51 protein-coding genes, 1 tRNA gene and 1 riboswitch are annotated in these 56,618 nt (G+C 72.7%); of the genes, 27 read left to right on the plus strand and 25 right to left on the minus strand.

All coding sequences use genetic code 11. The features are described 5' to 3' along the window. Together nadA and DEI92_RS15000 are read right to left on the minus strand one after the other, a co-directional pair. A partial coding sequence (nadA, locus tag DEI92_RS14995) for a quinolinate synthase NadA (protein WP_111014078.1) occupies nt 1–1,282 on the minus strand: 1,282 nt, incomplete at its 3' end. Continuing rightward, nucleotides 1,282–1,995 (minus strand): NUDIX domain-containing protein, encoded by a 714-nt coding sequence (locus DEI92_RS15000; RefSeq protein WP_111014079.1) that lies wholly within the window; start codon nt 1,993–1,995, stop codon nt 1,282–1,284. The genes nadA and DEI92_RS15000, both read right to left, overlap by 1 nt. Before the next feature lie 165 nt (nt 1,996–2,160). Here DEI92_RS15000 and DEI92_RS15005 point away from each other — a divergent pair, with 165 nt between their 5' ends. The 4 genes from DEI92_RS15005 (at nt 2,161) to DEI92_RS15020 (ending at nt 6,600) form a co-directional block, all read left to right on the plus strand. Further along, the gene (locus tag DEI92_RS15005; RefSeq protein WP_258370229.1) at nt 2,161–2,442 is read left to right on the plus strand and encodes an acylphosphatase; all 282 of its coding nucleotides are present in this window, start codon (nt 2,161–2,163) and stop codon (nt 2,440–2,442) included. Nucleotides 2,443–2,465: 23 nt separating this feature from the next. Continuing rightward, complete coding sequence (locus tag DEI92_RS15010; RefSeq protein ID WP_220037511.1) at nt 2,466–3,623, plus strand: MFS transporter; 1,158 nt, start codon at nt 2,466–2,468, stop codon at nt 3,621–3,623. An 80-nt stretch (nt 3,624–3,703) separates the two neighbouring features. Next, nucleotides 3,704–5,200 (plus strand): DHA2 family efflux MFS transporter permease subunit, encoded by a 1,497-nt coding sequence (locus DEI92_RS15015; protein ID WP_111014081.1) that lies wholly within the window; start codon nt 3,704–3,706, stop codon nt 5,198–5,200. Nucleotides 5,201–5,352: 152 nt separating this feature from the next. Further along, nucleotides 5,353–6,600, plus strand: a complete 1,248-nt coding sequence (locus DEI92_RS15020) for an FAD-binding protein (protein ID WP_111014082.1) — start codon at nt 5,353–5,355, stop codon at nt 6,598–6,600. A gap of 908 nt (nt 6,601–7,508) precedes the next feature. Here the strand turns inward: DEI92_RS15020 and DEI92_RS15025 are convergent. The 8 genes from DEI92_RS15025 to DEI92_RS15060 form a co-directional block, all read right to left on the minus strand. After that, nucleotides 7,509–8,021 carry a 2'-5' RNA ligase family protein gene (locus DEI92_RS15025; protein ID WP_111014083.1) on the minus strand — a complete coding sequence of 171 codons (513 nt, stop codon included), beginning with the start codon at nt 8,019–8,021 and terminating at the stop codon, nt 7,509–7,511. Nucleotides 8,022–8,035: 14 nt separating this feature from the next. Further along, nucleotides 8,036–8,938 carry an alpha/beta fold hydrolase gene (locus DEI92_RS15030; protein ID WP_111014084.1) on the minus strand — a complete coding sequence of 301 codons (903 nt, stop codon included), beginning with the start codon at nt 8,936–8,938 and terminating at the stop codon, nt 8,036–8,038. A 21-nt stretch (nt 8,939–8,959) separates the two neighbouring features. Then, the gene (locus tag DEI92_RS15035) at nt 8,960–9,994 is read right to left on the minus strand and encodes a glycoside hydrolase family 16 protein (RefSeq protein ID WP_111014085.1); all 1,035 of its coding nucleotides are present in this window, start codon (nt 9,992–9,994) and stop codon (nt 8,960–8,962) included. Nucleotides 9,995–10,087: 93 nt separating this feature from the next. Beyond that, entirely contained in the window at nt 10,088–11,920 is a 1,833-nt protein-coding gene (locus DEI92_RS15040; protein ID WP_111014086.1) for a hypothetical protein, read from the minus strand. After that, nucleotides 11,917–13,905, minus strand: coding sequence for a glycosyltransferase family 2 protein (locus tag DEI92_RS16605; protein ID WP_220037512.1), 1,989 nt, complete (start codon nt 13,903–13,905; stop codon nt 11,917–11,919). The genes DEI92_RS15040 and DEI92_RS16605 overlap by 4 nt, the downstream gene beginning before the upstream one ends. Further along, nucleotides 13,902–15,287, minus strand: coding sequence for a lipopolysaccharide biosynthesis protein (locus DEI92_RS15050; protein ID WP_111014087.1), 1,386 nt, complete (start codon nt 15,285–15,287; stop codon nt 13,902–13,904). The genes DEI92_RS16605 and DEI92_RS15050 overlap by 4 nt, the downstream gene beginning before the upstream one ends. After that, nucleotides 15,284–16,342, minus strand: a complete 1,059-nt coding sequence (locus DEI92_RS15055) for a glycosyltransferase family 2 protein (RefSeq protein WP_181434968.1) — start codon at nt 16,340–16,342, stop codon at nt 15,284–15,286. The genes DEI92_RS15050 and DEI92_RS15055 overlap by 4 nt, the downstream gene beginning before the upstream one ends. Continuing rightward, on the minus strand, nt 16,339–17,196 hold the full coding sequence (locus tag DEI92_RS15060; RefSeq protein ID WP_111011649.1) for a glycosyltransferase family 2 protein: 858 nt from the start codon (nt 17,194–17,196) through the stop codon (nt 16,339–16,341). Before DEI92_RS15060 ends, DEI92_RS15055 begins: the two co-directional genes overlap by 4 nt. Before the next feature lie 535 nt (nt 17,197–17,731). On the opposite strand from DEI92_RS15060, the gene DEI92_RS16610 reads away from it, so the two are divergent. Continuing rightward, nucleotides 17,732–17,896, plus strand: a complete 165-nt coding sequence (locus tag DEI92_RS16610; protein WP_181434970.1) for a hypothetical protein — start codon at nt 17,732–17,734, stop codon at nt 17,894–17,896. A 1,401-nt stretch (nt 17,897–19,297) separates the two neighbouring features. Here the strand turns inward: DEI92_RS16610 and DEI92_RS15065 are convergent. Then, the gene (locus DEI92_RS15065; protein WP_111011648.1) at nt 19,298–19,531 is read right to left on the minus strand and encodes a hypothetical protein; all 234 of its coding nucleotides are present in this window, start codon (nt 19,529–19,531) and stop codon (nt 19,298–19,300) included. A 304-nt stretch (nt 19,532–19,835) separates the two neighbouring features. Between DEI92_RS15065 and DEI92_RS15070 the strand changes: the two genes are divergently transcribed. From DEI92_RS15070 to DEI92_RS15080, 3 genes are all read left to right on the plus strand, one after another. Next, nucleotides 19,836–20,789: a MetQ/NlpA family ABC transporter substrate-binding protein gene (locus tag DEI92_RS15070; protein ID WP_111014089.1), complete on the plus strand. Its 954-nt coding sequence runs from the start codon at nt 19,836–19,838 to the stop codon at nt 20,787–20,789. Nucleotides 20,790–20,888: 99 nt separating this feature from the next. Then, on the plus strand, nt 20,889–21,977 hold the full coding sequence (locus DEI92_RS15075) for a methionine ABC transporter ATP-binding protein (RefSeq protein WP_111014090.1): 1,089 nt from the start codon (nt 20,889–20,891) through the stop codon (nt 21,975–21,977). After that, on the plus strand, nt 21,974–22,645 hold the full coding sequence (locus DEI92_RS15080) for a methionine ABC transporter permease (RefSeq protein ID WP_111011605.1): 672 nt from the start codon (nt 21,974–21,976) through the stop codon (nt 22,643–22,645). Before DEI92_RS15075 ends, DEI92_RS15080 begins: the two co-directional genes overlap by 4 nt. 164 nt (nt 22,646–22,809) lie before the next feature. On the opposite strand, the gene DEI92_RS15085 is transcribed toward DEI92_RS15080, so the two are convergent. Continuing rightward, a complete protein-coding gene (locus DEI92_RS15085; RefSeq protein WP_258368790.1) occupies nt 22,810–23,550 on the minus strand; it encodes an endonuclease/exonuclease/phosphatase family protein in 741 nt (246 codons plus the stop codon). Nucleotides 23,551–23,755: 205 nt separating this feature from the next. Between DEI92_RS15085 and DEI92_RS15090 the strand changes: the two genes are divergently transcribed. Continuing rightward, nucleotides 23,756–23,938 (plus strand): hypothetical protein, encoded by a 183-nt coding sequence (locus DEI92_RS15090; protein WP_111011606.1) that lies wholly within the window; start codon nt 23,756–23,758, stop codon nt 23,936–23,938. Between the two features lie 108 nt (nt 23,939–24,046). Here the strand turns inward: DEI92_RS15090 and DEI92_RS15095 are convergent, their stop codons facing one another. Continuing rightward, nucleotides 24,047–25,477: an MFS transporter gene (locus DEI92_RS15095; RefSeq protein WP_111014091.1), complete on the minus strand. Its 1,431-nt coding sequence runs from the start codon at nt 25,475–25,477 to the stop codon at nt 24,047–24,049. Between the two features lie 116 nt (nt 25,478–25,593). On the opposite strand from DEI92_RS15095, the gene DEI92_RS15100 reads away from it, so the two are divergent. After that, nucleotides 25,594–26,838 (plus strand): mannosyltransferase family protein, encoded by a 1,245-nt coding sequence (locus tag DEI92_RS15100; RefSeq protein ID WP_111014092.1) that lies wholly within the window; start codon nt 25,594–25,596, stop codon nt 26,836–26,838. Nucleotides 26,839–26,929: 91 nt separating this feature from the next. Then, complete coding sequence (locus DEI92_RS15105) at nt 26,930–27,262, plus strand: hypothetical protein (protein ID WP_146244130.1); 333 nt, start codon at nt 26,930–26,932, stop codon at nt 27,260–27,262. Nucleotides 27,263–28,175: 913 nt separating this feature from the next. On the opposite strand, the gene DEI92_RS15110 is transcribed toward DEI92_RS15105, so the two are convergent. From DEI92_RS15110 to DEI92_RS15120, 3 genes are all read right to left on the minus strand, one after another. Further along, on the minus strand, nt 28,176–28,826 hold the full coding sequence (locus tag DEI92_RS15110; protein WP_111014094.1) for a hypothetical protein: 651 nt from the start codon (nt 28,824–28,826) through the stop codon (nt 28,176–28,178). A 260-nt stretch (nt 28,827–29,086) separates the two neighbouring features. After that, nucleotides 29,087–30,244, minus strand: a complete 1,158-nt coding sequence (locus DEI92_RS15115; protein WP_258370230.1) for an LLM class flavin-dependent oxidoreductase — start codon at nt 30,242–30,244, stop codon at nt 29,087–29,089. 71 nt (nt 30,245–30,315) lie between these two features. Further along, nucleotides 30,316–31,083, minus strand: a complete 768-nt coding sequence (locus DEI92_RS15120; RefSeq protein ID WP_111014096.1) for an NRDE family protein — start codon at nt 31,081–31,083, stop codon at nt 30,316–30,318. 241 nt (nt 31,084–31,324) lie between these two features. On the opposite strand from DEI92_RS15120, the gene DEI92_RS15125 reads away from it, so the two are divergent. From DEI92_RS15125 to DEI92_RS15165, 9 genes are all read left to right on the plus strand, one after another. Further along, nucleotides 31,325–32,725 carry a phosphopantothenate--cysteine ligase family flavoprotein gene (locus tag DEI92_RS15125; RefSeq protein ID WP_258370231.1) on the plus strand — a complete coding sequence of 467 codons (1,401 nt, stop codon included), beginning with the start codon at nt 31,325–31,327 and terminating at the stop codon, nt 32,723–32,725. Nucleotides 32,726–32,891: 166 nt separating this feature from the next. Continuing rightward, nucleotides 32,892–33,287, plus strand: coding sequence for a hypothetical protein (locus tag DEI92_RS15130; RefSeq protein WP_111011614.1), 396 nt, complete (start codon nt 32,892–32,894; stop codon nt 33,285–33,287). Next, on the plus strand, nt 33,284–34,039 hold the full coding sequence (locus DEI92_RS15135; protein ID WP_111014098.1) for a DUF2071 domain-containing protein: 756 nt from the start codon (nt 33,284–33,286) through the stop codon (nt 34,037–34,039). The genes DEI92_RS15130 and DEI92_RS15135 overlap by 4 nt, the downstream gene beginning before the upstream one ends. Continuing rightward, nucleotides 34,036–34,479 (plus strand): DUF1810 domain-containing protein, encoded by a 444-nt coding sequence (locus DEI92_RS15140; RefSeq protein ID WP_111011616.1) that lies wholly within the window; start codon nt 34,036–34,038, stop codon nt 34,477–34,479. The genes DEI92_RS15135 and DEI92_RS15140 overlap by 4 nt, the downstream gene beginning before the upstream one ends. A 68-nt stretch (nt 34,480–34,547) precedes the next feature. Continuing rightward, nucleotides 34,548–35,189 (plus strand): GntR family transcriptional regulator, encoded by a 642-nt coding sequence (locus tag DEI92_RS15145; protein ID WP_111014099.1) that lies wholly within the window; start codon nt 34,548–34,550, stop codon nt 35,187–35,189. A 98-nt stretch (nt 35,190–35,287) separates the two neighbouring features. Next, entirely contained in the window at nt 35,288–37,033 is a 1,746-nt protein-coding gene (locus DEI92_RS15150) for an MFS transporter (RefSeq protein ID WP_258370232.1), read from the plus strand. Next, the gene (locus DEI92_RS15155; RefSeq protein ID WP_111014101.1) at nt 37,030–37,662 is read left to right on the plus strand and encodes a MarR family winged helix-turn-helix transcriptional regulator; all 633 of its coding nucleotides are present in this window, start codon (nt 37,030–37,032) and stop codon (nt 37,660–37,662) included. The genes DEI92_RS15150 and DEI92_RS15155 overlap by 4 nt, the downstream gene beginning before the upstream one ends. A gap of 127 nt (nt 37,663–37,789) precedes the next feature. Next, nucleotides 37,790–39,040, plus strand: a complete 1,251-nt coding sequence (locus DEI92_RS15160) for a low temperature requirement protein A (RefSeq protein ID WP_258370233.1) — start codon at nt 37,790–37,792, stop codon at nt 39,038–39,040. Between the two features lie 180 nt (nt 39,041–39,220). Beyond that, entirely contained in the window at nt 39,221–39,862 is a 642-nt protein-coding gene (locus tag DEI92_RS15165) for an MOSC domain-containing protein (protein ID WP_111014103.1), read from the plus strand. Nucleotides 39,863–39,957: 95 nt separating this feature from the next. Here the strand turns inward: DEI92_RS15165 and DEI92_RS15170 are convergent, their stop codons facing one another. Next, nucleotides 39,958–40,371, minus strand: a complete 414-nt coding sequence (locus DEI92_RS15170; protein ID WP_111011621.1) for an MmcQ/YjbR family DNA-binding protein — start codon at nt 40,369–40,371, stop codon at nt 39,958–39,960. A gap of 524 nt (nt 40,372–40,895) precedes the next feature. On the opposite strand from DEI92_RS15170, the gene DEI92_RS15175 reads away from it, so the two are divergent. Further along, the gene (locus DEI92_RS15175; RefSeq protein WP_111014104.1) at nt 40,896–41,837 is read left to right on the plus strand and encodes a glycyl-tRNA synthetase; all 942 of its coding nucleotides are present in this window, start codon (nt 40,896–40,898) and stop codon (nt 41,835–41,837) included. Between the two features lie 181 nt (nt 41,838–42,018). Here DEI92_RS15175 and epsC read toward each other — a convergent pair whose 3' ends face one another. From epsC to cysK, 3 genes are read right to left on the minus strand one after another with little or no spacing between them, the layout of a single operon-like run. Then, on the minus strand, nt 42,019–42,525 hold the full coding sequence (gene epsC / locus DEI92_RS15180) for a serine O-acetyltransferase EpsC (protein WP_258370234.1): 507 nt from the start codon (nt 42,523–42,525) through the stop codon (nt 42,019–42,021). A 17-nt stretch (nt 42,526–42,542) separates the two neighbouring features. After that, on the minus strand, nt 42,543–42,860 hold the full coding sequence (locus DEI92_RS16615; protein WP_181434972.1) for a hypothetical protein: 318 nt from the start codon (nt 42,858–42,860) through the stop codon (nt 42,543–42,545). Nucleotides 42,861–42,908: 48 nt separating this feature from the next. Further along, nucleotides 42,909–43,847 (minus strand): cysteine synthase A, encoded by a 939-nt coding sequence (gene cysK / locus DEI92_RS15190; protein ID WP_111014105.1) that lies wholly within the window; start codon nt 43,845–43,847, stop codon nt 42,909–42,911. A 175-nt stretch (nt 43,848–44,022) separates the two neighbouring features. Between cysK and DEI92_RS15195 the strand changes: the two genes are divergently transcribed. The 3 genes from DEI92_RS15195 to DEI92_RS15205 all read left to right on the plus strand — a co-directional run bounded on the left by DEI92_RS15195 (nt 44,023) and on the right by DEI92_RS15205 (nt 45,460). Further along, nucleotides 44,023–44,095, plus strand: a tRNA-His gene (locus tag DEI92_RS15195). A gap of 224 nt (nt 44,096–44,319) precedes the next feature. After that, a complete protein-coding gene (locus tag DEI92_RS15200) occupies nt 44,320–45,060 on the plus strand; it encodes a TetR family transcriptional regulator C-terminal domain-containing protein (protein WP_111014106.1) in 741 nt (246 codons plus the stop codon). 55 nt (nt 45,061–45,115) lie between these two features. After that, nucleotides 45,116–45,460, plus strand: a complete 345-nt coding sequence (locus DEI92_RS15205) for a metallopeptidase family protein (protein ID WP_111014107.1) — start codon at nt 45,116–45,118, stop codon at nt 45,458–45,460. Here DEI92_RS15205 and DEI92_RS15210 read toward each other — a convergent pair. The 5 genes from DEI92_RS15210 to DEI92_RS15230 form a co-directional block, all read right to left on the minus strand. Further along, nucleotides 45,415–46,161, minus strand: coding sequence for an ATP-binding protein (locus DEI92_RS15210; protein WP_258370235.1), 747 nt, complete (start codon nt 46,159–46,161; stop codon nt 45,415–45,417). The genes DEI92_RS15205 and DEI92_RS15210 overlap by 46 nt on opposite strands. Further along, nucleotides 46,154–46,945, minus strand: a complete 792-nt coding sequence (locus DEI92_RS15215) for an energy-coupling factor transporter transmembrane protein EcfT (protein ID WP_258370236.1) — start codon at nt 46,943–46,945, stop codon at nt 46,154–46,156. Before DEI92_RS15215 ends, DEI92_RS15210 begins: the two co-directional genes overlap by 8 nt. Continuing rightward, entirely contained in the window at nt 46,942–48,456 is a 1,515-nt protein-coding gene (locus tag DEI92_RS15220) for an ABC transporter ATP-binding protein (RefSeq protein ID WP_111014108.1), read from the minus strand. Before DEI92_RS15220 ends, DEI92_RS15215 begins: the two co-directional genes overlap by 4 nt. Next, entirely contained in the window at nt 48,456–49,223 is a 768-nt protein-coding gene (locus tag DEI92_RS15225; RefSeq protein ID WP_258370237.1) for an ECF transporter S component, read from the minus strand. Before DEI92_RS15225 ends, DEI92_RS15220 begins: the two co-directional genes overlap by 1 nt. Next, a riboswitch (TPP riboswitch) is annotated at nt 49,216–49,325 on the minus strand. It overlaps the preceding gene by 8 nt. Before the next feature lie 82 nt (nt 49,326–49,407). Beyond that, nucleotides 49,408–49,731: a hypothetical protein gene (locus tag DEI92_RS15230; RefSeq protein WP_111011631.1), complete on the minus strand. Its 324-nt coding sequence runs from the start codon at nt 49,729–49,731 to the stop codon at nt 49,408–49,410. 157 nt (nt 49,732–49,888) lie between these two features. On the opposite strand from DEI92_RS15230, the gene glgX reads away from it, so the two are divergent. Genes glgX through treZ form a run of 3 tightly spaced genes read left to right on the plus strand, consistent with a single transcriptional unit; the run spans nt 49,889 to nt 56,375 of the window. Continuing rightward, nucleotides 49,889–52,162 carry a glycogen debranching protein GlgX gene (gene glgX, locus DEI92_RS15235; RefSeq protein WP_111014109.1) on the plus strand — a complete coding sequence of 758 codons (2,274 nt, stop codon included), beginning with the start codon at nt 49,889–49,891 and terminating at the stop codon, nt 52,160–52,162. Next, complete coding sequence (gene treY / locus DEI92_RS15240; protein WP_258370238.1) at nt 52,159–54,591, plus strand: malto-oligosyltrehalose synthase; 2,433 nt, start codon at nt 52,159–52,161, stop codon at nt 54,589–54,591. The genes glgX and treY overlap by 4 nt, the downstream gene beginning before the upstream one ends. Further along, nucleotides 54,588–56,375: a malto-oligosyltrehalose trehalohydrolase gene (treZ, locus tag DEI92_RS15245; protein WP_111014110.1), complete on the plus strand. Its 1,788-nt coding sequence runs from the start codon at nt 54,588–54,590 to the stop codon at nt 56,373–56,375. The genes treY and treZ overlap by 4 nt, the downstream gene beginning before the upstream one ends. Nucleotides 56,376–56,618 lie beyond the last annotated feature (243 nt).

Below are 56,618 nucleotides of genomic sequence, written 5' to 3' on the forward strand. Positions count from 1 at the left end.
GAGCGGGCGCGAGGGGGCGGGGGCGTGCGGCGAGCATGCGCTCGAGCGCGACCCGCGCGTCGGCCGCGATGTCGTCCGGGACGCGGACCTCGTTGAGGACCTCGCCGCGGACCAGCGCCTCGAGCACCCATGCGAGGTAGCCCGGGTGGATCCGGTACATCGTCGAGCACGGGCACACCACGGGGTCGAGGCAGGAGATGTCGTGCTGCGGGAACTCGGCCGCCAGCCGGTTCACCATGTTGATCTCGGTGCCGATCGCGAAGGTCGTGGGCTCCTCGGCCGCGGCGACGACCTTGCGGATGAGGTCGGTGCTGCCGGCGACGTCCGCGGCGTCGACGACCTCCATCGGGCACTCGGGGTGCACGACCACGACGACGTCGGGATCGGCGGCGCGCGCCTGCTCGATCTGCTCGACGGTGAACCGGCGGTGCACGGAACAGAACCCGTGCCACAGGACGACCTGGGCCGCCTGGAGCGTTGCGGCGTCGTTGCCGCCGAGCGGCTTCCGGGGGTTCCACATCGGCATGCGGTCGGTGCTGACCCCCATCGCCTTCGCGGTGTTCCGCCCGAGGTGCTGGTCCGGGAAGAACAGGACGCGCTGGCCGCGCTCGAACGCCCACTCGAGGACGGTCGCGGCGTTCGAGGACGTGCAGACGATGCCGCCGTGACGACCGCAGAACGCCTTGAGGTCCGCCGCCGAGTTCATGTAGGTGACCGGGATCACCGGCACGCGGCCGTCGGCGTCGGGCTCGGTGCCGTACAGGAGTTCGAGCTGCTCCCAGGCCGCCTCGACGCTGTCGATGTCGGCCATGTCCGCCATCGAGCACCCGGCGGCGAGGTTCGGCAGGATGACGTGCTGCTCGGGGCGGGCGAGGACGTCCGCGGTCTCGGCCATGAAGTGGACGCCGCAGAACACGATCGCCTCGGCGTCGGGACGGGTGAGCGCGGCGTTCGCGAGCTGGAAGGAGTCGCCGAGGAAGTCCGCGTGCCGCACGACCTCGTCGCGCTGGTAGAAGTGCCCGAGCACGACGACCCGATCGCCGAGGGTGGCCTTGGCGGCCTCGATCCGGGCGTGCAGCTCGGCCTCCGACGCGCTCCGGTACTCCTCCGGGATCACGCCCTGGCGCGGCGCCGAGGTGGGGATGAGGTCGGACATCGAGGACCCGGGACCGTAGCCGGGCCGGGCATCGAAGGTCCAGGTGGGAGCGGCGAGGTCGGGCGTGCAGGTGCTGCCGGCCGCGCGACCGTTCGAGATGAGGTCGATGGTGGTTGCGATGGACATCAGGTTCCCGTCGGTGGTGCTGGGGGCCGGTCGGATCCGAGGGGCCCGTTGTCGGCGAAGGCGAGGAGGGGGTTGGAGCGGTACAGGCGCGCCGGCCGGTGACGGCCTCCCGAGGACAGCTCGTCGGTCGCGACGATCGCGTCGGACTGGGCCACCTGCCGGCGGAAGTTCGCCGGGTCCAGGCGGCGGCCGAGGATCGCCTCGTGGACGCTGCGGAGCTCGGCGAGCGTGAAGCGGTCGCCGAGGAACGCCTGGGCGATCCGCGAGTAGCCGACCTTGTTCCGGAGGCGCCACAGCGCGTAGTCGACGATGCGGTCGTGGTCGAAGGCGAGTCGTGGCAGGTGCTCGGCGAAGAACCAGCGGACGTTCCAGTCGTCGGGCACACCGGGCGTCTCGTCGCCGCGGACGAGCGCCCAGTAGACGATCGAGACCACCCGGTCCGGCGATCGGTCGACGTCGCCGAAGGCGTACAGCTGCTCGAGGTACCGGGGCTGCACGCGGGTGGTCTCGAACAGCCGGGTGGCCGCGGACTCCTCGAGGCCCTCGTCGACGCCGACCCATCCACCGGGCAGCGCCCAGGACCCCTCGAACGGCTCGGCCACCCGGCGGACCAGGGGCATCGCCAGCGCGAGTTCGCCCGTCTCGGGGTGCCGTCGGAGCGCCACGATGACCGTCGACACGGCGACGCGGATGTCGCGGTCCGGTGTGGTCATCACGATCCTGGTCCATCGGGTTCTGGTCGGAGTGACCCGAACTGATGAGGTCAGTATGACCCCATCCCTCCGCGGACGCGAATCGGCAGAGGTGCGGCCGGATCGTCACCGCGACGAAAACGGGCCGTGACGGCCATGAAACGCGCCGCTCCTACAGTGGGCGGCATGACACCGATCACGAGGATGCACGCCGTCGTGTCCGGATCGGTCCAGGGGGTCGGATTCCGCTACTGGACCGCACGGAAGGCGGACGGGCTCGAGCTCGCCGGGTACGCACGCAACCTGTTCGACGGGACGGTCGAGGTGGAGGCCGAGGGACCGGAGACCGCGGTCGACACGCTCATGGAGCTCCTCCACGTCGGGCCGCCGTCGGCCACCGTCACCGACGTCGCGGTGCGCTCGGTCGTGCCTCACGCCAACGGCGGGTCGTTCGACATCCTGCACTGACGCCGCCGAGTACGGTCGGACGGGTGCCCGGACTCGTCGCCGCCGTCTACGTCTTCACCGCCGTCATGATGGGGACGACCATCCCGACGCCGCTGTACCCGACCTACGAGGCGCACTTCGGGTTCGGCAGCGCCGCGACGACCGTGCTGTTCGCGGTCTACGCCGGTGGCGTGATCCTCGCGCTCGTGCTCGTCGGCCGCCTGTCGGACACGATCGGCCGACGACCGGCGCTCCTCGTCGGCATCGCGCTGTCCCTGCTCTCGGCGGGGCTGTTCACGGTCGGCACCCCCGAGTGGCTCCTGTACGCGGGGCGCGTGCTCTCGGGGTTCTCCGCGGGCATCTTCACGTCCACCGCCACGGTCGCGGTGCTCGAGGCCGCCCCCCGGGGCCGCGAGAAGCTCGCCGGAGCGCTCGCCACCGCGGGGAACATCGGCGGGCTCGGACTCGGCATGCTCATGGCGGGCGTGGTCGCGACCGTCACCCCGTGGCCCCTCCGCGCGCCGTACGTGGTGCACGCCGGACTGCTCGTCATCGCGGGGTTCGCCCTGCTCACGATGCGCGAGACCGCCGGTGAGCGGACGCCGTTCCGGCTGCAACCGCCGCGCGTCCCGTCGGAGACCCGGTCGGTCTTCGGCGCGGCCGCCATCGGGGCGGTCACGGGGTTCGCGGTGTGCGGGCTGTTCTCGTCGATCGCGCCGAACTTCGTCGGCACGGTCATCGGGGTGCACTCGCCCGCGGTCGTCGGGACCGTGACGTTCCTGCTGTTCGGCGCCTCCGCGGCGGCGCAGGTGTCGCTCCGTCCCCTCTCGAACCGGGCACTCGTCCTCGTCGGGACCGTCGGCCTCGTCGTCGGCATGGCGGTGCTCGTCGTCGCTCTGCTCGCCGCGTCGCTGCCCACCCTCATCGCGTCCGCAGTGCTCGCCGGGGCCGGGCAGGGCCTCCTGTTCATGGCGGGCCTCCGGACCGTCACGGGCGCCACGGCGGCAGCGGACCGCACCGCGACGACGACCACGTACTTCGTGGTGGCGTACCTGGCGATCTCCGTCCCCGCCGTCGCGGCGGGGCTGCTCAGCCATGCCGTCGGACTGACCGCGACGGGCGTGGTGTTCGCCGCCGCGGTCGTCGTCGGGACGCTGCTCGGGCTGTTCCGGCTGCGGTCGTTCGACGCGGTCGCGCGCTGAGCGTCGCCACGCTGGCCCCGGGCTCCCTGGACGTCCAGCTGACCCTGTCCGATGTCACAGGAGGCCGCTAGCCTCGGTCCATGGCCGATCCCGACGCCGCCACCCTGATCACCAGCGCTCGTTCCGAGCCAGCCGGGCCGTCGTCGACGTCCCCGGCGACCGCGCGCCTGGTCATCGGACTCCTGCTCGTCTCCGCGTTCGTCGTCATCCTGAACGAGACGATCATGGGCGTGGCCCTCCCGCGGCTCATGACGGACCTGGACATCAGCGCGACGACGGGGCAATGGCTCACCACCGGGTTCATGTTGACCATGGCGGTCGTGATCCCGATCACCGGGTTCCTGCTCGAGCGGTTCCCGACGCGGCCCGTGTTCACATGGGCGATGAGCCTGTTCTCGGCGGGCACCGTGATCGCCCTGCTCGCGCCGGGGTTCCCGGTGTTGCTCGTCGGCCGGGTCGTGCAGGCGAGCGGAACGGCGATCATGATGCCCCTGCTCATGACGACCGTGCTGACTCTCGTCGAGCCGCAGCGCCGTGGCCGCGTGATGGGCAACATCTCGATCGTGATCTCGGTGGCGCCGGCGATCGGGCCCACGATCTCGGGGCTCATCCTGCAGTCGTTCACATGGCGGTCCATGTTCGGTTTCGTCCTCCCGATCGCGCTCGCGGCCCTGGTCATCGGGCTCCTCAAGGTGCGGAACGTCTCCACGCCACGACGCGTCCCACTCGACGTCGGGTCCGTCATCGTGTCCGCGTTCGCCTTCGGCGGGATCGTGTACGGCCTGTCCAGCATCGCGACGATCGGCAGCGGGGGCATCTGGGCTCCCGTCGTCGCGCTCACGGTCGGACTCGTCGCGCTCGTGGGGTTCATCGCGCGGCAACGGTCCCTGCAGCGACGGGACCGCGCGCTGCTCGACCTGCGGACGTTCCGGGTGCGGACGTTCACCATCGCGATCATCGCCATGTGCATCGCGATGATCGCCATGTTCGGCACGCTGATCCTGCTGCCGATCTACCTCGAGACCGTGCTCGGGCTGCCCGTCCTGCAGGTCGGTCTGCTGCTCCTGCCCGGCGGGCTCGTCATGGGTCTGCTCTCGCCGGTGGTCGGGCGGCTGTACGACCAGCACGGCGCGCAGGTGCTCGCGGTGCCGGGCGCAGTCCTCGTGAGCGTCGTGCTGTGGATGTTCACGATGCTCAGTCCGACCACGAGCGTGTGGTTCGTGCTCGCGGCGCACGTGCTCCTCAGCATCGGGCTCGCGCTCACCTTCACGCCGTTGTTCACCGCGGGACTCGGTGGACTCACGCCCGACCTGTACTCGCACGGGTCGGCGCTGCTCGGAACGGCTCAGCAGCTGGCAGGAGCTGCGGGGACCGCCCTCTTCGTCACCCTCATGGCGATCGGCACCGCTGCCGCGGGTGGGGGCGCGAGCTCGGCGGTCTCGGTCGATGCGACCGCAGCCGGCGTCCGGACGGCGTTCCTCGTCGGCGCGATCATCTCGCTGTTCGGCATCGCCGCCTCCGCGATGGTCCGCAAGCCGGAGCTCGCGCCGGGCCTCGTGCCGTCGCCCACGCACTGACCCTCGGTGCGACCGACCGACCGACCGACCGACCGACCGACGCGCTGCGCTGCGACCGACACGCGACCGACACGACCCGTCTGTCCGTCTGACCGACGGGTGCGACGGGTCGGACGGACCGACGCCTCCCGTCGCATGAGAGGGTGACCCCCATGGGCGCGATGACGAGCGAGCTGAACTGGGCGGGCACCTACACGTACACCGCCGAGCGCATCGAACGCCCCACCTCGATCGAGGCCGTGCAGGAACTCGTGTCGGGAGCCGAACGGGTGCGCGGCATCGGCACCCGCCACTCGTTCAACGACGTCGCCGACGGACCGGGCGTGCTCGTGGACGTCACAGCGATCCCCGCCGACCTGGAGATCGCGCCGGACCGCCGGACGGTGACGCTCGGCGCCGGCACGCGGTACGGCGACGTCGCTCCCGCGCTCGACGCCGCGGGTCTCGCGCTCCACAACATGGGCTCGCTGCCGCACATCTCGGTCGGAGGCGCCACCGCCACCGGAACGCACGGCTCCGGCACCCGCCTGGGGTCGTTGTCGTCAGCGGTCGCCGGTCTCGAGTTCGTCGGCGGGGACGGCACGCTGCACCGGATCGTCCGAGGCGACCCGGAGCACGCGGGCGCGGTGCTCCACCTGGGCCTCCTCGGGGTGGTCACCCGGATCACACTGGACGTCGAGCCCACCTACCGGATGCGCCAGGACGCATACGGCGCGATCCCCTGGACGGCGTTCCTCGGGTCCGTGCGCGAGGTCTTCGCCGCCGGGACGAGCGTGTGCTGCTTCACGAACTGGGACGGCACGGTGCGCGAGGTCCTCGTGAAGACGCGGATCCCCGACGGCGCCGACGACGTCGCCGTGCCCGAGGCCATCGTCGGCGCACATCGCCTGCCGCCGCTACCGGGTGACGACCACCGCACGGCCCGCGACGGCACGCCCGGACCATGGTGGGACCGCCTCCCCCACTTCACCGTGGGCACGGTGCCGTCGGTCGGGTCCGAGATCCAGAGCGAGCACTTCGTGCCGCTCGACCGGGCCGCCGAGGCACTCGACGCCGTCCACGCGCTCGGCGACCGCATCCGCCCACACCTCCACGTCGCAGAGCTCCGGACCACCGCTCCTGACGACCTGTGGCTCAGCCCCGGTCAGGGGTCCGGGACGCTGTGCATCGCGTTCACCTGGCGTCGTCACGTCGACGAGGTCGCCGCGCTGCTGCCGGACATCGAGGCCGCGCTCGTCCCGTTCGACGCACGGCCCCACTGGGGCAAGATGTCGTCCCTCGGGCCGGATGCCATCGCGGCGATCTACCCACGGCTCCCCGCGTTCCGGTCCCTCGTCGCCCGGATCGACCCGGAACGGCGGTTCGCGTCCGCGTTCGGCGAGCGCGTCCTCGGGGTCTGACGCGCCTCCCGGCCCGGCCTCGGTGGCCGGGCCGCACCCGTCGTCGCGACGTCACGTGCCGCTCGTCGGCGCCACGCCTCCTGTCCGGTCGCGCCCGCCGCACCTCCGGTCGCGCCGCGCCTCCGGTCCGGTCGCGCCGCGCCTCCGGTCCGGTCGCGCCGCGCCTCCGGTCCAGTCGCGCCGCGCCTCCGGTCCGGTCGCGCCTCCCGTGCCGCGCCTCCCGCCCTGCCGGCACCGCGCCTCCCGTCCGGAGGCGCCGCGCCTCCCGCCCTGCCCAGTCCCGTCCCGTCCCGTCCCGTCCCGTCGCATCCCGACCGTCGATGAATCAGGAAATCGGCGCGAATGGCGAAGCCCCCCTCAACGGCGACGCCGTCTTCCTGCGTTCTCGACACGACAGCGGAGCGAACCGTGCGCAGCGCACGATCGCAGCGAGCGGTCACAGCGAACGGTGGAAACGACCCGGAGGAACGGCACCCGCCTCGGGGCGGCAGCGACCCGTCGACGACGCAGGAAAATGGTGCCGCTGCCGGGACCCGACCCCGAGTGAACGCGGTCTTCCTGCGTTGTCCACGTCGCAGCGGAGCGAACGGGAGGAGCAAACGGGAGAAGCCAACGGACGGAACGGCCGGACGGGGTGGGCGGACGGAACGGACCGGAGCAACAGCAGCTGCCTCGAATCCCGAGCGCCCCGTCGACAACGCAGGAACGCAAGTCCGGAGCGGAGGCCCGACGCCGCCGGAGACGCCCTTTTCCTGCGTTGTCGACACACGCGGTCACACAGCCGGGAGTCCGCGCGGTCACGCGGTCACGCGGTCACGCGGTCACGCGGTCGCGCGGTCACGCGGTCGCGCGGTCACGCGGTCACGCGGTCACGCGGCAGCGCGGTCACGCGGCAGCGCGGTCGCGCCTCACACACCGGTGAGGGGCGTCACCACCCGCTCGTCCCCGTCCCAGAACCGGACGCCGGCGACCGCGCCGAACTCGGGCACAGGGGCCGCCGCGAGCGCGGAGACCGCGGCGGGGAGCGCCTCGGGCGGCAGGCGTCGCGCGATGGTGACGTGTGGCGACCAGGCGTCCGGCAGGCTCGTCGGGAGACCCCCGGGTACGACCTCGTGGACGCGGCGGTGGAACGCGCCGAGTGCCTCGGACACGACGACGGCGCGCACGAGCACGAACCGCCCGCGGGCGGCCGGGAACAGGGTGAGGCCGCCGAACCGCACCTCGGCAGGGTGGGTGGCGGCGACGGCCGGGAGGGACGGCACCGGTTCCAGCGTCGGCCCGGCAACCAGGGTCACGTGCGGCCGGTTCGACGGGCTGTCGTGGAGCGCGAGGCTCGGGAGCCCCGCGTCGACCAGTGCCCGCCATCCGGCACGGAGGGCGCCGTCGGTGGCGTCGTCGAAGACGAGCTCGATGCTGCGCACGGTGCGGGGGCCCCTCAGGCGCCGGTGGCGAGGCGCACGCGGTCGAGGTGTGCGCGGACGGCGGCGGCGACGGCGACGGGGTCCTCACGCTGGACGAAGTGGCCCACGCCGGGGAGCTCGACGAGGTCGCGTCCGCTCGCGAAGGACGCCTCGTTGCCCCGGGCTGCGGGCAGGGTCTCGCACCCGTCGGCCGTGCCGATGAGGAAGGTCGTCGGCACCGTGATCGCCGGCCACGTGTCGAGGAGCGCCTGGGTCGAGGCGTACCGGGGCGAGCCGGGCGCCTCGCCCGCACCGTGTCGGTAGTAGTGCACGACGTCGGCGGCGAACTCGTCCGTGTCGAACGCCCCGAGCATGGCCTGCTCCTCGGTGGGGTCGAGCCGGAGCGAGGGGGACCAGTTGGCCCAGGCCCACCGGACGAGCGCGGTGGGGTCGGTGCGGAAGGCCCGCGCGCCGGCCTCGGTGCAGAGCCAGTACCGGTACCAGGCGACCGCGGCGTCGTCGAGTCGTTCCGCCGCGCTCAGGTGTCCCCGGTCCCCGTACGGCGTGGCGATCGTGACGAGTCCGGTGAGTCGCTCGGGAGCGAGCACGGCGACGGCGTGCGCGGCCCTGGCGCCCCAGTCGTGCCCGACGAGCAGGAACCGGTCGAGTCGGAGCGCGTCGGCCAGGTCGAGGACGTCGGCGGCGAGCGCGGCGACCTGACCGGACCGGGCGTCGGCGGCGTCGTCACGGACCCGGCTCGCACCCACCCCGCGGAGCATCGGCCGGATCGCCCGGACGTCGTCGGGCAGGAGCGCGAGCACACCGTCCCAGGTCGCGGGCGTGTCGGGGAACCCGTGGAGCAGCAGGACCGGGGTGCCGTCGGCCGGTCCGTCGTCGTGGTACTCGAGGTCGGCGACGGGGGTCGACACGATGGGCATGCCCCGAGCCAACCACGATCGTCAGGCTCGGGAATCCACCTGGATCCAGTCGATGACCATCCGTGACGTCGTGGGGGTGGACGCGTCCGGCGGACCGGGCCAGTTCCCGCCGACGGCGAGGCTGAACAGGACGTCCATCGGCTGGTCGAACACCCAGCGCATGGTCGGCGGAGCGGTGGAGCGGGTGATGCGCATCGCAGTGTGACCGTCGATGGCGGTCGTGATGCTGTCGGCGGTGCGCGACACCGAGTACACGTGGAAGCCGTCGCTCAGCGGGGTGCTGTGGTGGACGGTCGTGCTCGACGCGACGTCCTGGGTGTCCGAGGTGGTGCTCGGCGCGTGGACGGTGTGCACCGAGTCCGCGGTGGTGTTCGGCGTCTCGACGATGTCCACCTCACCGGCCGCGGGCCATCCGACGTGGTCGACGTCCGAGCCGAGCAACCAGAACGCGGGCAGGAGCCCCTGGCCGTCGGGCAGCTCGATCCGGGCGGACAGCGTGCCGGTCGTGAACGAGAACTTGCCGGCGGTGGTCAGCCGGGCCGAGGTGTAGGTCGGCGTGGCGGGGGTGCCCCCGACGTGCGCGGTGAGCACGAGGTGCCCGCTGCCGTCGAGCACGCCGTTCGCCGCCTGGTAGGTCTGCAGTTCGCCGTTGCCCCAGCCACCGGCCCCGGTCTGTGCGGTCCAGACGGACGGGTCGGGCGGAGACCCCGCGGTGCCGTCGAAGTCGTCGCGCACGACGCCGGACGGGCTCGGGGTCGAGGACGGTGTCCCGTTCGGGGTCGGCGCGGGCTGGGTCACCGGGTCTCCTCCTCGCGCCCGGACGGCCCAGGCGACGACGAGCGCCACGACGACCACCCCGGCGAGCACGACGATCCACAGCAGGGGGCGACGCCGCCGTGGGACCGGGATCGTGCGCCCGCCGTCCGAGGCACGCGCGAGCGCCGAACCCCCGTGCCGAGCCGTCCCGCCGTGTCGCGTGGTGCGGTCGTGGAGGGGCACCCCGCCGTGCTCGACGACCCGGGCGACGGGGAACGCGTCAGGTGTCGGGGTCGGCACGAGTGTCCTCCCACCGCCGCTCGGTGGCGGGAGCGCCCACGCGGACGGCCGTCGGTGTCGGCAGCGCGGGGTCCGGACGACGCGCGATCGCGGTCACGAGGTCGTCCCCGTCAGCCGGTACAGCACCACGCCGGGCGCCGACACGACGGTGGTCCAGCGCGGGTCCGCAGCGATCTGTCCGCTGAGCCGCTGCAGCGCGCCGTGGGGGTACGTGCCGTTGTACTCGGCCCAGTCGACCATCTGGTCCGTGATGAGCATGTAGACCGGGCGCCCGCCGCCCCGGAGGGCCGTGGTGAGCTTCTGCTCGACGGCCGGGTCCCGGAAGGACTGTCCGGCCCACCCCGCCCAGGTCGTCATGCTCGCGTCGAACTGCGGGTCCACGCGCGCCTGGTCGACGTACTGCTCCGTCATCCGCCCGGGTCCGGCGGCGGCCGGCGCGAGGAGCTGGGACGGCACGGGCGCGGTCTCGAGCAGCTGCGTGCTGACGCTGAGTTCGGCCGGCGTCACGAGGTTGGAGAACCAGGCACCGTAGACCGCCTGCCCGGATGCGAGCGACGCCACGACGACGACGACCGCCGTCCCCGTCAGGGCGAGGCGACCGGCGAGCACGACGCTCCTCGATCGACGGGCGTGGACCGCGCCTCCCGTCCGGATGTCGACGCGGCCCCGGACGCCCGCGCGGATGCACCGGACGAGCACCGGCGCGATGAGGACGGCGCAGCCGGGGACGGAGTACAGGAACACGCGGTAGATGGCCTCGCCGCCGTAGCTCTGCCCGGCGAGGAGCGCGAACGGCGCGAAGGCGACCACCGCCAGCCGGAGGGTGCTCCAGCGGCGGAGCCGTGTGCCGCCGAAGCGGTCGGGACGGAGCCCGGCCAGGACGAGCAACCCGGCCGATCCCCAGACGCCGAGGGACACCGCCCGCGCCGCGAGTGCCGTCACCGTCATGCCGATGCTGCCGGCACCGGTCGACGCGGTCTGCGCGTTCGCGAGCGGGTCGAACGCCTGCCCCGTCGTGTACTCCTGCACGAGGTGCCAGTTGAGCAGCACCATGAGGCCGGCGAGGATCCCGAACGGGATGACGATCGTCCGCGGCCGGACCGTGCCGAGCACGCCGAACGCGGCCGCGACGACGAGCAGCCAGTACGGCGTCAACTGGTGGGACACCGCGATCGCGGCGAACAGGGGCAGGGTCAGCCACCCGAGCACCGGACGCGTGCGGCTGCGGACCAGGAGCGTGACGATGACGATCCCGAGGAGGAACGACACGGCCTGCGGAGACAGGTAGTCCTGGCCGACCCAGTTCGCGACGCCGACGATGAACGCGGCGGTGACGGCGCTCAGTCGCGACGTCCCGAGGGACCGTGCGAGGGCGCCGACGGCGCCGACGAGGGCGATGTCCGCGCCGACCTCGAACCACTGCGCGATCGACACCGGCGAGATCCCCGTGGCGGTCGAGAACCACGCGATCGCCGCGAACACACCGGGCCACCCCGCGTAGATGTCGACCCCCGTGGCGACGTGGCCATGGTGCTGGATCCAGTCGACGACCCCGAGGTGCTTGTAGGTCCAGCTGTAGATCGGCGCGCCGGCCCCGAGGGCGATCGGGAGGCGCATGCACAGCACCGACACGACGGTCGCCACCCACGCGTCGACGACGGAGGCCGACCGGACCGCGAGCACGAACCCGAGGCCGGACAGACCGATCGCGATCGGCACGCCGGGCACGCCGGCGAACAGCAGCCCGAGGGTGGTGTGCGTCGCGGACGGGATCGCGGGGATCGACACCACCGCCACCACGAGTGCCGCCACGACGACGAGCCGGGTCGCCACGACGACGTGCGCGCGCGACCGCGGAACGGTGACGCTGGCGGACCGGAACCCGGTGGCCCGCAGGCCCGCGAGGAGGAGGGTCGGTGTCGTCACGACGAGGCTCCCTCCTCGGCGCGTCCGTGGCGGCGCACGGGACGCAGGCGGCCACGGACGACGGTGGCCCGTTCGGTGAGCCAGCGTTCGAACCGCGGGACCCTCGACCGATGGGCGGTGCGGCGTTCGGGTCGCCGTCCCGCGAGGACCCACCGGTCGAGGCCGCCGGCGGCGGTCAGGAGTGCGATCACGACGAGCGCCCCGTCCACGCCCCAGATGCCCGTGACCGCCATGGCAGCGGTGAGGAGGATCGTGACCGCGATGCCCGTCGCGGGCACCACCACGAGGGTCGTCGAGGGTCGCATGTCGATCCAGGTCCGCAGGGCCGCGCCCGGTCCGACGAGCACGAGGGCGCCGACGGCGATGCCGCGCCACCATTCCGCGGTGTCGGGCACGAGTGCGGTCAGCCCGACGAGGGCGACGAGCGCCGCGACGATGCCCCAGGGGGTGGGGCGTCGGATCGGCATGGTGGAGGCCGTGGCCGGCGCGCCGGCGTCGGTCACCGCGGTGCGCGACGCGGGGTCGAGGACGGTCGCTCCGTCCCACCGCTGCCGGAGGAACCGGGCGGGACCGAGCAGGACGCTCGCGAGTTCGAGCCGGCCGACGCGGCGGACCTCGCGGGCGAGCTCCTCGTGTGTCGGGGTCGCGGCGAGCGCCGTGGGCTCGGTCAGGGCCGTCGCGGCGGCCGAACCGGCGGTGGTCGGAACGGCCGCGGCGGTCGAGCCCATCAACATCGCGGTCACACTGCCGGCGGGAGCGGACCCCACCGTCGGCGGCGGACTCGCGTCCGTGCCGCCGACGGCGTGTTCGGGTCCCTCCGCCAGCCCGCCGGCGCCTTTGCCGACGAGCCGGACGAAGGCCTGGGGCGCACGACGGGCAGCGCGGGCCGCCATGCGGGGCTCGAGGGCCACCTTCGTGAGCCACGCGCCGAGCCCGACGCCGTAGCCCTTCGCCTGCGATCGGAGCGCCGCCAGGTCGGAGCGGTGGCGGTGCCACACGAGCGCGGACGGGTCGACGACGAGCGCCCCGCCGGCGAACAGCACCCGGGTGAACACGTCGAGGTCCTCGCCGCCGCCCGTGCGGGTCCCGGCGCCGAACGCCGTGTCGAACCCGCCGAGCTCCAGAGCGGTGCGCCGACGGAGGGCGAAGTTCGCGCCCGTGCCGAACTCGCCGACCGAGAACGGGAACATCGGCAGGTCGGCGGGCTGCTCGGCGAGCCGGAACTCGCGGCGACGCAGGTTCCGGGACCAGGACACGCGGTCGTCGAAGTACCGCTGCACCGGCGTCCTGAGTTCGCCGCTCGGCACGAGTCCCGACACGCACTCGACGTCCGGCGCGCTCGCGAAGGCGCGGGTGATCGCCGTCAACCAACCCGCATCGACCACGACGTCGTCGTCCGTGAACGCGACGACGTCGCCCGTCGCGTGTCGGAGGCCCGTGTTCCGTGCGCTCGACAGCCCCGGGACCGCCTCGTGCACGAGGCGCACACGCGGGTCCGTGAACTCGTTCGCGATGAGGTCCGCGGTGGCCGTCGTCGCGCTCGCGTTGTCCACCACGACGACGTCGAACGCCGGATGGTCGACCGCGAGCACGCTCCGCAGGGCGTCCCGGAGCTGGTCGGCCCGGTCGCGGGTGCAGATCACGACGGTCACGGTCGCCGCGGTGGTGTCCGGCGCCGAGGACTCGGCGCGTTCCGCGGCACCCCGGTCGAACCGCGCGGCCGCGTCGACGAGCACCGGGATCGCGAGGCCCCCGGCCACGACCGGGACCTCGACGAAGCCGAGCACCGTGTCGCCGCGACGGACGAGGAGCCGGGCACCCCGGTAGCCCTCGGCGCCGTCGAGCCGCAGCACCTCGGTGTCCCGGGCGACGGCGTCGTCGAGCTCGCGGACGTCGAGGTCGCCGACCCAGAGGGCGCCGGCCCACACGGGAGGAACGGGGCTCGTCATGGGACGGTGCAGCACGCGGTCGGTTCCGATGGTCACGCGGCGCCTCCCGCGATCGGGGCGGGCGAGGCGACGGCGCTGTGTCGGCCCGTGCCCGGCGCGCGTCGGGCGCGGAGGAGCCCGACGAACCCGACCGTGGCGAGGCCGACCGTGGTGACGACCATAGCGATGGCCCCGCCGAGCGCGCCCCAGGCGCCGATGCACAGGATCGCGACGGGCACGAGGACGACGGTCGACGACGCGCTCACGACGAGGACCGCGGTGGTGCGGTGCAGCGATCGCTGCATGGACCCCCACACCTCGTACGCCGTCCGCAGCACGGAGCCGATCGCGAGCGTGCTGAGCACCGCCACGCCGCCGGCGGCGACGTAGTAGTGCCCGAGGAGACCGAGGACGAACGGCGCGAGCGCGACGAGGGCGACCACCCCGAGCCCGACGATGGTCACCACGGCGAGCCAGGTGCGGAACGCGAGCGCGCCCGCCTCGCTGCGGTTCGTGGACGCGTGGGTCGCCATGGAGGTGCCGATCGCGATGACGACGAGGTCGAGCACCTGCCCGATCTGGAAGCACAGCGCGAACAGGGCGCCCTGCGCGCTGCCCGCGACGGTCGTCACGAGGAACGGCATGATGAGCACCCCACCGAGGTACAGGCCGTTCGCGACGCCGACCCGGCCCGCGAAGGCCGCGAACCGGCGGAACGGCCGCTCCTCGTCGGTGGACGCGGGAGCGACCTCCGGGCCCGGCTCCGCGGCGTTCCCGACGACCGGGACGAACGTGCGCATCCTCCGGGGGATCAGGATCCCGTAGGCGACGACGAGCGCCCCGGCCGCCGGGAGGACCGCGGCGACGAGCACGGGGTTGCCGACCGCGCCGACCAGTGCGACGAGCACCGGGATGAGCGCGAGCTTGGCGAGGTTGACCGGACCGTTCATCGTCAGATTGAGCCGGGCCCCACCGAGCGAGGTGAGCACCGGGTCCTTGAGGACGAACAGCGTCCACACGACGCTCGAGAGCGTGACGCCGAGCACGACCGACCACGCGGGGGCGGCGGGGTCGACGAACCGGACGACGAGCACGCCCGCGACGACCCCGGCGGCCGTCGCGACGAGCACCGCGGTCAGGACGCCGACGCGGTAGAGCGGTCGGCGCCAGCGACGCAGCCCCGGCAACATGACGAGCAGGGCGTCCCCGATCCCGGACGCCGCGACCTGCGCCGCGGCCGTGAAGATCGAGAAGATCGCGGTGTCGACGCCGAGCTTCCCCGGCGGGATGATCCGCGCCGCGACCACCCAGAACACGAACCCGGAGGCGCTCGTCACGGCGTAGCCGGCGAGGATCCAGATCGAGTCGAGCGTCACGCGACGACCGATGGTCGTGCGTGCCGGCGTCGACACGGCGGGGGTGAGGACCTGGTCGCTCACCCGGACACCACCTCGCCGCGGAGCTGCGAGGCGGACGGGTGTCGCGCCTCCAGACCGACGGACGGGAGGGCCGGAACGGATGACGCGGGTCCGGTCACCATGGGGACGGACGGGAGGACCGTGGCGGCACCGAGCGTCGGCGTCGCCCGTGCCGCGCGGAGGTACCCCGCGATCGTCGCCGCCGCCATGAGGGCGATCGCAGCGATGCGGCGCGCACCACCGCGCCCCACCTGGCCGAGTTCGCGGACGAGGGCGGCGGGCAGCACGTGCGCGGCGTAGGCGGTCTCGCTGGACAGGGCGTCCTCGCGGCCGAGCTTGCGGCCCAGGATCGCCTTCGAGATGCCCTCGTGGTAGCTCCGACTGCGGACGTACGACCACGTGGCGCGGTCGGCGCTCACCCGGTGGTGCACGACGGCTCGGGGGTCGAGCAGGATGCGCGCCTCCGGGTCCTGCTGCCGGAGGCGGATGCAGAGCTCCGTCTCCTCGCCGCCGAGCGGGACCGCGCCGACGCGACCGGTGTCGGTGTCGAAGCCGCCCGCGGCCAGCGCCGGACGACGCCGGAACGCCATGGAGCAGCCGAGGACGTTGCGGACCTCGGCGAGCTCCTCGGGGAGGCCGCGGTGGCTGCAACCGACGATCCAGAGGAGTTCGTCGGGGTACATCGCCGAACGGGCACCCGCGGGCCAGACCGGCTCCGCCCGCCCGCCGACCGCGATCACCTTCGGGTCGGTGAACGGGGCGACGAGATGACGGAGCCAGTCCTCGGCCGCGGTGGCATCGTCGTCGAGGAACGCGACGACGTCTCCGTACGCGACGTGCATGCCGGTGTTCCGAGCACCGGACAGACCCTGGGGACCACGGTTCGCCACGACCGTGAGGTGCGGCCAGCGCGTCTGCGCCATGCGGAGGAGCTCCGGCTCGTGGTCGATGACGACGACGACCTCGGTGGCCTCCGGCTGGAGGAGCGCGGAGTCGACGGCGTCCTGGAGGTCACCCCACCGTCGCTGCGTGTACGCGCAGACGACGACGCTGACGGCGGGGTTCCACACCGTCACGCGACGTCCCGACGCTGACGCGCCGGCACCGCGATCGCGCCCCCGGCGGGGTGCACCGATCTGGTCCTCGCGGCGGTCCGGGCGACGCGGCGAGCGGCCAGGCCGCGCGTGCGCTCGTCGAGGATCGTCTTGAGCACGCGGAAGCCGTCCGACACGGCGTTGAGGTTGCTCTCGCCGTGGATCCGCAGTCGTTCGACGCTCGGGACCTCGACGACGGCCAGGTCGGCGAACGCGATCCGGCAGTTGATGATCGTCTCGATCTCGAACCCGTCGCCCCAGAGCATCCGACCGTCGGCCGCGGGCGCGGCGTCGACGGCGGGCAGGTCGAGGTGCGGGAGCACGGACCGGCGGAACGCGTTGAAGCCGTAGCACAGGTCCGTGTAGTCGGTGCCGAGCAGCAGGTTCGTCAGGACGTTGAGCCCGGCGTTCCCCACGCGACGGACGCCGGTGATGTCCTCGCTGCCACCGCCGAGGCGGAAGCGCGAGCCCTTGGCGACGTCGGCCCCGGCCACCAGCGCCTCGACGAAGCGCGGGATCTCGGTGGGGTCGGCGGAACCGTCGGCGTCGAACATGACGATGACGTCACCCGTCGCCACGGCGAAACCACAGGCGAGGGCGTTGCCCTTGCCGCGCCGGGTCTGGGACACGACGCGGATGTCGGGCATGACGGCCTTCGCGGTCGCGGCGGTGCCGTCGATCGAGTCGCCGTCCACGAGGATGACCTCGTGCACCGGCGGCAGGGTGGGCAGGACGAGCGCCAGGTTCTTCGCCTCGTTCCGTGCCGGGATGACGATGCTGATCGTCGGTTCCGCCGGAATCGGGGCGTTGAGGGGCGCAGGCAAGTTCGGGTTCATGCTGTGTCCACTTTTCGGGTTCGGGTGACGACCGGCCTCGGGAGCCGGTCTGGACCCCTCCGCGATCGACCCGCACCGACGGGTCGGTACGGCCGGCCAGGGAAGGGTCGGCGAGGGCAGCCTTCTGCCCTCGTGGTGCAGCGTGGATCAACGTCGACACGGTCGGCGGTTCGGGTTCGGGTTCTCGGGTGAGCAACCGACCGGCCGGAGCTGATCCTCGCCACCCTCGGGTAAGGGTGGTGGTGAGCAGGAACATACGCTCCCCGCCCCCGAGGGACAAGAGCCCTCTGTCCACCCTGCGCGGTCGGGGTACACGCGGGTCGGCGTCTGCGGCACCGGGCCGGACTCCTGGAGGACGGGCGCGGTCCGGGCTCCTCACGGACGGGGAGCGACCGTTCTCCGGGAACCCCCATGAGCACCCGAGTTGTCCCCCGATCGCCCCCCGATGAGGGGCGAGTCCGGCGGATAGGATCGACAACGGCCGACCTGGTCGAACCATCCGCCCCGCCCAGTTCCACCACGCCCGGAGGACCCGATGGCACGTCGCGACGTCGACCCCCGCGAGCGGTGCGTCTGCGGACACGAGCGGCAGGCCCACGAGCACTACCGGCGCGGGACCGACTGCGCGCTGTGCGGCGCGGCGACCTGTGGCCGGTTCCGTGGCACGGGCGTCATCGTGGTCGCGATCGACGGACCCTGACCTCCGACCCCTCCGGCTTTGTACCCCGTTCGGGGCGCTTCCGAGCTCGTCCTGCACCCCTCGGCAGCGCCCGGAGGACGCGCGTTCTCCGGGAGCCGGGGGACGCGCTCGAGCCGGCCCGGGCCTCCCCGTCGCGTGCCCCGTTCTGGGGTCGTCTCCCTGGGTCCGTTCACATGCTCGTTACCCGGGATGCGGGCCCGCCCGTGGTGCGGCCGCGCGCGGCGTGGGCGCGCGGGGCGTGGGCGCGCGGGGCGCGCGCCCGCGGCGTGGGCCGGCGAAGCGTGGCCAGCCCCCGTCGCTGGTCGACGAATCAGGAGGATCGTGCGGAACCCGCGCCGGTCCTCCCGACCGGGAGGCGCGGTCCTGAATCGTCGACAGGCACCGGTGTGCAGGCGCGCGCCCGCGCGCAGCCGCCCGGACCGGCGCGGGCCGGTGCTCGCCGCGACGGCACCGGCCCGCGCTGACCCCGCCCAGCCCCCGTCGCTGGTCGACAAATCAGGAGGATCGTGCGGAACCCGCGCCGGTCCTCCCGACCGGGAGGCGCGGTCCTGAATCGTCGACAGGCACCGGTGTGCAGGCGCGCACCCGCGCGCAGCCGCCCGGACCGGCGCGGGCCGGTGCTCGCCGCGGCGGCACCGGCCCGCGCCCTCCCCGGCCCGGCCCCCCTCGGTCGACGAATCAGGACCGCCGTCGCTGGTCGACGAATCAGGAGGATCGTGCAGAACCCGCGCCGCGCCTCCCGGCCGGGAGGCCCGGCCCTGAATCGTCGACAGGCACCGGTGTGCAGGCGCGCCCGCGCGCATCCGCCCGAAGCGGCGCTGGAGGGCCCTCGCCGCGACGGCACCGGCCCGCGCCGACCCCGCCCAGCCCCCGTCGCTGGTCGACGAATCAGGAGGATCGTGCGGAACCCGCGCCGGGCCTCCCGGCCCGGAGGCGCGGTCCTGAATCGTCGACAGGCACCGGTGTGCAGGCGCGCACCAGCGCGCACCCACCCCGGACCGGCGCTGGCCGGTGCTCGCCGCGGCGGCACCGGCCCGCGCCGACCCCGGCCCGCGCCTCCTCCGTCGACGAATCAGGAGGATCGTGCGGAACCCGCGCCGCGCCTCCCGACCGGGAGGCCCGGTCCTGAATCGTCGACAGGCACCGGTGTGCAGGCGCGCGCCCGCGAGCAGCCGCCCGGACCGGCGCTGGCCGGTGCTCGCCGCGACGGCACCGGCCCCCGCTGACCCCGGCCCGGCCCCCCTCGGTCGACGAATCAGGAGGATCGTGCGGAACCCGCGCCGCACCTCCCGACCGGGAGGCCCGGTCCTGAGTTGTCGACCGATCCCGGCGGGCGCGGACGGAACACGCCGCGGCCCGCGGCACCGCAGCTGCCCGCTGCGGTCAGGCGGCCCGCTGCGGTCAGGCGGCGGACGCGGTGGCCACGGACGGGACGGACCGCGCGGGGCGGACGTGCGTGAACGCCGCCCAGATCGCGGCGACGTCGGCGGTGCGCTCGAAGTCCTGCGTCGCGTGGTACTCGCGTCGCACGAAGTCGACGAAGGCGGTGGTGGTCGTCGGGTCAGCGGCGCGCGCGGAAGCGGCAGCGACGAGCTGGGTGCGGAACGGTTCCGTGAGGGTGGGGACGAACGGCATCGGTCTTCTCCGGTGTGGGCCCGAGGGACGGGCGGGGCGGTGGGCTGGATCATCGTGCACCGCCGTCGCGGGCCGGCCAAGTCCCCCGTTCGTGGAGCGCTCACCCGAGGGACACCGCCCAACCCGCGCTCGCCCGAGGGACACCGCCCGCCCCGCGCTCGCCCGAGGGACTCCGCCGTAACACGACGGAACGCGAGTGGACCCTCCCCACGGGCGCCTGCACAGTGGAGCCACGTTCTGCCGCAGCACCGGCCGGAACGCAGCAGCACGACGCACCACCGCACACCGAGCACCAGGAGCACCGATGTCCGCCGCACCGACCCTTCCCGACCGCCCCCGCCGCCGACGCCCCCTCGGCTGGATCATCGCCGCGATCGTCGTCGTCGTCGCGATCATCGTCGCGATCGTCGTCGCCGCCACCCGGGGCGGGGACGACACCGCGTCGTCGGGCTCGTCCTCCGCGGCGCCGAGGACCGTCACGATCGGCGTGGCCGACAAGTCCCTGCCCTACTGGGCGACGTACACCAAGCTCGCGAAGTCGCGACTCGACGTGACGGTCAAGCTCGTCAACTTCTCGGACTACAGCCTCCCGAACCCGGCGCTCAAGCAGGGGCAGGTCGACCTCAACCAGTTCCAGCACATCCAGTACCTGGCGAACTACGACGTGACGGCGCACGACACGCTGCAGCCGATCGGCGCGACCGCCGTGTACCCGCTGCCGCTCTACTCGACGACGGTCAGCAAGCCGTCCGGGTTCCGTGACGGCGCGAAGATCGCGATCCCGAACGACGCCATCAACGAGGCCCGGGCGCTGCTCGTGCTGCAGTCCGCCCACCTGTTGGAGCTCCGGGACGGCGGGAGCGCGTTCTCGACGACGGCCGACATCACGTCGCACAAGGTCGACGTCACGACGGTCGACGCCTCGCAAACGGCGAACGCGCTGCAGAACGGCTCGGTGGACGGTGCCGTCGTGAACAACAACTACGCGACCGCTGCTGGCCTGTCGAAGCACGACGCGATCTACCAGGACGACCCGTCGAGCACCTCGGCGGCCCCGTACGTGAACGTGTTCGCGGCGCGCAAGGCGGACGTCCACGACGCGACGTACCTCGCGTTGGCCAAGCTGTTCCACGACAGCGCCGTGCAGAAGGTGTTCCTGAAGGACTACCCGGACGCGGTCGTGCGCTCCACGTCGGCGACCGAACTGCAGCACGAGCTGCGGTCCGTCGAGCAGGACGCGAAGGCCGCACAGGGCTGACCCGTCGGCCCTCCAGCCCACCAGCCGGGAGGCCCGCCCCACCCCGGACGCGCACGGTCACGAGCCGTGCGCGTCCGCCCGTCCCCACCGGAAGGCCCCATGCCCGCGCTCGTCCGCCTCGAGGCCGTCTCGAAACGCTACGCCCGCCGCGACCACGACGACCCCGTGGTCGCAGTCGACGACGTCACCCTCGACGTGGAGGAGGGCGAGGTCCTCGGCATCATCGGCTACTCCGGTGCGGGCAAGTCCACGCTCGTGCGGCTCGTCAACGCGCTCGAGCTGCCGACGTCGGGACGGGTCACCGTCGCCGGTCAGGAGCTCACGAGCCTGCCGGAACGCGACCGGCGTCAGGCCCGACGCCGCATCGGCATGATCTTCCAGCAGTTCAACCTGTTCCGCTCGCGCACGGTCGCGGGCAACGTCGCCTACCCCTTGCGCGTCGCCGGGGTCCCCCGCGAGGAACGGGACCGCCGGGTGGCGGAGCTCCTCGACTTCGTCGGGCTGCTCGACCGCGCGCACGCCTACCCCGAGCAGCTGTCGGGCGGGCAGAAGCAGCGGGTCGGCATCGCCCGGGCGCTCGCCACGAACCCACCGCTGCTCCTCGCCGACGAGGCCACGAGCGCGCTCGATCCCGAGACCACCACCGAGGTCCTGTCGTTGCTCCGCCGCGTGAACCGCGAGCTCGGGGTGACGATCATGGTCATCACCCACGAGATGGACGCAGTCCGGCAGATCGCCGATCGCGTCGCCGTCATGGAGCGCGGCCGCGTCGTCGAGGTCGGCGACGTGTACGACGTCTTCTCGGCGCCGGGCACCGAGGCCGCGCGTCGATTCGTCCGATCGGCGCTGCACGACCGGCCCTCCGCGGCGACCCTCACCCGGCTCCGCGACCGCCACCCCGGCCGGCTCGTGACCGTGCGGATCACGGACGAGCACGGCCTCCAGGCGCGGATCGACGCGGTGTTCGCCGCGGCCGGCGTCGGAGCGGAGCTCGTGTACGGCGGTGTCAGCGAGATCCGCGAGCGCCGCATCGGCGCGCTCACCTACGAGCTCTCCGGCGCGGACGCCGCGGTCGATGGCGCACTCGCGGCACTCCGGCAGGCAGGGGTCACCGCGGACGAGGAACGACCGACCGCCCCGACACCGGACATCGCCGACGGCCCGACAACGGAGGAGGCCCGCTCATGACCACCGGACTGCAGGGGTTCCTGACGACGATCGACGTGTACCTGTCCTCGATCCGGGACACCCTGGTCATGTCGCTCGTCTCGTTGGTCGTCGCGGGCGTCATCGGGCTCGCGCTCGGCCTGGCCCTGTACGCCACTCGACCGGGCAACCTGCTCGGACACCGCGGCGTCTTCACGGTCCTCAACGTCGTCGTGAACATCGTCCGGCCGATCCCGTTCGTGATCTTCCTGGCCGCCGTCGCACCGTTGTCCCGAGGCGTCGTCGACACCACGATCGGGGTGCCCGCGGTGACGTTCGCGATCTCCCTCGCGGCGGCGTTCGCCGTGGCCCGGATCGTCGAGCAGAGCCTCGTGTCCCTCGACCCGGGCGTCGTCGAGGCCGCGCGGTCGGCCGGCGCGCACCCGCTGGCGATCGTGCTGACGGTGCTCATCCCCGAGGGACTCGGGCCGCTCGTGCTCGGCTACACCTTCATCTTCGTCGGCATCGTCGACATGACCGCGCAGGGCGCCCTGGTCGGTGGGGGCGGCCTCGGCGAGTACGCGATCACCTACGGGTCGCAGCGCTACGACTGGTGGATCGTGTACATCTCGGTCGCGACGATCGTCGTCATCGTGCAGCTCGGCCAGTTCGTCGGGAACCGGTTGGCGCGGGCGACGCTCCGGCGCTGACGGCGGACGGGAAGGCCGGGACCGGTCCGCACCGCGCCTCCCGGCCCGGCATCGACGGACGGGAGGTCCGGGACCGGCCCGCACCACGCCTCCCGTCCGGCGCGACGGACGGGAGGGCCGGGAGCGGCCCGCACCACGCCTCCCGGCCCGGCGGGTGGCGCGGGTCAGGCCGCCGGCTCGGCGACCGACGACGGAGCGCCGCTGATCGCGGGGGCCTCGTAGTGGGCGGTGACGAGGATCGGACGGTGGTCCGAGATGCCCGCGGGGAGCGTCTCGACGCCCGCGATGTGCAGACCGACGCTCGTCGCGAAGTCGAAGTGGCCCGTGAACCGGCGGTACCGCAGGTAGGTCGGCTGGTCGCTCAACGAGAGGGCGAAGCCGTGCTCCTCGATCTTCTTGCGGAGGTTCGTCTGGAACCAGGGGTAGTTGAAGTCCCCCACCATGATCGCCGGTGCCTCGCTCGACAGGTCACGGACGAACTGGTGCGCGGCCTCGATCTGCTTGCGCCGCAGGCTGTTCGTCGCCGTCAGGGGCGAGGCGTGGAAGGACGCCACGATGACCTCCGCGTCCGCCTCGTGGTCCTCGAGGTGCATCGCGATGAGCCGCTCGTGCGCGGGCGCCAGGACGCGGTCGTGCAGGGACTTCTGCAGCGAGTGGATCGTGAAGTCGCGCACGTCGAACCGGTCGTCGCGCTTGTAGATCGCGAGCCCGAGCCGATTCGCGCTCGTCGACGCCGCGAGGGTGAGCCCCCCGACCTCGGGCGCCAGGTCGTTGCTGTCGCACTCCTGCACGCACAGCACGTCGGCCTGGGACGCCTCCGCCAGCGCGGCCAGCTCCCCGTTCGCGGTGTGCTCGCGCAGGTTGTAGCTCACCACTCGGATGGCTCGCTGCTCTCCGCCCTGCATGTCGCCTCGCATCCTGCCGTTCGTCGTTCGTCCGACCTGGTGGTCGCGCGCCAGGGCAGGGCCCCGGCGCCGCCTTCGGACCGTACCCCCGGTACGCAAGCGCTCGCTGTGACTGTATCGCCGCGAGGCGCCCGAGGGTACGGGGCACCTGGACCCCGGCCGTGAATGACGGACGGCCGAGCGGCCCGGCCCTACCGTTCGGGTCATGAGCTACAGCCAGCCTGACCCTGCCGAAGAGTCCACCACGCCCGAGGCGCCCGAGCAGCCGGACACCGATGCCCCCGACGAACGCCAGCAGTCCGCCGAGGACATGCCCGACGGCCTGCACGGGACGAACGACCACGCCGACCTCGGCGACGACGTCGACTCGGGCAGCCCCGAGCAGTGAGACCGTGGAGGACCCGCTCGCGTGGCGGGTCCTCCGCGCATCGCCCGGTGGTGCGGATCCTCCCGCGGCGCGCACCACTCGGCGGCGCGCCACTCGTCGTGCCTCCGCTCAGCGGGCGGCCGCGCGGCGAGCCGGACGCACCGCTGACCCGGCGTCGCGGCTCATGAGCACGCCCTCGAGGCACGCTGCCGCGAGCAGCACCGTGATGACGACGAACGCGGCGTCGTAGGGCACGGAGGACCCCGGGCTGCCGAGCGCTGCCGCAGCGCGGAGCACCACCGCGGCCACGGCGACGCCGAACCCGGCGGCCACCTGCTGCAACGTCGACGAGAGCGTGTTCGCCGGGGTCATCGCCGTGGGCTCGACGTCCGCGAACGCGATCGTGTTGTACGCCGTGAACCCCACAGAACGTGCGGCACCGCTCACCACGAGCAGGACCGCGAGCACCCAGAACGGCGTCGTCGGCGTCAGGAACGTCATGAGCACGACGGACACCGCGGCCGTCGCCGTCGAGCCGATGACGACCGGCCGGTACCCGAACGCGCGGAGGAGCGGCGCCGTCGTCGGCTTGATCCCGAGATTGCCGACGAACACGAACAACACCGCGGAACCCGCCGCGACCGCGGACCAGCCCCAGGCGTCCTGGAACAACAGCGGCAGGACGAACGGCACCGCCGACACACCGAGCCGGAACAGCGAGCCCCCGGCATGCGACACCCGGAAGGTCTCGAGCCGCAGTGCGTCGAGCCCGAGGATCGGGTGGTCCGCCCGGCGGAGGTGTCGCACCGCGAGCCAGCAGCAGACCGCCCCGACGACGCCCGCGACCGTCGCGGCGACCACCGGCACGTGTGTGAGGGACAGCAGCGACGCCATCACCACGAGGCCGCCCAGCCCGAGACACGCCAGCACCGCGCCCACCCAGTCGAAGGGCACCCGCTCGGCGCCACGCTCCTGCGGCACGAGGACGGCCGCGGCGACGAGTGCGACCGCGCCGATCGGCAGGTTCACGAGGAAGATCCAGTGCCAGGACAGCGCGTCCACGAGCACCCCGCCGAGGAACGGCGCGACGATCGGTGCGGCCAACGCCGGCCACGTGAGGATCGCGATGGCGGTCACGAGGCGGTCGCGGCCCGCGCTCCGGAGCACCACGAGCCTCCCGACCGGCACCATGAGCGCGCCACCGAGACCCTGGACGACCCGCCATGCCGTCAGGGTCGCGAGCGAGTCCGCCGCGGCGCACAACCCCGACGCGGCGGTGAAGACGACGATCGCGCCGAGGAACACCGTGCGCGACCCCACCCGGTCCGTCACCCATCCGCTCACGGGGATGAGGACCGCCAGGGTCACGAGGTACGCCGTGATCGCGATGCCGACCGCCGCCGAGTCGACGCCGAGGTCCCGCCCGATCGCCGGCGCCGCCGTGCTGACGATCGTGCCGTCGAGCAGCTCCATGAAGTACGTGCCCGCGACGAGGACGGCCAGGGCCGTCGCGCTCCGTCGCCGTCGTCCGGTCTGCGCCTGCGTCGTCGCCTCGCTCATCTCCGTTCGAGCGTAGTCCGACGCGCGTGCCCCGGCGGTCCCCCCAGGAACGCCGTCTATCGTGGCGGCGTGAGGTCTGCTCGGAGGGTGCCACCCACCTGCGGTGAGGTGGCTGCATGAGGGGCCCCGACGAACTCGAGCGCCCCGCTCGGCCCGCCGCCGTCTCGGTCGTCGCCCGTCCCTCCCGGAACCGCCTCGCCGACCTCGCCGTCAGCACACCCGCATGGGCGGCGATCCTCGTCCTGTTCGCGGCGTCGCGGATGCTGTCGACCACGTGGCTCGCCCTGGTGTACCCGCTCATCGTGCGGGCGCAGCCGGCGAACGCCATCCGCGGCAACGACCACGGGTTCCTGACGTTCCTGACGAGCTGGGACGGCCAGTACTACGAGGACATCTCCCTGCACGGGTACCCGTCCGTGCTCCCGACGGACGCCCTCGGGCACGTCATGCAGAACAACTGGGCGTTCCTGCCGGCGTTCCCGTTCACGATCCGGATGCTGACGGCCTCCACGGGCCTCCCGTTCCGGATCGGCGCGCCGCTCATCGCCACCATCGCCGGCCTCGTCGCCGCATACCTGCTGCACGCGCTCGTCCGTGAGCGCGCCGGCGGCACCGCCGCGTTGTGGGCCGTGTTCTTCTTCTGCCTCGGGCCGCTCTCGTTCCTGCTCGAGGTCGGGTACGCCGAGAGCATGTTCCTGGCGCTCGTGTTCGGTGCCCTCCTCGCCATGCAGCGGCGGCGGTACCTGCCGCTCACCCTGCTCTCGGTGGTGGCGGCGTTCACCCGTCCCGGCGAGCTGGCGATCCCCCTCACACTCGGGGTGGTCGCCCTCGTCCGGTACGTCCGGGACCGCGGGTCGTTCCCCGTGCGCGAGCGACTCACCGTCATCGGGACCGGACTCGTCACCGCCGCCGCAGGTGTCGCGTGGCCGGTCATCGCGTCGCATGCCACCGGCCGGCCGAACGCGTACCTCGACACCGAGATGTCGTGGTGGGTCAACTTCATCGGTCGGGTGCACTTCGTGCCGCTCTCGCCCTGGTTCCTCACCGCGGCCCGCTGGGTCGGTGTCGGCGGGGTGCTGCTCGTCATCGCCATGGCCGTCGCGTACGGCGTGTGGTTGTCCCGGCGGTCCACGCGCGAGCTCGGGCTCGTCACCGTCGTGTTCGCGGCCGCGTACGCGCTGTACGTGTTCGCCGTGTCGATCCCCATGGCCTCGACCCCGCGGCTCCTCATGCCGCTCGCGCCGCTGACGGGGTCGCCCGAACTCGTCGCGCGGCCGTGGGCACGATGGATCATGGTCAGCGGGGCGCTCGTCGGGCAGCCGGTGCTCATCGCGGTGCTGTGGCTGATGGGGCCGCCGTAGGCAGAGGCGGACGCGGACCGGCCCGCTGGCGGTGGTCCACCGACTCGGGGATCTGGGCCCGGTCGACGGCGTCGGGAGTACGGTCCCGGCCATGACCGGTCCGCACGATGACGACCCGACCCTGGTCCGGAACCAGCCGGCCCTGACGACCTCGGACGGCACGATCTGGGTCGTGGTCGGCGCCATCACCGCGATCGTCGTCGGGCTCGTGATGTGGCTCATGGGGCTGCTCGTGCCCGCCGTGGGATGGACCGGCCTCGTGCTCGTGCTCGCGCTGTTCGTCGCCATGCTCGTCGTGCGGTTCGCCGTCCGGCACGTGCGGCACCGGCTCGCGACGCTCGCGGCTCTCGAGGGCGCGATGGTCCTCGTCGGCCTCGTGGTGGTGTTGGTCGTGCTCGTCGGGCAGGCGCGCGCGGTCGGTTGACGGGGTGGCTGCCCGGATCCCCGCCGGCGCGGCTCCGCGGCTCGCGGCTCGCGGGGTTCGGCTCCCGGGGTGCGGCGCCGGGGACCGCGGTTCCCGGAGGCGCGGCTGTCGTCTGTGCTGATCTGGGCCCCCTCCCTCGGCAGCGCCGACAACTCAGGAAAACCGCGCCAGCCGGGAGGCTCGGCACCCGCCCGGCACCGATCCTCCTGAACCGTCGACCACAGGCGGCAGATCAGCCGAGGCGGCGCGTCGAGACCAACTACGTGACGACCGCGGAACGTTCGGAGGACCGAGGCCTGAGCCCGTCGCCCCGCCTCCTCGGCAGCGCCGACAACTCAGGAAAACGGCGCCAGCCGGGAGGCTCGGCACCCGACCGGCACCGATCCTCCTGAACCGTCGACCGCAGGCGGGAGATCAACCAACAACTCAGGAAAACCGCGCCAGCCGGGAGGCCCGGCACCCGACCGGCACCGATCCTCCTGAACCCTCGACCGCAGGCGGCAGATCAACCGACAACTCAGGAAAACCGCGCCAGCCGGGAGGCCCAGCACCCGCCCAGCACCGATCCTCCTGAACCGTCGACCGCAGGCGGCAGATCAACCGACAACTCAGGAAAACCACGCCAGCCGGGAGGCCCGGCACCCGACCGGCACCGATCCTCCTGAATCGTCGACCGCAGGCGGCAGATCAGCCGAGGCGGCGCGTCGAGACCAACCCACGTGACGCCACGGAACGGCCGGCAGGGCCGCGCCTGACCCCGTCGCCCCGCCTCCTCGGCAGCGCCGACAACTCAGGAAAACCGCGTCAGCCGGGAGGCTCGACACCAGCCCGGCACCGATCCTCCTGAATCCGGTCTGCTCGGTCGGGTGTGTCGCCAGCGGAGTTCCCCGGGACCTCCCGGGCGTGCGGCGAGTCAGTCGGTCCCCACACCCGGCCCGCGGATCACGGTCTCGACGTCGACGACCTGGGGCGTGGCGGGCATGGAGGCGAAGCCGAACCGGACCGGCGGGTCGAGCGGTGTCAGGGTGCCGAGGTCAGCGCCGTCCCACGTGCCCGTCACCGCGGTCACCGCATGAGCGCCGGTCACGCCGTAGTACTCACGCCGGCCTCCCCCGGCAGAGCCCGCGGTCCCCGCCCCGCGCACCAGCAGGCGCGCGACCGGATCGACGATCGCGAGCCATCGGGGATCGGTGGCGATCCTCCGCGGAACGAGCCGGAGCAACCGGCCGAGGGGTGTGATCGCGCCGACGGTGACCTCGAGGTGGAGCGGTCCGGCATCGAGCTCCAGGCCACGTGTGGTTCGAACGAGGTGCACATCGACGACCCGGGTCGCGTCGAACCGGTAGGTGCTCGACACGTACCGCTCGACGAGTTCGTCCGGCGCCAGGAGCAGGCTGCTGCCGTCGGGCAACTCGACGAACACGTCGGTGAAGTGCCGGAACGGGGAGTCCTGCCACATCCCGACGACGATGCGGTGCCCGGACGTGGTCCCGACGCCGAGGATCCGTCCGCGGAACCGCTCCTCGCGCGCTGAGCGGTCTCGTCGGCTGGACGTGTGGGCCATCGCTGGATGCTACCGGGGCGCCGCGGGGCGCGGCCGGACGGACGCACGAGGGTCACCGCCGCCGCGTTGTCACATCCGCCGTACGGGAGGAGGCGCACCGGACCCGAGTTCGGGTCATCGGATCCGGTGCACGCGGGCACGAGCGGACGGCCGTCTGCATGACACAGCTCGACGCGGCTCGCCCCTGGTTTGTGTTCGGTGCCCTCCGCCTCCGGGTTTGGTCACGGATCACCATTCCAGGGAGGCCGGTGGCGCCCCGGTCAGACCGCGGGGACCTCCTCAGCGAGCATCTCCTCGACGAGCGGCTTGACCTTCGTGCCGTACAGCTCGATCGACCGCATCATGTGTTCGTGCGGGAGTCGACCGGTGCTGTAACGGAGATCGAAGCGCGAGACCCCGAGGATGCGCATGTTTCGCGCGATCTTCTTCGCGACCGTCTCGGGCGATCCCACGTAGAGGGAACCGCCCGCCGACAGGCCAGCGCGGTACTGCGACTCGTCGAAGGGCGGCCACCCGCGCTCACGTCCGAGCCGATCCGTGACGTCCTTGTGGTACGGGTAGAACAGCTCGGCCGCCTCGTCGTCCGTCGCTGCGACGAACCCTGGCGAGTGCATGGCGATCGGCTGCTGCGGGAGCTCGAACTGGTCGAGCGCCTGTCGGTAGAGGCGCGAGAACGGTGCGAACTGAGCGGGCTGACCGCCGATGATCGCGAGGAACAGCGGGAACCCGTAGCTCGCCGCCCGGATCACGGACTGCGGCGAACCCCCGACTCCGATCCACGTCGGGATGCGGCCGTGTTCGGTCTTCGGCCAGACCTCTTGCTCGTGGAGCGGGGCGCGCTTCGTGCCGGACCAGCTGACCGGTCCCTCTTTGAGGACCTCGGCGAAGAGCTCGAGCTTCTCCTCGAAGAGGGTCTCGTAGTCTGCGAGGTCGAATCCGAAGAGCGGGAACGACTCGGTGAAGGACCCGCGGCCGAGCACGACCTCGGCGCGCCCGTTGGACAGCGCGTCGACGGTCGCGAACCGCTCGTAGACGCGCACCGGGTCGTCTGAGCTCAGCACCGTGACCGCGGAGCCCATGTGGATCCGTTCGGTGCGCGCGGCGATGGCCGCCAGGACGACCTCGGGTGCGCTGACGGCGAAGTCGACGCGGTGGTGTTCACCGACCCCGATGAAGTCGACGCCCACCTGGTCGGCGAGGACCGCCTGCTCAACCACGTTGCGGATGCTCTGGGCCTGGGTCAGACGGACACCCGCGGTCGTCTCGGTCACGTCACCGAACGTGTCGAGCCCGAGCTGGACCGCTCCGACCCGGTCCGGCGCCGCGGGCGGGACGTCGACCGGACGCCCGGGTCCCGCGCCACCACCGCTGATGTTGCCGAATGCGCTGCCACCCATGAAGTCCTCCAGACGGATCAATGCGTTTGCATGATCCTACAACCGGTTCAGTACGCCAGAATTCCGCGATCCGACGGGAAGGCGCGGGAGCATCAGGAACGCGTGCCGAGCCTCCCGGGCGTCGCCAACCGCGCGTGCTCGAGGACCACGCCGGACGGTCCGACGGCCGCGGCGACGACCGACAGGGTCGCGAATCGGCCGTCGGCGCGGAGATCGTCACGGAGGATCGCGTCCGGTCGGTCCGGCGCGACGTCGGCACCCGAACGGAGCACTGCGAACCAGTCCTCCCAATCGGCCCCGAGCCCCGTCGTCGGCGCCTCCGCCGCGAGGAGTGGCTCGATCGACGGTGGCGGGCCGACCGGAGCCGATGCGTCGCGGAAGGGATCGAGCCACCGAGCGATCCGTGGGAGCGCGACGTCGTCCGGAGCGCCTTCCGTCACGACGTGGACGCCCGGTCCGAGTCCTCGCGTGAGGACGCGTGCACCATCCCACGACGTCACGCGCACCCCCTGCGGCGTGGCGTGGACCAGGTTGTAGGAGCGCTCGGTCGGCCGCTCGCCCGCCCGGGTGGCCCCCGTGACGGCGTCGAGCGGAAGCCACCCCCGCGTCGCCCAACCGCCGTCCGTCGCGGGCACGGGCTCGGCGCGGTTGAGGACGACCGCGAGGGCTCGGCGAGGAGCGGACGCTGCGAGCCACGCGCCCCCTGCCGTCCGATCCCGGACACCGACCACGTCGTCGCCGCGGTCCTGCCACCAGGCGCGTGGGGGGTCCCAGGGACGGGACGGGTCCTCGTCCCGCAGTGCGAGCAGGGTGACCGGCCACGCGGTGTCGGGTTCGACCCGGACGACGACGGTGCACATGCGTCGATCATCGCACCCGCCGCACGACGTCCGGGGCTCGCCCGCCCACCTGTGGACGCGCCTCGACGTCGAGCAGCATGTGGACGCGATGGCGCCCGAACGTCCCTGCCAGGCTCAGCGGACGCCTGACACAGCGCGCATTGTGGAGAGAGCGATGCGTTGTGGAGGACGGCCTGCCGCTCCCTGCCCGCTGGTACCGTCGGCCGGGCGGGGATCGGCCCCGCCAGAGCGGAGGTCGACCGTGTCACAGTCCGAGCAGCGTCGGACGATCGTCGTGGGCATCACCGGCGGCATCGCGGCGTACAAGGCCGTCGGAGTCGTGCGGGCGTTCGTACGGCTCGGACACGACGTCCACGTGGTCCCGACCGAAGGAGCACTGCGCTTCGTCGGACTGCCCACACTCGAGGCCATCAGCCGTAACCCCGTGTCGACGAGCGTGTTCGAGGAGGTCGCGGAGGTCCGCCACGTCGCGCTCGGCCGCCGCGCGGACCTCGTCGTCGTCGCACCGGCCACGGCCGACTTCCTGGCACGGACCGCGGCGGGACTGGCCGGAGACCTGCTCGGAACGACCCTGCTCGCGACGACAGCACCGGTCGTCGTGGCGCCAGCGATGCACCCGCAGATGTGGGACCACCCCGCAACCCGCGCGTCCGTCGCCACCCTGCGGGAGCGGGGCGTCCACGTCGTCGGTCCGGAGGACGGGCCGCTCACCGGCGAGGACTCGGGGATCGGGCGCATGAGCGAGCCCGACGACATCGTCGCGGCAGCGCTCGCCGTCCTGCCCGCGAGCGGAACGCGTGGACGCGACGAGCCGTCCGCTGCGACGACGGTCACCACCGCGGCCGACAGCCGGGAGGCCCGCCACGGGTGGACACCGACCGCTCCCGTCCCCCATGTCGACGAGTCGCCCACCGCGCCCGAGACCGCGGTGCACCCCGACGCCCGACGCGGGGACCTGTCGGGCAACCACGTCGTGGTGAGTGCGGGCGGCACCCGTGAGCCGGTTGACCCCGTGCGGTACATCGGCAACCGCTCGAGCGGGCGGCAGGGAGTCGCGATCGCGGCCGAGGCAGCGCGCCGGGGAGCCGTCGTGACCCTCGTGGCGGCGAACATCGAGGACGCGGTGCTCGCGGCCATGGACGACGCGCCCGATGCACTCCCGGTCGAGGTCATCCGGGTGGGCACCGCCCTCGAGCTCGCCGATGCCGTCCACGCCGCCGCGGTGGCCGCTGACGTCGTCGTGATGACGGCGGCCGTCGCAGACTTCCGCCCGGCCGAGGTCCGACCATCGAAGCTCAAGAAAGAGGACGCGGGCGACCACCTGACGCTCGAACTCGTCCGGAACCCCGACGTCCTCGCCGACCTCGTGGCGGCGCGCCGTGCGGGCCAGCTCGTCGTCGGGTTCGCGGCCGAGACCGAGCCCGACCGCGCCGCTCGCCTGGACCTGGCCCGCGACAAGCTGGCCCGCAAGCCCGCCGATCTGCTCGTGGTGAACCGGGTCGGCTGGGACCACGGGTTCGAGCGTGGCCACAACGCCGTCGAGGTCCTGGCTGCCGGAGGCGACGTGGTGCGCGAGGCGTCGGGATCGAAGGCCGAGATCGCCCATGTGGTGCTCGACCTCGTGGCGACAGCGCTGACGTGACCTGCGCAGCGGAATCCGTGCCTTCCGGGCGCCGCGGCGGCTCCGGCCGCCCCGGTCGCTCGGGCCGCCCCGGTCGCTCGGGCCGCCCCGCTCGCTCGGGCCGCCCCGCTCGCACGGGCCGATTCGGATTCCGATGCAGCACAGCCGACCGGTCCAGGATGGCCTGATGCGACGAACACGACGCGCGCGCCGCGCGGCCACGACGGCTCGCGGACTCGCGATCCTGCTCGCCGGGGCCGGCGTGACCCACTTCCTCCGTCCCCGTGTGTACGACGGGATCGTGCCGGAGGCCTTGCCGACTCGTGCGACGACGATCGGTTCGGGCGTCGCCGAGGTGGCGGTGGCGGCGGCGCTGGCGGTGCCACGCACCCGGCGGATCGGCGGATTCGCGGCTGCCGCGCTCTTCGTCGCGGTCTTCCCCGCGAACCTCAAGATGGCGCGTGACCTGCTCGACGACCCGCGCTCGCAGCGACGGATGCGCGTGGCGGCCCTGCTGCGCCTCCCGCTGCAGGTGCCCCTCGTGCGGTGGGGCCTCCGCGTCGGTATGGACAGCAGGCCATGACGAACGGACCCCAGGAGCTCGACGCCCTCGCCGACGTCCTCGTGGCGCAGACGGCCGCGCCGCTCCCGCACCGAGCCGTCACCGCGCACCGCTGGGCGGACGTGGTGTTCGCGTCCTGGCGGATGGACGCGGACACGGTGGCCAGCCTCGTGCCACCGCGGACCGAGCCGGACCGGATCGACGGGAGCGCATGGGTGTCACTGACGGCGTACGAGTTCCGCCGGACCACGGTGCCGCCGCTGCCGCCGCCCGGGCCGCTCGGTCGCCTGACGGAGATCACCGTCGAGGTGCCCACCGTCGACGACGCCGGTCGACACGGAACGACCTACCTGACCGTGGCCACGCAACACGTGCCGGCCGTGCTCGCAGCGCGCATCGGGCTCGGCGTGCCCTACACGGCAGCGCGAGCGGGATCACGGCGCGACGGGGACGTCCTCGCCCACCGCACCCGCCGACGGCACGGCGGCGCGTCAGCGTCGGTCCGGGTCCGTGCTGCCGGAGGGGTCACCCCGGACGCGCTGTCGGTCGCTCTCACGCACCGCCCGGGTGTCCACGCCCGCCACCTCGGCGTCACGTCGTGGTGGCGGCGCTCGCACGCTCCCTGGCAGCTGCGTGCCGCCCGGGCAGAGGAACTCCGCGGCGACCTGCCCGACGTCGTCGGGTTCCCCCGTCTGCTCGACCGCGTGCCCGACCGTCTGCTCGTCGGGGACGGCGTCGACGTCGAGTACGCATGGGGAGGCCTCGTCCGATGAGCACCACCGACGAGGATGCCGACCCCTTCGACCTCGAGCGCTTCACGCGCGCGCAGGCCGGCGTCTTCGAGCAGGCGCTCGCCGAACTCCGCGCCGGCCGCAAGCGCTCGCACTGGATGTGGTTCGTGTTCCCGCAGATCGCCGGCCTCGGCAAGAGCGCGACCGCCGTGCGGTTCGCCATCGGTTCGCAGCGGGAGGCACGGGCCTACCTCACGCATGCCGTCCTCGGTCCACGCCTGCGCACCGCGGCGACCGTCGTCGCAGAAGCGCCCGCCCGCGACGCGATCGCGCTGCTCGGTGAGATCGACGCGGTGAAGCTCCGGTCCTCGATGACGCTGTTCGCGCACGTGGCGGAGGACGCGGCACCGTTCCGCGCCGTGCTGGACCGTTGGTACGGCGGCGAGGAGGACCGGGTGACGCTGGACCTGCTCGGCGGGTGACATCAGCATCCGCCACGTCACATATCAGGTAGCATCGCGGTACTCGAACCCGACGAGGGAGATCCGCCATGCCCGTTCCCGTGACGCCGCCCGCGCATCACCGGCTCCTCCGCGACACCGTCCGCGACCGCATCCACGAGGCCATCATGGACGGGACTCTCGAGCCGGGCGAGCGCCTGAACGACGAGGACCTGATCGCCTGGCTCGGTGTGTCCCGCACCCCCATCCGGGAAGCCCTGAGTCAGCTCGCCCGCGCCGGTCTCGTCGAGATGGCGCCGAACCGCTACACCCGCGTGACGCGGCCGGATCCCACCCAGGTGATCGAGGCCCTCCAGACCTTGGGGGTGCTCCTCGGTGGTGTGGTGCGTCTCGCGGTGCCACGACTGTCCCGCGAGGAACGTGCTCGGGTGCTCGCCGCCCTCGACACCACGATCGTCGAGATGGCGAACCACGACGTCCTCGGGGCGAACCGTGACGCGCTGGCCCTGTTCGGGATGTTCGTCGACGCCTGCGGCAACGCCTCGCTGGTGCGGGTGTGTCGCGACACGATGGACGGACTGGCCTTCCGCCTCCGCTTACGGGACCTCGATCGGCTCGTGGACTGGGCGGGGATGACGGAGCAGTTGCGCGCTCTCCGGGCGGCGACGGCCGCAGAAGACGCGATCGCGGCCGAACTCGCGACCGAGGCGGTGCATCTGCTCCCTGCGTGACGGTTGCTCGAGGTGACGTCGCCTCGGGAGGCCGACCCGGGCCTCCCGGCCGTATGATTGGTTCACAACAGCTAACCAATCGTGTCGGAGGCAGCACGTTGACCACAGCCCGCCCGGCCCTGTTCACCAAGGACCACCCCCACTACAAGTGGATCGCGCTGAGCAACACCACGCTCGGCATGCTCATGGCGACCATCAACTCGTCGATCGTGATCATCTCGCTGCCCGCGATCTTCAAGGGCATCCGGTTGAACCCGCTCGGCGCGGGGAACGTGAGCTACCTGCTCTGGATGCTCATGGGCTACATGCTCGTGACCGCCGTCCTCGTGGTCGGATTCGGGCGACTCGGCGACATGCTGGGCCGGGTTCGCATCTACAACCTCGGGTTCGTCGTGTTCTCGCTCGGGTCCGTGGCATTGGCGCTCGACCCCTGGACCGGCGGATCCGGAGCCATGTGGCTCATCATCTGGCGACTCGTGCAGGGTGTGGGCGGTGCGATGCTGTTCGCCAACTCGACGGCGATCATCACCGACGCGTTCCCGGCGCACCGGCGCGGCATGGCGCTCGGCATCAACCAGGTCGCGGCGATCGCAGGGTCGTTCATCGGCCTCATCGTCGGCGGTCTGCTCGCCGTGGTCGACTGGCGGGCGGTCTTCTTCGTGAGCGTCCCGATCGGCATCATCGGCACCATCTGGTCCTACAAGTCGCTGCACGAGGTGGGGACGAAGAACCCCGGGCGACTGGACATCCCGGGCAACCTCACGTTCGCCGCCGGACTCACCGCGGTCCTCGCGGGCATCACGTACGGGATCCAGCCCTACGGGAACAGCGCGACCGGGTGGACCAACCCCTGGGTCGACGGAGCGATCGGTCTCGGCGTGCTCATGCTCATCGCGTTCGTCGTCATCGAGCTCCGATCCGCCCAGCCGATGTTCGACCTCGGGCTGTTCCGCATCCGGGCGTTCGCGATGGCGAACCTCGCTGGTCTGCTCGCCTCGGTCGGTCGCGGCGGCCTGCAGTTCATGCTCATCATCTGGCTGCAGGGCATCTGGCTGCCGCTGCACGGCTACTCCTACGAGGACACGCCGCTCTGGGCCGGCATCTACATGCTGCCGATCACCATCGGCTTCCTCATCGCGGGGCCGCTCTCGGGGACCCTGTCCGACCGGTTCGGCGCACGTGCCTTCGCCACCACCGGACTCGTCGTGGTCGCCGGGACCTTCGTCGCGCTCCTGCTCATCCCGGTCGACTTCCCGTACTGGCTCTTCGCGATCATCACCGGTCTGAGCGGATTGGGCTCGGGCATGTTCGGCGCTCCGAACCGCAGCGCGATCATGAACAGCGTGCCGAAGCACCAGCGCGGTGCGGCGTCCGGCATGGCGGGCACCGTGCAGAACGCCGGGACCTCGCTGTCCATCGGCATCTTCTTCTCGCTCATGATCGCCGGACTGTCGACCACGCTGCCTGCGACGCTCACGCGGGGCCTCAGCGCCCACGGCGTGCCCTCGACGGTGGCGGAGCAGATCGGCCAGACCCCGCCCGTGGGCTCGCTGTTCGCTGCGTTCCTCGGGTACAACCCGATCGGCAACTTGCTCGGGCCGTCCGGGGTGCTGCATCGTCCGGGCGTCGACGCCGCGACCCTCACGGGCAAGGAGTTCTTCCCGCAGCTCATCTCCGGGCCGTTCCACCACGGACTCGTCGTGGTCTTCGCCGCCGCCGCGATCATGTCCGTCGTGGCCGCCATCGCCTCGCTCATCCGAGGCAAGCGATACGTGCACGCCGACGGCGACACCGGTACCATCGCCACGACCAAGGACCCGGTGACCGACGGAGCGCGTGCATGACCGAGACCCCGATCGACCGCGGCGACGTCGCCGCGCGCCTGGCCGTGGCGGTCGGACGCATCAATCGGAGGGCACGGCCCGGCACCGGCGCGTTGAGCTACGGCCTGCTGTCGGCGCTGTCGACGATCGTGCGGCTCGGTCCGCTGCGGCCCGGCGACCTCGCCCGACACGAGGTCGTCACGAAGCCGACGATGACGCGGGTGCTCAGCGACCTCGACGCGCGCGGGCTCATCGAACGGGTCACGGATCCACTCGACGGCCGCGCGTCCGTCATAACGGCCACCCCCGCGGGTGTCGCAGCCGTGCACGAGGCACGTCACGAACGCGCGGGCATCGTGTCGCAGCTGCTCGCTGATCTCGACGACGGCGACCTGCGTGCCATCGCAGGGGCACTCGACGCGCTCGAGCGGGTCGCACAGGTCGAGCCCCTGCCCGCGCCCTCCGGTCGTTCCGCCACGCCAACTGGGTCGGTGCACTCCGCGCACTCCGCGCACTCCGCCAGCGACGGGGCCGCGAGCGGCGGGGCTGGCGGCGGTACCGCGAGCGGCCGGGCTGGCGGCGGGGCCTTGAGTGACACCGTCTCCGGCGAGGCGCTCGCCGCAGTGCCGGCGGCGACCTCCCAGGCTTGACGCCAGCCGGGCCTCCTGGCGGGCGGATGTTACGGCGCTCCCTCCACAGGTCGTCGCCGTGCCGCGCTGTCCACGGCGGCACGTTCCGCCACCCCTGCACCGCCCCCGGCGCTGCCACTATGACACCGTGACGATCCCGAACAGCCCGACGCGACGGTGGCCTGCCGCCGGCCTGCGGCGGATGGTGCCCCGTGACCCGACCGAAGCCCACCGAGCAGCCAGTCCGCTGGAGCTGTTCTTCGACCTCGTGTTCGTCGTCGCGGTGTCCTTCGCGGCGACGGACTTGCATCACCTCGAGGTGCGTGGTCACCTCGCGGACGCAGTCACCGGCTACGTCCTCGTGTTCTTCGCGATCTGGTGGGCCTGGGTCAACTTCACGTGGTTCGCCACGTCGTTCGACACGGACGACTGGCTCTACCGCGTCACCACCTTCGTGCAGATGGCCGGCGTGCTCGTCCTGGCGGCCGGCATCGGACCGGCGATCGAGCACGGTGACGACTTCGTCGCCACCATGGGCTACGTGGTGATGCGCCTCGCCATGGTGAGCCAGTGGCTCCGGGCGGCGTCGGCGCACACGCGGTACCGCCGCACCGCGCTCGAGTACGCCGTCGGGATCACCGTGGTGCAGGTGCTCTGGGTCCTCCGCGTCACGGTGTTGGCCGATCTCGCGTCGACGCTGACGTTCCTCCTGCTCGTCGTCGCCGAGCTCGCCGTCCCCGTCGTCGCGGAGCGCACGGACACCACCCCGTGGCACACCCGGCACATCGCGGAGCGATACAGCCTCTTCACGCTCATCGTCCTGGGCGAGGGCCTGGTCGCGAGCGCCAACGCGGTGATCGGGGCCGTGGCGGCGTCGGAGCGCATCGGGCCCCTGCTGGCCCTGGCCGGCGCGGGTCTCGTCATCGTGGCGGCGATGTGGTGGATCTCCTTCGCGCGCAGCCAGCACGACCGGATCACCTCACTGCCGAGGGCTCTGGCCTTCGGCTACGGTCACTACGTCGTGTTCGCTGCCGCCGCCGCGATGCCAGCCGGGATCGAGGTCGCGATCGCCGCCAGCGAAGGCACTGCGCGCCTCGCTCCAGCTGCGGCCGCCGCGACCATCTCGGTGCCGGTCGCCGCGTTCGTGCTCGCCGTCTGGGCGCTCGCGCTCCGGCCGACGCTCGGGAGGCCCACCAGCGCCCTCGTGGTCGTCCTCACCCTGGCAGCCGGCTTCAGCGCGTTCCTCCCGCAGCTCTCGCTGGTGCTGACCGCCATCCTGTTGGCGGCGATCGTCGTGACGCTCGAGGTCGCGGACCGGAATCAGGGCCGCGGCACGAGCGGGGTCCGGAGCCGGGGTCGGGCGCGAGCGGTCGCTCCGGCGTCCGGTCGAGTCAGCTGACCGGAGCGCGGGCCGCGTGCGCGGCGGAGACGCCTTCCCTGCCGACTGCAACCGCCACAGCCACAGCCACAGCCACAGCCACGCTCGCTCTGTCCGCAGCGTCGACAACGCCCGCCCTGCCGGCGGTGTCGGCAACGCCGCGAGGTTGATCGTGAGCCCGGATGGCGGAACGATGGCGACATGCCCTTCGTCACGGCCGTCTGCCGCGTGCACCAGCTCATCCCGGACTCCGGGACGGTCGGCGTGACCGCGATCGACAAGCGGCCGGTGACCGATCCGTTGCGGGTGCGTCCACTCGGCCTCCACGGCGACGTCCAGGCGAACCGCAAGCACCACGGCGGCGAAGACCAGGCCGTCTACGCGTACGCGGACGAGGACGCGGCCTACTTCAGTACGGTGCTCGGGCGTCCGGTGGAGCCTGGCCTGTTCGGTGAGAACCTCCGGACGAGCGGGATCGAGGTCAGCACCGCTGTGGTCGGCGAGCGCTGGCGGGTCGGCGATGGTCTCGTGCTCGAGGTGACGCTGCCGCGGGTCCCGTGCGCGACGTTCGCTCGCCGCATGAAGGTGGACAAGTGGGTGAGGACCTTCACGGACGCCAACCGCACCGGCGCCTACCTGCGCGTGGTCCGGTCCGGAGCCGTCCAAGCCGGTGATCGGATCGAGCGCTTCGACCGGCCTGCACACGGCATCACGGTCGCGGATGTGTTCGCCGGCCTCGGGCGGGATCAAGCGGTCGTGCTCCTCGAGGGCGGCCGCGGGCTCCCGTACAAGATCGAGGCGGTCGCCCGGAAGGTGCTCTCGGGGGTCCCGGCCTCGCTCTGACGTGCGGTCATGACGGCACGGTCACGACGGCACAGTCACGAACGCACGGAGGACCCGCCCGCCCGCTCGGGACCCGACGCCCCACGTGACTCGGTTCATCCCGCGCTGTCGGGAGCTGGCCGCGAGTCGCCGACGTCCCCGCGGCGCCAGGGATCCAGCGGCCGCCGATGCCGAGGCAACCCGGCGACCACGAGGTCGTACGAGTTGCCGACCAGATCCTCCACCAGGACCTCGTCGACCCCCGCACCCGGCGCGACCGTGATCCAGTGCTGCTTGTTCAAGTGGTACCCGGGCGTGATCTCCGGATGATCCCGAACGAGCGCCGCTGCGTGTGGCGGCCGGCATTTCAGGGAGACGATCGGAGTGCCGCGGAGCTCGCTGACGATGGCGAACACCTTGCCGACGACCTTGAAGACCTCAGCTCCCTCGCCGAACGGCTGCCCCTGCGTCACGGCCGGCAGCCCCGCGGCGACGCGCAATGCCGTCGCGTGCAGTCCGGGCCCGTCCATGCCCCGACCCTGCCGCACACCACCGACGCTGGCCCGGCCCTTCGCGACGTTCCTCCATCGCTCACCCGCGCTCTGGAGTCGCACGCCCCGCCTGCTCGCGCCGTCTCCCGCCGGACCGGCCGACGCCCCCGGACACTGTGCCCGCCCGTCACACCGTCCCCGCGTGCCCACACAACGGCCGCCACCACCCCGCCCCGCCGCCATCGCCGCTCGCCCCGCCGGCATCGCCGCTCGCCCTGCCGGCGGCCCGGCCGGGCCGCGAGCCAGCCGGCCAGCCGGGCCGCGAGTCAGCCGGCCAGCCGACCACCCGGCCAGCTGGCCAGCCCGCCAGCCGATCTCATCGTCGACAAGTCAGGAAAACGGCCTCCAGACCGCCGGAACGGCCGGAACCGGGAGGCCCGTTCCTGAGCGAGCAACGAAGCCCGCGCTCTGTGCCCCCTCCACAGCATGGTCGACACGGCGGTCATCCCCGGGTTCCTCCGGGAGCGAGCACGAAGCCGAGGCGACCCGGCACCATCGACGAGATGAACCACGTCCAACACCTCGTCTCCGCGGCGGGCGGGCTCCTGCACCGACGCGACCTGGTCGGCGCAGGAGTGCGCGACCGACAGTTGACCGCTGCCGTCAGGACCGGCACCGTCCGCCGCCCGCGCCGCGGGTGGTACTCGACCTGGGCGCCCGAGGACCCACGGTTCGTCGCCGTCCGCGTCGGGGGCCGGCTCACCGGTTTCATCGCACTGGCCCCGCTGCTGCCATGGAGCGCTGACGGGCGCCGCACACCGGCGCCGATCACGGTCTCCGTTCCGCGGAACGCCGCCCGTCTCCGGCCCCGACGTGGTGTCCGCGTCGTGTACGACCCGCCGCGGGTGCAGGACCGCGGCTCGGAGTGGGCAGTCCATCCTCGTGACGCACTCGCCCGCGCGATCGTGGACGCTCCGTTCGACGAGGCCGTCGCACTGCTCGACTGGGCCATGCACTCCGGCGCACTGACGCGCGGCGACGTCCTGGCCGCGGTCGGCTCGCTCCCGGAAGACGCTCGCGGCGTCCTCGACTGGGCGGATCCCCGCTGCGACAGTTACCCGGAGAGCATCGCCAGGACCAGACTCCGCCGAGCGGGCCACGCCGTCCGTCCCCAACTCCCTCTCCCGACCGGCGAACGCGTCGACCTCCTCGTCAACGGTGCTGTCGCACTCGAGATCGACGGTCGTGCCTTCCACGAGGCCACGTTCGAGCGAGACCGGCGGAAGGACCTCACGATCGCCGCGTCAGGTCTGGTCCCGCTTCGGGTGTCCGCGCGGATGATCCCGACGCTCTGGCCGCAAGTGGTCGCCGCCGTCGAGCGAGCCTCGAGGACGCGCTCGCACGGGCGCCGTTCAGCATGGGTGCGCGCGGTGCGGGAGACCCCCGGTGCTCGGCGACGGTGGCACCTCCGCCGCAGCGGTCCCCGCCCCGCACCCACCTGGTAGCCGCGATACCGAGCCCCGGTAGACGGAGGGCCGGCACGATCGGGTGCGCGCGAGGCACCGTGTGAGCGTGTTCGCCGCCTCACGGCCCATCCCGTCGCTCACGCAGCCCTTCCCTCGCCAGCTGCACTGCAATCACCTGCCGCTGGGCGGAACCCGCTCCCGGCCGCGAGCAGCCAGCCCGTCAGCGCCGACGCGGACGCGCGACGCCGGGTTGGCCCGTGACCAGCGAGCCGGGAGGCACGTCGTGCGTCACGACCGTTCCCGCACCCACCACCGAATCAGACCCGACGGTGATCGAACCGAGGACCACCGCGCCCGCACCGAGCATCACTCGGTCGCCGATGCGCGGGTGCCGTTGCCCCTGGCCGCCGCCCTTCCCGCCGAGGGTGACGCCGTGGTACATCAGTACATCGTCGCCGATGACCGCCGTCTCGCCGATCACCACTCCCATCCCGTGGTCGATGAAGAACCGCCGACCGATGCGCGCACCCGGATGGATCTCGATCCCGGTGGCCGTTCGCACCATCTGCGACAGCAGCCGGGCCCCGAAACGCGATCCGGGCAGACCGCGAGCTCGCCACAGGCGCCGCGCGATCCGGTACCCCCACACGGCGTGGAGGCCCGAGTACAGCACCGCGACCTCACCGTCGGCGCGCGCCGCGGGGTCGTTGCGCCGGGCGGTGGCCACGTCCTCGCGCAGACGATTCAGGATGCCGACGCGGGTCCGAGAGCCGGAGGCCCGGGGAAGCACCCCGTTTCCTGAATCGTCAACGGCGACGCCCGGGGTCTCCGCCGCTGCCTCGGGCGCCGGGACCTCGGACCGGTGTCGAGCACCGGAAGCCGCAGCACCGGAAGCACCCGCAGCGCCCGCAGCACCAGCGCCCGCACCCGCACCCGCAGCACCAGCGCCCGCAGCACCCGCACCCGCACCCGCAGCGCCCGCAGCACCCGCAGCACCAGCACCAGCACCCGCACCAGCACCAGCACCAGCACCAGCACCCGCAGCACCAACCGCAGACGCACCCCGAGCCACGGACCCGCCGCGCCGAACGACGCCTCCGGGACGGTCAGTCACGCAACCAGGTCCTGGAACAGCACGGTCGACAGGTACCGCTCGCCGGTGTCGCACACCATCGCGACGATGCGCTTGCCGGCGTTCTCGGGCCGGGCGGCGATCTCGATCGCAGCGTGGATGATGGCGCCGGACGAGATGCCCGCGAGGATGCCCTCATCCGTGGCGAGGGCACGGGCCACGCGCAGGGCGTCGTCGAGCTCGACGTCGAACACCTCGTCGATCACGGAGCGGTCGAGCACCTCGGGGATGAAGTTCGCGCCCATCCCCTGGATCTTGTGCGGCCCCGCGGTCCCCTTGGTGAGCAGTGGGGAGTCCGCCGGCTCGACGGCGACGATCTGCACGCCCGGCACCTGCTCCTTGAGCACGTTCCCGACGCCGGTAATCGTCCCGCCGGTGCCGACGCCCGCGACGAAGACGTCGACCTTGCCGTCGGTGTCGCGGAGGACCTCCTGTGCGGTGGTCCGCCGGTGGATCGCGGCGTTCGCGGCCGTCTCGAACTGGTGCGCGAGGACGGCTCCCGGGGTCTCGTCGACGATCTGGGCGGCGCGAGCGACGGCGCCCTTCATGCCCTCCGACCCGGGGGTGAGCACGATCTCGGCACCGTAGGCACGCATGACGGCGCGACGCTCGATGCTCATGGTGTCCGGCATCGTGATGACGACCCGGTAGCCGCGCGCTGCTCCCATGAGTGCGAGGGCGATGCCGGTGTTGCCGCTCGACCCCTCGACGATCGTGCCGCCGGGCTGCAGGTCGCCGGCTTCCTCGGCGGCGTCGATGATCGCCACACCGAGTCGGTCCTTGATGCTCGCACCGGGGTTGTAGAACTCGAGCTTCGCGAGCACCTCGGCGCTGCCGGGACGGGGCAACCGGTTGAGGCGGACCAGGGGCGTGTTGCCGAACGCCTGGGTGATGTCGTCGTGGATCGTGCCCGTCATTGCCAGTCCCGTCGTGGTCGTGCTCGTCGCCGCATCCCTCGCAGGCGCGGGCCGAGGCCGATTCTATGCGCGCGACCCGGCCGGATGACGGGCGCGACCCGCAGGCGGTGGTTCGCCGGGCCTCCCGTGTGTACTACAATCGGTGAGCCGCGTTCCACGCCCCGGACGCGACATGGTGGGTATAGCTCAGCTGGTAGAGCGCCTGGTTGTGGTCTAGGAGGTCGCGGGTTCGAGCCCCGTTACTCACCCCGAGAACGAAGCGGATGGCCGCGGTGGTCCACACCGGTCATCCGCTTCGTCGTTGGAGGACCGTGGTCGCGTGAGCGCACCGCGCAGCGGTACTCGACGGACGTCGCGGAACCGGCGCAGCCGCCCCAGTTCTGGGCCTGGCGGCGACCGCGCGGAGGCGCTCGAATGGGAGCACGAGCGGAGCCGTCCGGAGGCGTCCGCCCGGCGACACCGCGAGGAGCCCGTGACCGACATCCAGAGCCACCTGCACCTGCCGCTCGGGACGCTGCGTAGCAAGACGCACGACACCGACGAGTTCGGCACGGACGAACCCGGCAGCCGCGGCACCGACCAGCACACGGCCTCCGACGCCGCGCAGGCCGACCGGCAGATCGCCGCCGACTCGCGGGTCCAGATCATCGACGGCATGATCCGCGTCCTCCAGACGACGGCCTTCCACGAGGTGACGGCCGAGGCGGTCGCCGCCGAGGCGGGCCTGACGCTCGAGGCGCTGCGCCACCACTTCCCGTCCTGGGACGGTCTGGTCCTGGCCACGCTCGACCGGTGGAACAGCGCACGGATGACCCCGCTCCTCCCGACCGCGCGGTCGCACGGCACGATCCGGCTCGTGCGGGCGATCATGGCGGACAACGCGGCGGAGCCGTCGCTCATGCGGTTCCTCGTCGCGCTCCTCAGCATCGCGGCGACGCCGGGCCACGCGCTCGCGCCGATGCTGCAGCACCGCTACCGGCAGTTCCACCTGGTGATCCAGCAGAGCCTCGTGGACGACATCGAGGCGGGCCGTGAACCGCAGACGATGCAGCCGGCTCGCGGCGCGGAGCAGCTCATCGCGCTCTACGAGGGCCTGCAGCTCCAGGCCATGGTCCGCCCGAGCATCGACCTGCTCGGCGCGTTCGACCGCGCGATCACCCGCATGCGCGACGGGTGGGGACGACGGTACGTCGCACCCGTCTGGGAGGCGTGACCGCGCGTCCCCGACGCATGCACGGTCCTGCTCCCCGTGCGACGATCGTGCCGTGATGGAGATGTCGCCCGAGCGGTTCGAGGACCTCGTCGTCGACGAGCTCGACCGGCTCCCCGACGAGATGGTGGACGGGCTGGAGAACGTGGCGTTCGTCGTCGAGGACGCCGCCGAGGACGGGGAGGACCTCCTCGGCCGCTACGACGGGGTCGCGGTGACCGAGCGGGACCGGTACGGGTTCGGGGAGCTCCCGGACCGGGTCGTCGTGTTCCGGCTCGCGCATCTGGCGTCCTGTGACACCGAGCAGCAGCTCCGCGACGAGGTGCACACGACCCTCGTCCACGAGATCGCGCACTGCTACGGCATCGACGACGATCGGCTGCACGAGCTCGGCTGGGACTGACCCGCGTCGGGCTCGGCGATCCGGAGCACGACGTCAGCGTGCTCCCGTGGCTGCTCCTCGGCGATGAACGCGGCCTCCTGCGCGGCCCACCGGTCCCACTCCCGCGCGAAGACCGGGCCGTCGCGGTCGAGTGCCCGACGGCGGCGCGCGTCGTCCTCGCCGTCCAGCCAGATCCGGAACGTCGCCATGCCCGACGCGGCCCGGGACAGCGCGCCGCACCCCTCGACGACGAGGTCCTGGTCGGGTGCGACCGACACCCATCCGGCCGGGAGGCCCGCCGCCCAGTCCCACCGCCGCCATCCCGGGCGTCCGGTCGCGTCCGGCGGCGCGAGCACGTCCCGCACCACGGCGTCGGCGGCGGCCCGGAGTCCGTCCCAGCCGGGGTAGACGTCGTCGAGGTGGACGACCTGCGCGGGCACGGCTGCGGCGAGCTGGTCCGCGAGCGTCGTCTTGCCGGTGCCGGACCGTCCGTCGACGAGGACGACCACGCGCGGTGCCGGAGCCGTGCGCCCGGCACTCGCGCGGGTGGCACCGGTGGCGACACCGCTGCCTGCGGCACGGATGCGGTCGGCGAGGGCGCGGACGTCCACCGGGCGCCCCTCGGCGTCGACGAAGCGAGCGGTCGCCGGGACCCCGGCACCCGGCGCGGGCCACGCGGCACCGGCACCCAGCGGCGCGCGGGCGTCCCGGCCCTCACACACGGTGCCAGGTCCCCGCCACGACGGCGGCGGCGATCGCGACGAGGCCGACCGCGGTGCACACGAGGACCATCGCCCACTCCGCTCCCCCGAACCGGACCGGCCGGGCCCAGGTGCGCCGGACGGGGGCACCGAAGCCGCGCGACTCCATGGCGACGGCGAGCGTCGTCGCACGGCGCAGGGCGAGCACGAGCAGGGCGAACGCCATCGACGCGCCACGCCGCACCCGGCCGCGGTCGGCGATGCCCCGGGCACGTCGTGCCATGGCGAGTTGCCGCCAGTCCTCGCGCATCAGGGTCGTCATCCGCACGGCGGCGAGCGCGCCGAGCACGAACCGCGCGGGCAGGTGCAGGACCTGCGCCAGGCCGTCGGCGAGGTCCGTCGGGTCGACGCGTGCGAACAGCGCGACCGCGGGTAGCCCGATGGCGAGCAGCCGCAGCACGGTGGCGATCGCCAGCACCAGCGAGCCGTCCGTGACGTGGGCGAACCCGAGGTCGAACCAGGTGCGGCCCGATGCGCGTCCGTAGAGCGCGATGCTCACCCCTGCCACGGGTGCCGCGACGAGGACCGGTGCGGCGCGGAGGAGCAGCGACCGCACGGGCACCCGGACGATCGGCAGGAGCACGAGTTCGAGGCCGAGCGCCACCGCGGCCGACACGACGTCGAGGGTCGTCACGAGGCACACGGCCAGGGCGACGCCCCCGAGCAGCGAGGCCACGGGGGCGACGCGGTCGAGGGGCCCCCGGTCGTACCGCTCGGCGGTCGGCGGTCCGTCGAGCGCGATCACGCGGCACCTGCTTCCACGCGCACTGGTGCGAGCCGGAGTTCGTCGGCGCCGAGCGCGCCGAGCAGCGCCGCGTCGTGGGTCACGGCGACGATGCCGGACCCGGCGTCCGCCAGCTCCGTGAGCCGGTCGACGATCGCCTGCCAGGTCGCGCGGTCCTGGCCGGACGTCGGTTCGTCGAGGACGACGACGGGCGGCCGCGCCACGATCGCGGTACCGATCGCGAGTCGGCGCTGCTCGCCTCCCGAGAGCGTGAACGGGTTCGCGTCCGCGAGGGCGTCGAGGCCGAACGCCGCGAGCACCGCGTCGACGCGCTCGTCGGCGGTGTGGCGGTCGAGCCCGGTGGCGACCGGTCCGACGGCGAGTTCCTCGCGGACGCTGCGGGCCACGAACTGGTGGCCGGGGTCCTGGAGGACCGTCCCCACCCGGGCGGCGAGGTCGCGGCTCGACCACCGGGAGGGCGCCGGCCCCGCACCGGCCGCGAGTGCGTCGGACGCCGCGAGGACGCCGCCGGCCGGCGGGAACAGCCCCGCGAGCGTCAGGCCGAGGGTGGACTTGCCGACACCGTTCGGTCCGGTCACCCCGAGCACGCGGCCGGTGCGGACCTCGGTGTCGATGTCGTGGCCGACGGGGCTGCGACGCCCTCGAGCCGTCGCGAGCCCCGAGGCCCGGAGCAGCAGCTCCCCACCGGTCCGGAGCGGACGTGGGTCGGGTTCCGCGCCCGGCACCCAGACGCCCGCTGCGGTGAGCGCCCTGCCGTGCCGGGCGAGCACCTCCTCCGGCGCCCCGTCGGCCGCGATCCCACCGCCGGGCGTGAGCAGCACGAGCCGGTCGACGAGGTCGAGCCAGGTGCCGATGCGGTGCTCCACGACGAGGAGGGTGGCCCCGGTGGCCACGAGGACGTCGCGAACGGCGTCGTGGACCTGCCGCACGCCGTCGGGGTCGAGGTTCGCGCAGGGTTCGTCGAGCACGAGTGCCCCGGGCCGCATCGCGAGGACCCCGGCGAGGGCGAGGCGCTGCCGCTGCCCGCCGGACATCGCCGAGGTCGAGCGGTCGAGCGGGAGGTCGAGTCCGACGAGCGCGAGTGCCTCGCGGACGCGCGGACCGATCTCGGCTCGCGGGACGCCGAGGTTCTCGGGGCCGAACGCGACGTCGTCGCCGATGCGCGACATCACGGTGTGCGCCTCGGGGTCCTGCATGACGAGCCCGACGCGGCCCCGCACGCGGCGCGGGTCCTGCCCGTCGACGAGGACGCCGCCCTCCTCGACGCCCGCGCCGACGTCACCCGGCTGCGTGCCGTCCGCGTCGTCGTCACCGAGGACCCCCGCGACGGCCCGGAGGAGCGTCGACTTGCCCGAGCCGGACGCGCCGACCACGGCGACGCGTTCCCCGGGCCGGACGTCGAGGTCGACGCCGCGCACGGCCCAGACGTCACGGTCGGGGTACCGACGCCCCCAGCCACGGAACCGGATCGCCGCGGGGCGCGTCCGTCCGTCGGTGGCGGCGGTGGGCATCAGGACCGGGAGGGGCGCTGCGGGCGGCGACGGGCCTCCCGGCCGGCAGCGAACGCACTGAGCACGCCCGTGCGGGCGAGCGCGCGGACGAGCAGCCACGATCCGCCACCGGCGATGACGCCACCCGAGATGATCGCGCAGACGATGTAGACGACCTTGAACGCGAGTGCGTACGCCGGGTACCAGAGCACCGAGTCGTTGATCCCGAGGGCGAGCCCGGCAGCGGCGCCCGCGAGGACGACGACCGGCGCTCGGTACACGCGGTAGAGGAACAGCGCGAGGACGATCTCGGCGCCGAGGCCCTGGACGAGCCCGGACACGAGCGTGAGCCAGCCGCCCCACTCGTTGCCGACGAGCGCTTCGACGCTCGCGGCGACGACCTCGCCGTAGAGCGCCGCGCCCGGCTTCCGGACGACGACGCCGACGAGCACGCCAGCGAACAGCCAGACGCCGCCGACCAGGGACTGCGACCCGGGGAGGACCAGACCGAGTCCGACGCTGATCGGGGAGTAGCCGAGGTCCCACAGTGTGAAGACGAGACCCGCCGCGACTCCGAGGACGCTCGCGACGACGATGTCGACCACGCGCCACCGGAAACGGCGACGGGAGGGCTGCCGGGCTCCGTCGGTGACAGCGGCGCTGCCGCTCTGGAGGGCCGGGTCGGCTGGACGGTCGGCGGGGCCGGTCGCGGCGGGGCCGGTCGCGGCGGGGCCGGTCGCGGCGGGGCCGGTCGCGGTGGGCATGGGCGTGGACGCGCGCTCGCGCATGGTGACTCCTCCCTGCGCCGGCATGACCCGGATCAGGTTCGACGGTCGGAGCGCCGTTCGCTCCCTCTCAGCCCGCAGGTCGCGGACTCCCGTGTGTGTGGCCCCGAGTATAGGCGCGGTGGGCCACGTCCCCACGCATGGATCCGTGGCCGGGCAGGAGGCCCGGTCCCGCGCCTCCCGTCCGCTACTTCTTGAGGGCGCGCACCAGCTTGCGCAGGACCGTGCCGACGGTCCACGCGAACGGCGTCGCGACCGCGAGCAGGGCGATGATGTTCGGCTCGAACACGAGCGCACGACCGGGGCGGCGGACGTACGCACCGACGGGGATCGACGCGCTGCCGCCCCCGCCACCGCCGTTCTCGTCCTGGTCACCGCCGGCGCCGAAGCCGTACCACCCGATCGACACGGGCACGATGGTGGCGTCACCGACCTCGATCGGGTCGCCGTAGTTCGTGGCGACCCCGAGCGGGCGGACCTTGTCGGCGAGCTGCGCCGCGATGTTCGTCATGCGCGCGAGGCTACTCCCGAGCATCGGCGGGAGCACGGGCACCCCGGCCGTCCACAGGGGAACGGGACCGCCGACCGTCCACAGGCGTGGCTGCGCTCCGGACATCGCCGAGCGGTGCCGATAGGTTGGGCCGGTCATCGACCAGGAGGTCCCGCTTTTGCAGACTTGGCCCGGCAACCCCTACCCCCTCGGTGCGACGTACGACGGCAGCGGCACGAACTTCGCGATCTTCAGCGAGGCCGCCGAACGCGTCGAGCTCTGCCTCTTCGACGACGACGGCACCGAGACCCGCATCGACCTGATCGAGGTCGATGCCTACGTCTGGCACGCCTACCTGCCGAACGTCGGTCCGGGGCAGGAGTACGGATTCCGCGTGCACGGCGAGTACGCCCCGGAGCGCGGGCATCGAGCCAACCCGAACAAGCTCCTGCTCGACCCCTACGCCAAGGCGACCAGTGGAGACATCGACTGGGACCAGTCGCTGTTCTCGTACACCTTCGGCGCCCCCGACAGCCGGAACGACGAGGACTCGGCGTCGCACATGGTGAAGGGCGTGGTCATCAACCCGTTCTTCGACTGGCAGGGCGATCGACACCCGAAGGTCCCCTACGGCGAGACCGTGATCTACGAGGCCCACGTCAAGGGCCTGACGAAGACCCACCCGGACATCCCCGAGGAGCAACGGGGCACCTACGCGGGCGTCGCGCATCCAGCGGTCATCGGGCACCTCAAGCGGCTCGGGGTCACCACGCTCGAACTGATGCCCGTGCACCAGTACGTGAACGACTCGATCCTGCAGCAGAAGGGCCTCAGCAACTACTGGGGGTACAACACGATCGGGTTCTTCGCCCCGCACTCGCACTACTCCGCCAGTGGGGACCGTGGGCAGCAGGTGCAGGAGTTCAAGGCGATGGTCCGGACCCTGCACGACGCCGGGATCGAGGTCGTGCTCGACGTCGTGTACAACCACACGGCCGAGGGCAACCACCTCGGACCCACCTTGTCGTTGAAGGGCATCGACAACGCGGCGTACTACCGCCTGATGGACGACGACCAGCGGTACTACCGCGACTACACGGGAACGGGGAACTCGCTCAACGTCCGGCACCCGCACTCGCTCCAGCTCATCATGGACTCGCTCCGGTACTGGGTGACCGAGATGCACGTGGACGGCTTCCGGTTCGACCTCGCCGCCGCGCTCGCCCGCGAGTTCTACGAGGTCGACCGCCTGGCGACGTTCTTCGAACTCGTGCAACAGGACCCGATCGTGTCGCAGGTCAAGCTCATCGCGGAGCCGTGGGACGTCGGGCCCGGCGGGTACCAGGTCGGGAACTTCCCGCCGCAGTGGACCGAGTGGAACGGGCGGTACCGCGACACCGTGCGCGACTTCTGGCGAGGCGAGCCGTCGACGCTCGGTGAGTTCGCCTCGCGCATCTCCGGATCCGCCGACCTGTACGAGCACGACGGGCGCCGCCCGGTGGCCAGCATCAACTTCATCACCGCCCACGACGGCTTCACGCTGCTCGACCTGGTCTCCTACAACGACAAGCACAACCAGGCCAACGGCGAGGACAACAACGACGGCGAGAGCCACAACCGATCCTGGAACTCCGGGGTCGAGGGCCCCACCGACGACCCGGAGATCACGGCGCTCCGGCTCCAGCGACGCCGGAACTTCCTCGCGACGCTCCTGCTCAGCCAGGGCGTGCCGATGATCCTGCACGGCGATGAACTCGGGCGCACGCAGCTCGGCAACAACAACGTGTACGCGCAGGACTCGGAACTGAGCTGGATCGACTGGGCGCACGCCGACCAGGAGCTCATCGACTTCGTCGGCGAGGTCGTCCGCCTCCGGCGCCACCACCCGACGTTCCGACGGACCCGGTACTTCAACGGCCGCCCCGTGCGCCGCGGGCAGGACGAGCCGCTGCCGGACATCGTCTGGCTCACCCCGGAAGGCGACGCGATGCAGCCGGAGGAGTGGGACTCCGGCTTCGGCAAGAGCGTCGGGGTGTTCCTCAACGGCGACGGCATCCGCGGCCGTGACGCCCGCGGCGGACGCGTCACCGACGTCAACTTCCTCATGTACTTCAACGCCCACTCCGAGACCGTCACGTTCACGGTGCCGTCCGACGAGTACGCCCACGCGTGGAAGATCCGGATCGACACGGCCGACCCGGGCGAGAAGGGCGACATCGTCGCCGCCGGAGAGCCGCTCGACGTGCCGGCGCGCTCGATGCTCGTGCTCCGCGCGGAACCCCCGCAGGAGCCGACGAGTACACCGGTGTCGACGACCACCACGAGCGCTCCGACCGCGACCCCGACCGCCCCCGACGGCGTCGACACCGCGACGGAGGCCATGACCGCCACCCCGCCGGGCACCCCGCGCCCGGCACCGACCGCCGATGCCGGCAAGGGAGACCCGACGTGACCTCGACCCACAACGAGCAGGCAGCGGTGCCCGCTCGCCGTCCGGGAGGCGCGCGTCGCGTCCCGGACTCCACCTACCGCCTCCAGGTGACCGCCGACTTCGACCTGACGGCCGCCGCCGAGGTCGTCGACTACATCGCCGCGCTCGGTGCCGACTGGGTCTACCTGTCCCCGGTCCTCCAGGCCGAAGCGGGGTCCAGCCACGGCTACGACGTCGTCGACCACTCCCGGATCGACGTGTCCCGCGGCGGCGACGACGCGTTCCGCGCACTGACGACCGCTGCGCACGCGGCCGGGCTCGGGGTCCTCGTCGACATCGTGCCGAACCACATGGGCGTCGCGGACCCGGCGTCGAACCCCTGGTGGGAAGACCTGCTGACCCACGGGCGGGACTCCGCGGTGGCCGACGCGTTCGACGTCGACTGGGCCGCGGGTGGCGGACGCATCCGCGTGCCCGTGCTCGACTACGACCTCGAGAACAGCACCGAGGACGGCCTGGACGCCATCACGCTCGAGGGCGACAAGCTCATGGTCGGGACGACCGCCTACCCGACCGCCCCGGGGACCGTGAACCCGGGCGACGATGTGCGCAGCGTCCACGACCGCCAGCACTACGAGTTCGTGCACTGGCGTCGCGCCGACCACGACCTCAACTACCGCCGGTTCTTCGCCGTGAACACCCTCGCCGCGATCCGGGTCGAGGAGCCCGAGGTGTTCACCGCCTCGCACGGCCTCATCGGGCAGTGGTTCCGCGACGGTCAGGTCGACGGTCTCCGCATCGACCACCCGGACGGCCTGTACGACCCGGCGGGGTACCTCGACGACCTGGCCGAGTTGACCGGCGGGGCGTACACCCTCGTCGAGAAGATCCTCGAGCCCGGCGAGGAGCTGCCCGCCTCGTGGCCCGTCGACGGCACGACGGGCTACGACGCCCTCGGGTACGTCGACCGCCTGTTCGTCGACCCGGCCGGCGCGGAGCCGCTCGGCGCGCTCGACTCGCGGCTGCGCGGCGAACGGGACGCCTTCCGGTGGGACCTCCTGACGCACGGCACCCGGCGCGACGTGACCGACGGCATCCTCGGCAGCGAGGTCGCCCGACTGACCCGTCTCCTGGCGCCCGAGGTGCCCGACGTGGACCCTCGTGTCATCGAGGACGCCGTCGCCGAGGTCACCGCGTCGTTCGGCGTCTACCGGACCTACCTTCCGGAGGGCGCACACGACCTCGTCGAGGCCCTGGAGACCGCGTGCGAGCGCCGTCCCGACCTCGACCCCGTGATCGACCGGATCGCCCCGTTCCTCGCCGACCCCGAGCACCCGGCGGCGATCCGCCTGCAGCAGACGTCGGGGATGGTCATGGCGAAGGGCGTCGAGGACTCGGCGTTCTACCGCTACTCGCGCCTGACGAGCCTGAGCGAGGTGGGAACGGACCCGAGCGTGTTCTCCATCACGCCGACCGAGTTCCACCGCGCGCAAGAGGGTCGCCTCGCCGCCTGGCCGCACGCCATGACCACGCTCACGACCCACGACACGAAGCGGAGCGAGGACACCCGCGCCCGCATCGCGACGCTCGCCGAGCTGGGTGACGAGTGGGTCGCCGCGTTCGAGCGTCTGAACGCCCTCGCACCGCTCGAGGACGGCGTGCTCGCGAACCTCCTCTGGCAGGCGATCGTCGGCGCGCGGCCCGCCTCACGCGAGCGGCTGCACGCCTACGCCGAGAAGGCCTCGCGTGAGGCCGGGAACACCACGACCTGGACCGCCCCGAACGAGCCCATGGAGGAGCGCATGCACGCGCTCGTCGACGCCGCGTTCGACGATCCGGAGGTGGTCGCGGAGCTCGACGCGATCGACCGTCGCATCGAAGCCGCCGGCTGGTCGAACGGCCTCGGCATGAAGCTCGTGCAGCTCGCTGGCCCCGGCGTCCCGGACGTCTACCAGGGCACCGAGCTGTGGGACCGCTCCCTCGTCGACCCGGACAACCGACGACCCGTGGACTACGCCGAGCGACGACGTCTCCTCGTCGCCGTGGAGGAGGGCGCACTGCCCCCGGTCGACGCCTCCGGCGCGGCGAAGCTCCTCGTGACCTCGGCCGCCCTGCACCTGCGCCGCGACCGGCCCGAGCTCTTCACGCGCTACCTGCCGGTGCCGGCCTCGGGCGTCACCGCGGACCACGTCGTCGCGTTCGACCGCGGCGGTGCCGTGGTCGTGGCCACGCGCCTCCCGATCGGACTCGAACGGACCGGCGGCTGGGCGGACACGATGATCCACCCCGTGCCGGAGGACCGCATCGACGTCCTCACCGGCCGGACGTTCCGGGCGGGACGCGGTATCGCCGTGGCCGACCTGCTCAGCACCTACCCCGTCGCGCTCCTGGCGCCGGCGGCCAACACGACGGACGAGCCCTCGGGCGTCACGATGGAAGGCCACGCATGATCCCCGAACCGCCCGCCGGAACCGTCCGCACCGGCTCCTCGTTCCGCTCTGGACCGATCCGTGCCGGCCGGTACGAGGTGTGGGCCCCCGACGCCGACCGCGTGCGGTTGGTCGTCGATGGCACGGACCACGAACTGACCCGCGACGACCACGACTGGTGGAGCACGGATGCCGTCACGCCCGTCGTCGGCGCCCGGTACGGGTTCCGACTCGGCGACGACGACGCGGTGGTCCCCGATCCGCGCACGCTGTCGCAGCCCGACGGCGTCCACGGGCTGTCCGAGGTGATCGACCTCGACGCCTTCTCCTGGAGCGACGAGGGCTGGACCGGGCGTCCGGCCCGGGGCGCCGTGATCTACGAGATGCACGTCGGCACCTTCACTCCCGAGGGCACGCTCGACGCCGCTGCCGCCCGCCTCGAGCACCTGGTCGCGCTCGGCGTCGACCTGGTCGAGGTGCTGCCCGTCAACGCGGTGAACGGCATCTGGAACTGGGGGTACGACGGCGTCGACTGGTTCGCCGTGCACGCTCCGTACGGGGGCGCCGCCGCGTACCAGCGGTTCGTCGACCGGGCGCACGCACTCGGTCTCGGCGTCGTGCAGGACGTCGTCTACAACCACCTCGGGCCGAGCGGGAACTACCTGCCGCTGTTCGGGCCGTACCTACTCGCCGGGCTCGGCAACACCTGGGGCGACTCGGTGAACGTCGAGCAGCCCGAGGTCCGGGCGTTCGTCCTCGACAACGTCCGCATGTGGTTCCGGGACTTCCACGTCGACGGGCTCCGGCTCGACGCCGTGCACGCGATCCGCGACACCACCCGGCCGCACGTCCTGGCACAGATGGCCTCGGAGACCGACGCGTTCGCGCAGTGGATCCGGAAGCCGCTGTCCCTCATCGCCGAATCCGACCTCAACGACCCGATCATGTTCCGCCCGCGCGAGGCCCACGGCTACGGGCTGACCGGGCAGTGGTCGGACGACTTCCACCACGGTCTCCACGTCGCGCTCACGGGTGAGACCACCGGGTACTACGCCGACTTCGCACCACTCGCCGCGTTGGCGAAGGTGCTCGAGCGCGGGTTCCTGCACGACGGCACGTGGTCGTCGTTCCGAGGACGTCGTCACGGGCACCCGATCGACACCGAGACCGCGCCCACCACGGCGCTGGTCGTCGCGAACCAGAACCACGACCAGATCGGCAACCGCGCCACGGGCGACCGCCTGGCGGAGCACCTCGACGAGGCCGGTCTGGTGGTCGCCGCCGCCGTGACCCTGCTCGGGCCGTTCACGCCGATGCTGTTCATGGGCGAGGAGTTCGCCGCGTCGACGCCGTGGCAGTTCTTCACGTCGCACCCCGAGCCGGACCTCGGCATCGCGACGGCGAAGGGTCGCATCGAGGAGTTCGAGCAGATGGGGTGGGACCCGGACATCGTCCCCGACCCCCAGGACCCCGAGACGTTCCGACGGTCGAAGCTCCGGTGGGAGGAGACCCTCGAGGGGCGTGGCCGTCGCGTCCTCGATGCCTACCGGGCGTTGATCGCGCTCCGCCGCCGTGAAGAGGCCCTGGTCGACTGGCGCTTCTCGTCCAACAGCGTCCGGTTCTCCGAGGACGACCGCTGGCTGGTTCTGACGCGCTCGGACATCCACATCGTGGTGCACTTCGGGGACGCCGCTGCCTCGGTGCCCGTCGTGTCCGGCGCCGAGGTGCTCTTCGCCACGGAAGGTGCCACCGCCTCGGCCGACGGCGTGGAGTTCACCGGCCGGGGCGTCGTCGTCCTGCGCTGACCCGTCCATTCCCGGGGCGGGGCGGGGCGGGGCGGGTACGCCCCGCCCCTGCTCTGCCCGTCCGCACGTGGGGCCGGGTGCCGTCCCGTCCCCGCACCGCGCTCGGGGATGAGCACCCGGTCGCCCCGCGCCGCCCCGCTCTGCCCCTCTGCGCGTCACAAGGTCCGCACGCGCTCGCTGCCGGCGGCGCCTGCCTCCTTGCTGGCCGCGCGGCCGCCCGGTCCCCCGCCCCCTGGCCCCATG

The sequence above is a fragment of the Curtobacterium sp. MCBD17_034 genome, from assembly GCF_003234515.1.
Taxonomy (GTDB): domain Bacteria; phylum Actinomycetota; class Actinomycetes; order Actinomycetales; family Microbacteriaceae; genus Curtobacterium.

Excerpts from the sequence above, each read along its gene's own strand:
- DEI92_RS15085 (WP_258368790.1), bottom strand. The coding sequence starts at position 23,550 with ATGCAGGGCGGAGAGCAGCGAGCCATCCGAGTGGTGAGCTACAACCTG.
- DEI92_RS15000 (WP_111014079.1), bottom strand. The coding sequence starts at position 1,995 with ATGACCACACCGGACCGCGACATCCGCGTCGCCGTGTCGACGGTCATC.
- DEI92_RS15120 (WP_111014096.1), bottom strand. The coding sequence starts at position 31,083 with ATGTGCACCGTCGTCGTCCGGGTCGAACCCGACACCGCGTGGCCGGTC.
- DEI92_RS15175 (WP_111014104.1), top strand. The coding sequence starts at position 40,896 with ATGAACCACGTCCAACACCTCGTCTCCGCGGCGGGCGGGCTCCTGCAC.
- DEI92_RS15100 (WP_111014092.1), top strand. The coding sequence starts at position 25,594 with ATGAGGGGCCCCGACGAACTCGAGCGCCCCGCTCGGCCCGCCGCCGTC.
- cysK (WP_111014105.1), bottom strand. The coding sequence starts at position 43,847 with ATGACGGGCACGATCCACGACGACATCACCCAGGCGTTCGGCAACACG.
- DEI92_RS15140 (WP_111011616.1), top strand. The coding sequence starts at position 34,036 with ATGAGCACCACCGACGAGGATGCCGACCCCTTCGACCTCGAGCGCTTC.
- DEI92_RS15060 (WP_111011649.1), bottom strand. The coding sequence starts at position 17,196 with ATGAACCCGAACTTGCCTGCGCCCCTCAACGCCCCGATTCCGGCGGAA.
- DEI92_RS15065 (WP_111011648.1), bottom strand. The coding sequence starts at position 19,531 with ATGCCGTTCGTCCCCACCCTCACGGAACCGTTCCGCACCCAGCTCGTC.
- DEI92_RS15155 (WP_111014101.1), top strand. The coding sequence starts at position 37,030 with ATGACCGAGACCCCGATCGACCGCGGCGACGTCGCCGCGCGCCTGGCC.
- treZ (WP_111014110.1), top strand. The coding sequence starts at position 54,588 with ATGATCCCCGAACCGCCCGCCGGAACCGTCCGCACCGGCTCCTCGTTC.
- DEI92_RS15145 (WP_111014099.1), top strand. The coding sequence starts at position 34,548 with ATGCCCGTTCCCGTGACGCCGCCCGCGCATCACCGGCTCCTCCGCGAC.
- DEI92_RS15080 (WP_111011605.1), top strand. The coding sequence starts at position 21,974 with ATGACCACCGGACTGCAGGGGTTCCTGACGACGATCGACGTGTACCTG.
- DEI92_RS15220 (WP_111014108.1), bottom strand. The coding sequence starts at position 48,456 with ATGCCCACCGCCGCCACCGACGGACGGACGCGCCCCGCGGCGATCCGG.
- DEI92_RS15170 (WP_111011621.1), bottom strand. The coding sequence starts at position 40,371 with ATGGACGGGCCCGGACTGCACGCGACGGCATTGCGCGTCGCCGCGGGG.
- DEI92_RS15075 (WP_111014090.1), top strand. The coding sequence starts at position 20,889 with ATGCCCGCGCTCGTCCGCCTCGAGGCCGTCTCGAAACGCTACGCCCGC.
- DEI92_RS15225 (WP_258370237.1), bottom strand. The coding sequence starts at position 49,223 with ATGCGCGAGCGCGCGTCCACGCCCATGCCCACCGCGACCGGCCCCGCC.
- DEI92_RS16610 (WP_181434970.1), top strand. The coding sequence starts at position 17,732 with ATGGCACGTCGCGACGTCGACCCCCGCGAGCGGTGCGTCTGCGGACAC.
- DEI92_RS15205 (WP_111014107.1), top strand. The coding sequence starts at position 45,116 with ATGGAGATGTCGCCCGAGCGGTTCGAGGACCTCGTCGTCGACGAGCTC.
- DEI92_RS15090 (WP_111011606.1), top strand. The coding sequence starts at position 23,756 with ATGAGCTACAGCCAGCCTGACCCTGCCGAAGAGTCCACCACGCCCGAG.
- DEI92_RS15070 (WP_111014089.1), top strand. The coding sequence starts at position 19,836 with ATGTCCGCCGCACCGACCCTTCCCGACCGCCCCCGCCGCCGACGCCCC.
- DEI92_RS15230 (WP_111011631.1), bottom strand. The coding sequence starts at position 49,731 with ATGACGAACATCGCGGCGCAGCTCGCCGACAAGGTCCGCCCGCTCGGG.
- DEI92_RS15110 (WP_111014094.1), bottom strand. The coding sequence starts at position 28,826 with ATGGCCCACACGTCCAGCCGACGAGACCGCTCAGCGCGCGAGGAGCGG.
- DEI92_RS15095 (WP_111014091.1), bottom strand. The coding sequence starts at position 25,477 with ATGAGCGAGGCGACGACGCAGGCGCAGACCGGACGACGGCGACGGAGC.
- DEI92_RS15135 (WP_111014098.1), top strand. The coding sequence starts at position 33,284 with ATGACGAACGGACCCCAGGAGCTCGACGCCCTCGCCGACGTCCTCGTG.
- DEI92_RS15130 (WP_111011614.1), top strand. The coding sequence starts at position 32,892 with ATGCGACGAACACGACGCGCGCGCCGCGCGGCCACGACGGCTCGCGGA.
- DEI92_RS15030 (WP_111014084.1), bottom strand. The coding sequence starts at position 8,938 with ATGCCCATCGTGTCGACCCCCGTCGCCGACCTCGAGTACCACGACGAC.
- DEI92_RS15105 (WP_146244130.1), top strand. The coding sequence starts at position 26,930 with ATGACCGGTCCGCACGATGACGACCCGACCCTGGTCCGGAACCAGCCG.
- DEI92_RS15015 (WP_111014081.1), top strand. The coding sequence starts at position 3,704 with ATGGCCGATCCCGACGCCGCCACCCTGATCACCAGCGCTCGTTCCGAG.
- DEI92_RS15020 (WP_111014082.1), top strand. The coding sequence starts at position 5,353 with ATGGGCGCGATGACGAGCGAGCTGAACTGGGCGGGCACCTACACGTAC.
- DEI92_RS15165 (WP_111014103.1), top strand. The coding sequence starts at position 39,221 with ATGCCCTTCGTCACGGCCGTCTGCCGCGTGCACCAGCTCATCCCGGAC.
- DEI92_RS15005 (WP_258370229.1), top strand. The coding sequence starts at position 2,161 with ATGACACCGATCACGAGGATGCACGCCGTCGTGTCCGGATCGGTCCAG.